The sequence below is a fragment of the Thalassospira tepidiphila MCCC 1A03514 genome, assembly GCF_001662875.1.
Classification (GTDB): Bacteria; Pseudomonadota; Alphaproteobacteria; order Rhodospirillales; family Thalassospiraceae; genus Thalassospira; species Thalassospira tepidiphila.
In genome coordinates this window covers 229,369-287,039 of the sequence record NZ_JPVZ01000002.1, presented here as the reverse complement: position 1 = coordinate 287,039, position 57,671 = coordinate 229,369, and the positions used below count along the sequence as shown (strand labels likewise).

Annotated in this window: 52 protein-coding genes and 1 tRNA gene (2 of these 53 only partly in view); 25 read left to right on the top strand and 28 right to left on the bottom strand. The window is 55.6% G+C overall.

Features of this window, described 5'->3' with window-relative positions; genetic code table 11:
- Nucleotides 1-1,254, bottom strand: the 5' portion of a protein-coding gene (locus tag TH4_RS05300; RefSeq protein WP_064780468.1) for a thioredoxin domain-containing protein. 786 nt of this gene lie to the left of the window's left edge; the window shows 1,254 of its 2,040 coding nt (coding positions 1-1,254); it begins with the start codon at nt 1,252-1,254; its stop codon lies off the left edge, out of view.
- Between the two features lie 351 nt (nt 1,255-1,605).
- Here TH4_RS05300 and TH4_RS05290 point away from each other — a divergent pair, with 351 nt between their 5' ends.
- The 7 genes from TH4_RS05290 to TH4_RS05260 all read left to right on the top strand — a co-directional run bounded on the left by TH4_RS05290 (nt 1,606) and on the right by TH4_RS05260 (nt 9,123).
- Nucleotides 1,606-1,866: a DUF6489 family protein gene (locus TH4_RS05290; protein ID WP_008888754.1), complete on the top strand. Its 261-nt coding sequence runs from the start codon at nt 1,606-1,608 to the stop codon at nt 1,864-1,866.
- Nucleotides 1,867-1,880: 14 nt separating this feature from the next.
- A complete protein-coding gene (locus TH4_RS05285) occupies nt 1,881-2,204 on the top strand; it encodes a (2Fe-2S) ferredoxin domain-containing protein (protein ID WP_064780218.1) in 324 nt (107 codons plus the stop codon).
- A gap of 385 nt (nt 2,205-2,589) precedes the next feature.
- On the top strand, nt 2,590-3,963 hold the full coding sequence (mnmE, locus tag TH4_RS05280) for a tRNA uridine-5-carboxymethylaminomethyl(34) synthesis GTPase MnmE (RefSeq protein ID WP_064780217.1): 1,374 nt from the start codon (nt 2,590-2,592) through the stop codon (nt 3,961-3,963).
- Nucleotides 3,964-4,107: 144 nt separating this feature from the next.
- A complete protein-coding gene (mnmG, locus tag TH4_RS05275) occupies nt 4,108-6,009 on the top strand; it encodes a tRNA uridine-5-carboxymethylaminomethyl(34) synthesis enzyme MnmG (protein ID WP_064780216.1) in 1,902 nt (633 codons plus the stop codon).
- A gap of 470 nt (nt 6,010-6,479) precedes the next feature.
- Nucleotides 6,480-7,070, top strand: a complete 591-nt coding sequence (rsmG, locus tag TH4_RS05270) for a 16S rRNA (guanine(527)-N(7))-methyltransferase RsmG (protein WP_245227746.1) — start codon at nt 6,480-6,482, stop codon at nt 7,068-7,070.
- The gene (locus TH4_RS05265) at nt 7,067-7,894 is read left to right on the top strand and encodes a ParA family protein (protein WP_008888748.1); all 828 of its coding nucleotides are present in this window, start codon (nt 7,067-7,069) and stop codon (nt 7,892-7,894) included. Before rsmG ends, TH4_RS05265 begins: the two co-directional genes overlap by 4 nt.
- Nucleotides 7,891-9,123: a ParB/RepB/Spo0J family partition protein gene (locus TH4_RS05260; RefSeq protein ID WP_064780215.1), complete on the top strand. Its 1,233-nt coding sequence runs from the start codon at nt 7,891-7,893 to the stop codon at nt 9,121-9,123. The genes TH4_RS05265 and TH4_RS05260 overlap by 4 nt, the downstream gene beginning before the upstream one ends.
- A 264-nt stretch (nt 9,124-9,387) precedes the next feature.
- Here the strand turns inward: TH4_RS05260 and holA are convergent, their stop codons facing one another.
- From holA to TH4_RS05240, 4 genes are read right to left on the bottom strand one after another with little or no spacing between them, the layout of a single operon-like run.
- A complete protein-coding gene (gene holA / locus TH4_RS05255) occupies nt 9,388-10,419 on the bottom strand; it encodes a DNA polymerase III subunit delta (protein WP_064780214.1) in 1,032 nt (343 codons plus the stop codon).
- A gap of 60 nt (nt 10,420-10,479) precedes the next feature.
- Nucleotides 10,480-10,986, bottom strand: coding sequence for an LPS assembly lipoprotein LptE (locus tag TH4_RS05250; RefSeq protein WP_064780213.1), 507 nt, complete (start codon nt 10,984-10,986; stop codon nt 10,480-10,482).
- Complete coding sequence (locus TH4_RS05245; RefSeq protein WP_064780212.1) at nt 10,983-11,645, bottom strand: hypothetical protein; 663 nt, start codon at nt 11,643-11,645, stop codon at nt 10,983-10,985. Before TH4_RS05245 ends, TH4_RS05250 begins: the two co-directional genes overlap by 4 nt.
- 5 nt (nt 11,646-11,650) lie before the next feature.
- Entirely contained in the window at nt 11,651-12,373 is a 723-nt protein-coding gene (locus tag TH4_RS05240; protein ID WP_425337454.1) for a DUF3576 domain-containing protein, read from the bottom strand.
- A gap of 77 nt (nt 12,374-12,450) precedes the next feature.
- Between TH4_RS05240 and TH4_RS05235 the strand changes: the two genes are divergently transcribed.
- On the top strand, nt 12,451-13,521 hold the full coding sequence (locus TH4_RS05235) for a porin (RefSeq protein WP_064780211.1): 1,071 nt from the start codon (nt 12,451-12,453) through the stop codon (nt 13,519-13,521).
- Between the two features lie 537 nt (nt 13,522-14,058).
- Nucleotides 14,059-15,099 (top strand): porin, encoded by a 1,041-nt coding sequence (locus TH4_RS05230; RefSeq protein WP_064780465.1) that lies wholly within the window; start codon nt 14,059-14,061, stop codon nt 15,097-15,099.
- A gap of 112 nt (nt 15,100-15,211) precedes the next feature.
- Here the strand turns inward: TH4_RS05230 and TH4_RS05225 are convergent, their stop codons facing one another.
- The gene (locus tag TH4_RS05225) at nt 15,212-16,441 is read right to left on the bottom strand and encodes a glycosyltransferase family 9 protein (RefSeq protein WP_064780210.1); all 1,230 of its coding nucleotides are present in this window, start codon (nt 16,439-16,441) and stop codon (nt 15,212-15,214) included.
- A gap of 18 nt (nt 16,442-16,459) precedes the next feature.
- Complete coding sequence (locus tag TH4_RS05220) at nt 16,460-17,110, bottom strand: thiamine phosphate synthase (RefSeq protein ID WP_064780209.1); 651 nt, start codon at nt 17,108-17,110, stop codon at nt 16,460-16,462.
- Between the two features lie 69 nt (nt 17,111-17,179).
- On the opposite strand from TH4_RS05220, the gene TH4_RS05215 reads away from it, so the two are divergent.
- Nucleotides 17,180-17,875, top strand: a complete 696-nt coding sequence (locus TH4_RS05215) for a YggS family pyridoxal phosphate-dependent enzyme (RefSeq protein WP_064780208.1) — start codon at nt 17,180-17,182, stop codon at nt 17,873-17,875.
- A gap of 229 nt (nt 17,876-18,104) precedes the next feature.
- On the opposite strand, the gene TH4_RS05210 is transcribed toward TH4_RS05215, so the two are convergent.
- Complete coding sequence (locus tag TH4_RS05210; RefSeq protein WP_008888737.1) at nt 18,105-18,794, bottom strand: response regulator transcription factor; 690 nt, start codon at nt 18,792-18,794, stop codon at nt 18,105-18,107.
- Between the two features lie 670 nt (nt 18,795-19,464).
- Here TH4_RS05210 and ribA point away from each other — a divergent pair.
- Together ribA and TH4_RS05200 are read left to right on the top strand one after the other, a co-directional pair.
- On the top strand, nt 19,465-20,622 hold the full coding sequence (gene ribA / locus TH4_RS05205) for a GTP cyclohydrolase II (protein WP_064780464.1): 1,158 nt from the start codon (nt 19,465-19,467) through the stop codon (nt 20,620-20,622).
- A 170-nt stretch (nt 20,623-20,792) separates the two neighbouring features.
- The gene (locus tag TH4_RS05200) at nt 20,793-22,286 is read left to right on the top strand and encodes a hypothetical protein (protein ID WP_064780207.1); all 1,494 of its coding nucleotides are present in this window, start codon (nt 20,793-20,795) and stop codon (nt 22,284-22,286) included.
- An 83-nt stretch (nt 22,287-22,369) separates the two neighbouring features.
- On the opposite strand, the gene trpS is transcribed toward TH4_RS05200, so the two are convergent.
- The 4 genes from trpS to mutS form a co-directional block, all read right to left on the bottom strand.
- On the bottom strand, nt 22,370-23,371 hold the full coding sequence (gene trpS / locus TH4_RS05195; RefSeq protein ID WP_008888734.1) for a tryptophan--tRNA ligase: 1,002 nt from the start codon (nt 23,369-23,371) through the stop codon (nt 22,370-22,372).
- A gap of 162 nt (nt 23,372-23,533) precedes the next feature.
- A complete protein-coding gene (gene murJ / locus TH4_RS05190; RefSeq protein ID WP_064780206.1) occupies nt 23,534-25,084 on the bottom strand; it encodes a murein biosynthesis integral membrane protein MurJ in 1,551 nt (516 codons plus the stop codon).
- A gap of 542 nt (nt 25,085-25,626) precedes the next feature.
- Entirely contained in the window at nt 25,627-28,368 is a 2,742-nt protein-coding gene (locus TH4_RS05185) for a [protein-PII] uridylyltransferase (protein WP_008888732.1), read from the bottom strand.
- 178 nt (nt 28,369-28,546) lie between these two features.
- Nucleotides 28,547-31,270, bottom strand: coding sequence for a DNA mismatch repair protein MutS (mutS, locus tag TH4_RS05180; RefSeq protein WP_064780205.1), 2,724 nt, complete (start codon nt 31,268-31,270; stop codon nt 28,547-28,549).
- A gap of 173 nt (nt 31,271-31,443) precedes the next feature.
- On the opposite strand from mutS, the gene TH4_RS05175 reads away from it, so the two are divergent.
- Complete coding sequence (locus tag TH4_RS05175) at nt 31,444-31,944, top strand: hypothetical protein (protein ID WP_064780204.1); 501 nt, start codon at nt 31,444-31,446, stop codon at nt 31,942-31,944.
- Between the two features lie 523 nt (nt 31,945-32,467).
- Entirely contained in the window at nt 32,468-34,735 is a 2,268-nt protein-coding gene (locus TH4_RS05165; protein ID WP_008888727.1) for an NADP-dependent malic enzyme, read from the top strand.
- 96 nt (nt 34,736-34,831) lie between these two features.
- On the opposite strand, the gene TH4_RS05160 is transcribed toward TH4_RS05165, so the two are convergent.
- Complete coding sequence (locus TH4_RS05160) at nt 34,832-36,034, bottom strand: APC family permease (protein WP_209437387.1); 1,203 nt, start codon at nt 36,032-36,034, stop codon at nt 34,832-34,834.
- Nucleotides 36,035-36,317: 283 nt separating this feature from the next.
- Here TH4_RS05160 and TH4_RS05155 point away from each other — a divergent pair, with 283 nt between their 5' ends.
- The gene (locus tag TH4_RS05155; RefSeq protein WP_008888725.1) at nt 36,318-36,776 is read left to right on the top strand and encodes a hypothetical protein; all 459 of its coding nucleotides are present in this window, start codon (nt 36,318-36,320) and stop codon (nt 36,774-36,776) included.
- A gap of 82 nt (nt 36,777-36,858) precedes the next feature.
- On the opposite strand, the gene TH4_RS05150 is transcribed toward TH4_RS05155, so the two are convergent.
- From TH4_RS05150 to TH4_RS05110, 9 genes are all read right to left on the bottom strand, one after another.
- On the bottom strand, nt 36,859-37,779 hold the full coding sequence (locus TH4_RS05150) for a glucosaminidase domain-containing protein (protein WP_245227743.1): 921 nt from the start codon (nt 37,777-37,779) through the stop codon (nt 36,859-36,861).
- Nucleotides 37,780-38,117: 338 nt separating this feature from the next.
- A complete protein-coding gene (locus TH4_RS05145; protein ID WP_008888723.1) occupies nt 38,118-38,687 on the bottom strand; it encodes a NifU family protein in 570 nt (189 codons plus the stop codon).
- 427 nt (nt 38,688-39,114) lie between these two features.
- Nucleotides 39,115-40,089, bottom strand: coding sequence for a DUF2333 family protein (locus tag TH4_RS05140; RefSeq protein ID WP_008888722.1), 975 nt, complete (start codon nt 40,087-40,089; stop codon nt 39,115-39,117).
- 69 nt (nt 40,090-40,158) lie between these two features.
- Nucleotides 40,159-40,701 carry a L,D-transpeptidase family protein gene (locus tag TH4_RS05135; RefSeq protein ID WP_008888721.1) on the bottom strand — a complete coding sequence of 181 codons (543 nt, stop codon included), beginning with the start codon at nt 40,699-40,701 and terminating at the stop codon, nt 40,159-40,161.
- A gap of 27 nt (nt 40,702-40,728) precedes the next feature.
- Nucleotides 40,729-41,274 carry an O-acetyl-ADP-ribose deacetylase gene (locus tag TH4_RS05130; protein WP_064780201.1) on the bottom strand — a complete coding sequence of 182 codons (546 nt, stop codon included), beginning with the start codon at nt 41,272-41,274 and terminating at the stop codon, nt 40,729-40,731.
- A gap of 172 nt (nt 41,275-41,446) precedes the next feature.
- A complete protein-coding gene (gene ppa, locus TH4_RS05125) occupies nt 41,447-41,971 on the bottom strand; it encodes an inorganic diphosphatase (RefSeq protein WP_008888719.1) in 525 nt (174 codons plus the stop codon).
- A gap of 157 nt (nt 41,972-42,128) precedes the next feature.
- Nucleotides 42,129-42,977, bottom strand: a complete 849-nt coding sequence (locus TH4_RS05120; RefSeq protein WP_064780200.1) for a glycosyltransferase family 2 protein — start codon at nt 42,975-42,977, stop codon at nt 42,129-42,131.
- 141 nt (nt 42,978-43,118) lie between these two features.
- Complete coding sequence (gene galE / locus TH4_RS05115; RefSeq protein ID WP_064780199.1) at nt 43,119-44,114, bottom strand: UDP-glucose 4-epimerase GalE; 996 nt, start codon at nt 44,112-44,114, stop codon at nt 43,119-43,121.
- A 61-nt stretch (nt 44,115-44,175) separates the two neighbouring features.
- On the bottom strand, nt 44,176-45,114 hold the full coding sequence (locus TH4_RS05110) for a LysR family transcriptional regulator (RefSeq protein WP_008888717.1): 939 nt from the start codon (nt 45,112-45,114) through the stop codon (nt 44,176-44,178).
- Between the two features lie 246 nt (nt 45,115-45,360).
- Here TH4_RS05110 and TH4_RS05105 point away from each other — a divergent pair, with 246 nt between their 5' ends.
- Nucleotides 45,361-46,323: a DMT family transporter gene (locus TH4_RS05105; RefSeq protein ID WP_064780198.1), complete on the top strand. Its 963-nt coding sequence runs from the start codon at nt 45,361-45,363 to the stop codon at nt 46,321-46,323.
- Between the two features lie 23 nt (nt 46,324-46,346).
- Here TH4_RS05105 and TH4_RS05100 read toward each other — a convergent pair whose 3' ends face one another.
- Nucleotides 46,347-46,694, bottom strand: coding sequence for an antibiotic biosynthesis monooxygenase family protein (locus TH4_RS05100; RefSeq protein WP_064780197.1), 348 nt, complete (start codon nt 46,692-46,694; stop codon nt 46,347-46,349).
- Between the two features lie 265 nt (nt 46,695-46,959).
- Nucleotides 46,960-47,286: an NIPSNAP family protein gene (locus TH4_RS05095; RefSeq protein ID WP_064780196.1), complete on the bottom strand. Its 327-nt coding sequence runs from the start codon at nt 47,284-47,286 to the stop codon at nt 46,960-46,962.
- A gap of 90 nt (nt 47,287-47,376) precedes the next feature.
- Between TH4_RS05095 and TH4_RS05090 the strand changes: the two genes are divergently transcribed.
- Nucleotides 47,377-48,057, top strand: coding sequence for an ArsR/SmtB family transcription factor (locus TH4_RS05090; RefSeq protein WP_064780195.1), 681 nt, complete (start codon nt 47,377-47,379; stop codon nt 48,055-48,057).
- An 8-nt stretch (nt 48,058-48,065) separates the two neighbouring features.
- Here TH4_RS05090 and cobB read toward each other — a convergent pair whose 3' ends face one another.
- The 3 genes from cobB to hrcA form a co-directional block, all read right to left on the bottom strand.
- Complete coding sequence (gene cobB, locus TH4_RS05085; protein WP_064780194.1) at nt 48,066-48,812, bottom strand: Sir2 family NAD+-dependent deacetylase; 747 nt, start codon at nt 48,810-48,812, stop codon at nt 48,066-48,068.
- 128 nt (nt 48,813-48,940) lie between these two features.
- On the bottom strand, nt 48,941-49,582 hold the full coding sequence (gene grpE, locus TH4_RS05080) for a nucleotide exchange factor GrpE (RefSeq protein ID WP_008888711.1): 642 nt from the start codon (nt 49,580-49,582) through the stop codon (nt 48,941-48,943).
- Between the two features lie 51 nt (nt 49,583-49,633).
- On the bottom strand, nt 49,634-50,692 hold the full coding sequence (gene hrcA / locus TH4_RS05075; protein ID WP_008888710.1) for a heat-inducible transcriptional repressor HrcA: 1,059 nt from the start codon (nt 50,690-50,692) through the stop codon (nt 49,634-49,636).
- Nucleotides 50,693-50,997: 305 nt separating this feature from the next.
- On the opposite strand from hrcA, the gene rph reads away from it, so the two are divergent.
- From rph to TH4_RS05055, 4 genes are all read left to right on the top strand, one after another.
- A complete protein-coding gene (gene rph / locus TH4_RS05070; RefSeq protein WP_064780193.1) occupies nt 50,998-51,714 on the top strand; it encodes a ribonuclease PH in 717 nt (238 codons plus the stop codon).
- 78 nt (nt 51,715-51,792) lie between these two features.
- Nucleotides 51,793-52,392 carry an RdgB/HAM1 family non-canonical purine NTP pyrophosphatase gene (rdgB, locus tag TH4_RS05065; RefSeq protein WP_063086365.1) on the top strand — a complete coding sequence of 200 codons (600 nt, stop codon included), beginning with the start codon at nt 51,793-51,795 and terminating at the stop codon, nt 52,390-52,392.
- A gap of 108 nt (nt 52,393-52,500) precedes the next feature.
- The gene (hemW, locus tag TH4_RS05060) at nt 52,501-53,694 is read left to right on the top strand and encodes a radical SAM family heme chaperone HemW (protein WP_064780192.1); all 1,194 of its coding nucleotides are present in this window, start codon (nt 52,501-52,503) and stop codon (nt 53,692-53,694) included.
- A gap of 170 nt (nt 53,695-53,864) precedes the next feature.
- A tRNA-Leu gene (locus TH4_RS05055) sits at nt 53,865-53,951 on the top strand.
- A gap of 55 nt (nt 53,952-54,006) precedes the next feature.
- Here TH4_RS05055 and TH4_RS05050 read toward each other — a convergent pair.
- Nucleotides 54,007-54,780, bottom strand: a complete 774-nt coding sequence (locus TH4_RS05050) for a class I SAM-dependent methyltransferase (protein WP_083996980.1) — start codon at nt 54,778-54,780, stop codon at nt 54,007-54,009.
- Between the two features lie 239 nt (nt 54,781-55,019).
- Here TH4_RS05050 and TH4_RS05045 point away from each other — a divergent pair, with 239 nt between their 5' ends.
- From TH4_RS05045 to TH4_RS05030, 4 genes are all read left to right on the top strand, one after another.
- Nucleotides 55,020-55,634: a ribonuclease D gene (locus tag TH4_RS05045; protein WP_008888701.1), complete on the top strand. Its 615-nt coding sequence runs from the start codon at nt 55,020-55,022 to the stop codon at nt 55,632-55,634.
- A gap of 161 nt (nt 55,635-55,795) precedes the next feature.
- The gene (locus TH4_RS05040; RefSeq protein ID WP_209272095.1) at nt 55,796-56,815 is read left to right on the top strand and encodes a KpsF/GutQ family sugar-phosphate isomerase; all 1,020 of its coding nucleotides are present in this window, start codon (nt 55,796-55,798) and stop codon (nt 56,813-56,815) included.
- 3 nt (nt 56,816-56,818) lie between these two features.
- On the top strand, nt 56,819-57,574 hold the full coding sequence (gene lptC / locus TH4_RS05035) for an LPS export ABC transporter periplasmic protein LptC (RefSeq protein ID WP_064780189.1): 756 nt from the start codon (nt 56,819-56,821) through the stop codon (nt 57,572-57,574).
- Between the two features lie 10 nt (nt 57,575-57,584).
- Nucleotides 57,585-57,671: the start of an LptA/OstA family protein gene (locus tag TH4_RS05030; protein WP_064780188.1), read on the top strand. Its footprint extends 807 nt past the window's final position; the window shows 87 of its 894 coding nt (coding positions 1-87); its start codon is at nt 57,585-57,587; the stop codon falls past the right edge of the window.

The window sequence follows — 57,671 nt, the reverse complement described above, 5'->3', positions numbered from 1 at the left end:
GGCGGCAATTGTCATGGCGTTCCAGTCGGTCAGCGCCTTGTCATCCCAGCCCGGGCGAATGCGTTTTGCCCGTTCGGTCAGAAGCTTGGCGCGAAGCTCGGCCAGCTTTTCCTCGGTCGCGTCATCGGCAAGCTCGAGCCCCGAGGCGGTGCGATTAAGGATATTATGGCCTTCCCAGTTGCCGTCTTTGGAAACGTCATAGAATTTCTTGAACAGCTCGGCATCCGTGCCAAGGATCGCGTCAATTTCGTCCTCGGACCAGACATAGAACTTGCCTTCAACCCCTTCGCTGTCGGCATCAAGGCTTGCGGTAAAGGCACCCCCGGGAATGCGCATTTCTCGCAGGATCCAGCCAATGGTTTCCTCAACCCGCTTGGCATAAAGCGGATTGGGATCGACCCGCCAGACATCACACAAAAGATCAATCAGCTGGGCATTGTCATACAGCATCTTTTCGAAATGCGGCACCAGCCACTGGTCATCGACGGCATAGCGGGCAAATCCGCCGCCAAGATGATCATAAATGCCGCCCTGGCACATGCGATCCAGGCTGTGTTTGACGATGCGTTTCAGCCCGTCATCATCGGTGCGTACACCGGTGCGCCAGATATAGGATAAAAGGCTGGGCTGCGGGAATTTCGGCGCGCCGGATGTACCGCCATTTTCCCCGTCCATGATCTGCAAGCAGCCATGACCGCAGCGATCAATCATCTCAAGGCTGGGAATCGCGCCAACTGCCGCACTGTTCATCTTGATCAGCGCATTGGAAATCTGGCTGACATTGTGGCGGACATCATCGGGTTTCTCAGTGTAAATCTTGGCAACGGTCTTAAGCACATCACCAAATCCCGGCCGGCCATAGCGGGCCTCCTTGGGGAAATAGGTCCCGCCCCAGAACGGCTCGCCATCCGGGGTCAAAAACATCGTCAATGGCCAGCCGCCCTGTTGGCCCAGAAGGGCCAGCGCGTTCTGATAAAGCGCATCAAGGTCGGGGCGTTCTTCGCGGTCGAGCTTGATATTGATGAACAGATCGTTCATCAGGGCCGCAATACCCTCATCCTCAAAGCTTTCATGGGCCATGACATGGCACCAATGGCACGCCGCATACCCGACCGACAGCAGGATCGGCTTGTTCAATTCCTTGGCTTTGGCGAGAATTTCGGTACTCCAGGGCTGCCAATGCACCGGATTGTCGCGATGCTGAACAAGATAGGGGCTGGTTTCCGAACCAAGATTATTGCGTGCGAGTTCCATTTTGTGTCCTGTGCCATCCATTAAGCCGATGGCTTTATCGTTTGCGGTAGCGCGATCTGAAATCACGCGCCAGTCATCAGTGCTGGCAATGCTTTATGAGGCTATTTGGGTGATTCTAAGGGTTATGGCCTCATTCATAAAGGCAAATGGCCGAAATCTTTTATCGCAATATTGTGAAAGTTGCGGTCGCCGCATGCTCTTGCTTCCCATATGGTGGGGGCAGGTTGGCGTTATTGTGATTGCGAAGGCGGTTCTGGTGGGGATAATGGGCCAGCCATGCAAACAGCCAGTCACGCAAATCACGTAAAGTGACAGAGACCAAAAAACAAAACAGATCAGGAGACCAGGGCGATGAAAGTAACTGTGAACATTGATTGCACGCCGGAAGAGGCACGGACCTTCTTTGGTCTTCCTGATGTTCAGCCGATGCAAAAGGCGATGATGCAAGATATCGAAGACCGCATGAAAGCCAATCTGGCGGCGATGGATCCGGAAACCATGCTCAATACCTGGCTGCCACAGGGTATTCAGAACTGGGAACAGCTTCAGAAAGCCTTCTGGGGGCAGTTCAATGCGGGTACCGGCGGTACCGGTGACAAGGACAAAGGCTAGGCAGACCCGATATCATGCGTGAACACTACTATCAGGCACATGTCTTCGTGTGCCAGAACGAACGCCCGGCCGGCCATGAACGCGGTTGTTGCAATTCCAAGGGCGCGACCAGACTTCGCAATTACATGAAGGTGCGCGCCAAGGAACTTGGCCTGCCACAGACCCGGATCAATACCGCGGGATGCCTCGATCGCTGCGAACTGGGCCCGGTGATGGTGGTCTATCCCGAAGGCACCTGGTATCGCTATGAGACGATGGAAGACATCGAGGCGATCTTGAATGATCATCTGATCGGCGGGCAGGTGGTTGAACGGTTGCGGCTGACGCCTGATCAATAAACAACAGATTTCAAACAAACCGGCCCGTGACATGCGCGTGGCCGGTTTTTTTGTGCCTTGCTGCAAGAGATGCCCGCCTGCGCGGGAATGACAGGTCTTTTGGGGATTGTCGCTCTCTCCAAGTCTGATTGCGTCCAGGTGCCTCCATCGAGGTGACAGGACAAGGGAACACCCCCTGGCAGCCCAAACTGTCACCCCCGCGCAGGCGGGGGTCCATGACGGGGCAAGGGCGGCTGCCAAAGTGCACTCGATGATCCGATCAACCAACACAAAGCTCATTAAACCCCTGTTGGTTATTTTCTGCCATATGTTGACCTTTGGGGCTGTCTGGACGATATCCTCCTCTGCCACGCAACAGCATACATTCAGAACTGACGGATCCGCCATGATTGCCAGCCGAGAAACCATTTTTGCCCTGTCCTCCGGCGCGGGGCGTGCCGGTGTTGCCGTGATCCGATTATCCGGGCCACGTTCGGGGGCTGTGCTGTGTGCGTTATTGGGCCGCGATACCATGCCCAAACCGCGCCATGCGATCTATGCTCCGATCCGCGATCCCAAGTCGCACGAACGGCTTGACGATGCGGTGGCGATCTATTTCCAAGGCCCGGCAAGCTTTACCGGCGAAGACGTGGTCGAGCTGCATGTCCATGGCGGGCGCGCCGTGATCGAAGGGGTGCTCGATTGCCTGTCGCGTCAGGATGGTCTGCGGGTGGCGGATCCCGGCGAATACACAAGACGCGCGTTTGAAAACGGCAAGATGGACCTGACCTCGGCCGAGGGCATCGCCGATCTGATTGACGCCGAAACCGCCGCCCAGCGCCGTCAGGCGGTGCGCCAGATGGCAGGCGAGCTGGGGACGCTTTATGAAGGCTGGCGCGCGCGTTTGATGAAGGCGTTGGCCCATATCGAGGCCGATATTGATTTTCCAGACGAAGATTTGCCCGATGGCATCGTGCCGGTGGTGCATGGCGATTTGCGTGCGGTGAATGACGAGGTCAAACGCCATCTGACCGATAACCGCCGGGGTGAGCGCCTGCGTGAAGGCTTTCAGATTGTCATTCTGGGTGCACCCAATGCCGGCAAATCCAGCCTGCTCAACCGTCTGGCCCAGCGTGACGCCGCCATCGTGTCCGAGATCGCCGGGACCACGCGCGACATGATCGAGGTTCATCTCGATCTGGGCGGCTTCCCGGTGACCATGGTCGATACGGCGGGTCTGCGCGAAAGCGGGGATGTGATTGAATCCGAAGGCGTGCGCCGGGCGACGGAGCGGGCCGAAAATGCCGATTTGCGCCTGGTGGTGATTGATCGCAGCGACTGGCCGAACATTGATCCGGAGGCTGCGCGTCTGATCGACGACAAGACGCTTATTCTGATCAACAAGGTCGATGCGACCGATAGCAGCGCCATTCCGGCAAGCTGGCAGGGAACGTCGGTCGATGGTCGGGTGCTGGAGCTTCCCGTTTTACCCATATCGGCCATGACCGGGCAGGGGATGGAAAGCCTCTTGCAACTGCTGGAGACTCGCGTAAAAGAGGGGCTCGATTTCGCCGGGCCCGTGCCGCTGACACGGCTGCGCCATCGGCGGGCACTTGAAAGTGCCAGCGATCATCTGGATCGCGGATTGCAGACCGATATCGCAGAACTGGCGGCCGAGGATGTACGCCTTGCTGTCCGCGAAATCGGCAAGATTACCGGACGTGTCGATGTGGAAGATTTGCTCGATATTATCTTCGGGGATTTCTGTATCGGCAAATAGAGTTAGGGAAGAGTCGTTAGACTTGTCTCCCGAGAATGTTTCACGTGAAACATTCGTCACAAGGTTGACCATATACACCTATTCGAACCAAACAAGGTTCACACCCGCCGCGTGATAAGCAGCGGGGATTGAGTGAGGAAGTCGATGTCACAGAACGTGCCAAATAACCGCTTTGACGTCATCGTGGTCGGTGGCGGCCATGCCGGATGCGAAGCCGCCGCTGCCGCTGCGCGTATGGGTGCATCCACGGCACTGGTCACGCACCGTGCGGATCGCATCGGGGAAATGTCGTGCAACCCGGCCATCGGTGGTCTGGGCAAGGGGCATATGGTGCGCGAAGTTGATGCGCTTGACGGCGTGATGGGCCGCGCGATTGACCGCGCGGGTATCCAGTTCCGTATGCTCAATCGTTCCAAGGGCCCAGCTGTGCGCGGCCCGCGTGCGCAGGCCGACCGCAAGCTGTATCGCCAGGCCGTGCAGGATATCCTCGCCGAACAGGAAAACCTCACCATTCTTGAAGGCGGTGTCGAGGACCTGATCATTGATGACAATAATCGTGTTAAGGGCGTCGTCACTGGCGATGGCACCGAATACCTTGCCGGTGCGGTGGTGCTGACCACTGGCACGTTCCTTAATGGTCTGATCCATATTGGTGAGAAATCCGAACCCGCCGGTCGCATGGGCGATGCCCCGGCAACCGGTCTGTCTGACACGCTGGCAAAATATGATTTCCGATTAGGCCGTTTGAAAACCGGCACACCGGCCCGTCTTGATGGCCGCACGATTGATTGGGCGAGCCTTCAGGAACAGCCGGGCGACACTCCGCCAGAGCCGTTTTCGTTCCTGACCCGCGAAATTACCGTGCCGCAGATCCCGTGTCATATGACCTGGACGACCGAGGCGACCCACGAAATCATTCGTGCCAACCTCGACCGTGCGCCGATGTATAGCGGAAAAATCAAAAGCAGCGGTCCGCGCTATTGCCCGTCCATCGAAGACAAGGTTGTTCGCTTCGCCGAGAAAAATCAGCATCAGATTTTCCTCGAACCCGAAGGGCTCGACGATCCGACAATCTATCCGAACGGCATTTCGACCTCGCTGCCAGAGGACGTCCAGCTTGCCATGCTGGCGACCATTCCGGGTCTGGAAAAGGTCGAGATCTTCCGTCCCGGCTATGCAGTGGAATATGATTTCGTCGATCCGCGTGAATTGCGTCATACGCTGGAAACCAAAAAGGTCGCGGCCCTGTTCTTTGCCGGTCAGATCAATGGCACCACCGGCTACGAAGAAGCCGCCGGGCAGGGGCTTATTGCCGGTGTGAATGCGGCCCTGATTGCCGGGGGTGCTGAGCGCGAATTCGTTCTCGATCGGGCTGATGCCTATATCGGTGTGATGATCGATGATCTGGTGACCCTTGGCACGCGCGAGCCGTATCGCATGTTTACCTCGCGCGCCGAATATCGCCTGATGCTCCGCGCCGATAACGCTGATCAGCGTCTGACCGATCGCGGTCTTGATATCGGCTGCATTGCATCGACCCGCGCGCAGGCTTGGGATGCCAAGAAATCAGCATTGAACGCCGCCAAGACCGAAGTATCCGAGCTGACCGAAACCCCGAATGGTTTGGCCAAGTTTGATATCAAGATCAATCAGGATGGTGTGCGCCGCTCGGCCTATGACCTGCTGGCCTATCCCGATATTGATTTCGATACCCTGACCAGGGTCTGGCCGCAGCTGGGTGAACTTGATCCGGCGATCAAGGAACAGGTTTCGATTGATGCCCAGTATAAAGGCTATCTCGACCGTCAGGCAGCCGACATCGCGGCCTTCCGCCGGGATGAGGAATTGCGTCTGCCACGTGGGCTTGATTTTGATAAGGTCGGCGGGCTGTCGGCGGAGATTCGGTTGAAGCTGAAAGAAATCCAGCCGGAAACCATCGGTGCCGCATCGCGCATCCCCGGCGTTACCCCGGCGGCGGTCACCGCATTGCTGGGCCATATCAAAAGTCACAAGCATCAGACGGCCGCCGTCAGCAAGACCGCCTGATCGGTTTTCGCCCACACAGACCATATATAAAGTGTCCGAACGGGATGCTTCTGATCCACATTACAACGCCCGGCCAAATTCACTGGCCGGGCGTTTTGTTTTGGCCGGGGCGTCGGGTAAGGGCAGGCGGATGAGACGGCCGGGACATATGGAAGTGTGGCTGGTCATCACCGGCTTCTACCGAGTCGCAGCGCATTTTGGTTGGGTAGGGCGGCGGAGTCGCCTCCGCGGAGTCGGCGGCCCGTCAAACTTCATCGAATGTGCGGTGTTTTGGGTCTGGAATGATGCGTTTTGGGCATGGGAATGTTTCACGTGAAACATTCGACGCTGTTTTGCGGTGTTTTATCGCATCCGACGCGGCCAAAAACGTAAAAGGACGAAAATCAAGACTGGTGTGTTTTTTGGGCTCGGCCTATAACTCAAATATGCAGACAATTTCCACACCCGTAAAAACATGGTTTGAGCAGGATTTGAATGTTTCACGTGAAACATTGGATCGCCTCAGCCAGTATGCAGACCTTGTCGTGAAGTGGCAGCCACGGATTAATATCGTTGGCGCCAGCACGGCCGAAGACGTTTGGGGACGTCATTTACAGGATTCTGCGCAGCTTTGGCCCTATGTTCAGGACATCGCCACAACCGGCAAAATCGTTGATTTTGGATCTGGTGCAGGGTTCCCGGGCATCGTTCTGGCGATCCTTGGCGCCAATAACGTCACCCTGATGGAATCCAACACCAAAAAGACGGTCTTCCTGATGGAAGCCGCCCGGGTTTGCGGTGTGCTGGATAAAACCGAGATTGCCCGCGAACGGATCGAGGCTGCGGCGCCACGGCAGGCCGATGTGATTACGGCGCGCGCCTTTGCCCCCTTGCCTAAGCTGTTGGAGTTGGGGCAGCGCCATTTGAAAGACGGTGGCCATTATGTGCTGCTGAAGGGACGTGCCTTTGAGGATGAGCTGGCGGACGCACGTGACGCCGGTTGGACATTTGATGTAACCACGCATGCCAGCCTGGTCGATCCGGACGGTGTCGTGATGATCTTAAAAGGAGTGGGCCGGTGACGGATGTTATTGATTTGCCGCTTTCGACGAAATCTGATGGTGCCGCGCATCGTCCGCGCATCATCGCCGTGGCCAACCAGAAAGGCGGTGTGGGCAAGACCACCACGACGATCAATCTGGCAACCGCACTGGCCGCGGTAAACCAGCGGGTTCTGATTGTCGATCTTGATCCGCAGGGCAACGCCAGTACCGGCTTGGGCCTGCGTCCGTCCGACCGCGAAATCAGTTCCTATGACGTGCTGATCAACGGCAATACCTTGGAAGAGGCGCGCAAGGAAACCTCGATCCCGCGGCTGAGCATTGTGCCGTCGGGCATGGATCTTTCGGGGGCGGAGATCGAGCTGGTCGATTTCGACCGTCGCGAGATGCAGCTTAAGGAATCGCTTGGCAAATTGCCGCACGATGTTGATTACGTCCTGATCGATTGCCCGCCGTCGCTGGGTCTTTTGACCCTGAATGCGCTGGTGGCATCCGACGCGGTTCTGGTGCCTTTGCAATGCGAATTCTTTGCCCTTGAAGGGGTCAGCCATCTGGTGCGGACCATCAAACGGGTCAAGAAGGCGTTCAATCCGAACCTTGAAATTCAGGGCATCGTGCTCACCATGTATGACAAGCGCAACAACCTGTCGGCACAAGTGGCCAACGACGTGCGCGATTATTTCGGGGATGTGGTGTATCGCACGGTGATTCCGCGCAATGTCCGCGTTTCCGAAGCCCCCAGCCACGGAACACCGGTGCTGGTCTATGATATGAAGTGCCCGGGTTCACGGGCCTATCTGAATCTTGCGAGCGAAGTCCTGAAACGCGAAGGGGTGAAAGCATGAGCGAAACAAAAAAACGCGGGTTGGGCAGGGGACTGTCTGCACTTCTGGGCGAAGAGGACGAAGAAGTTGCTGTTGCCGCCAGTGGCGATAGCGCCGAGGCGGTCCATCCGGGACCGGGCGGGACGACGCAACATATTGCGATCACCGATCTGAAACCGTCACCGTTTCAGCCGCGCAGCAATTTTGATGATGACGCGATTGATGATCTGGCGGCCTCGATCCGCCAAAAGGGCATCATTCAGCCGATTCTGGTGCGCGCATCTTCGACGGGCGAAACCAAATATGAAATCATCGCCGGTGAGCGTCGCTGGCGTGCGGCGCAGCGGGCACAGCTTCATGAAGTGCCGGTTCTGGTGCGCGAGTTTGATGATCGCGAAACCGCCGAGATTGCCCTGATTGAAAACCTGCAGCGTCAGGATCTGTCGCCGCTTGAAGAGGCGGAGGGCTATAACCGCCTGATGAGCGAGTTCTCCCACACGCAGGAAGCCCTTGGTCAGGCACTGGGTAAAAGCCGCAGCCACATTGCCAACAGCCTGCGTTTGCTGGGCCTGCCGGCCCCGATCAAACAGATGCTCTCAGACAAGGTTCTAAGCTCCGGCCATGCCCGTGCATTGCTGGGTGCGGACAATGCTGTCGAGCTTGCGGCCCAGATCGTCAAGAAGGGCCTGAATGTCCGTCAGGCGGAGAAACTGGTCAAGACCGACGGCGGCAAGTCTGCGCGTCCGAAGAAATCATCGGGCCGGTCTTCGATCGAGAAAGACCCAGATACGGTGTCTCTGGAGCGTGACCTTAGCAACATGTTGGGGTTGGCGGTCAATATCGACTTCGACGGATCGGCGGGTAAAATCTCGATCCGCTATGAAACGCTTGAGCAGCTTGATGACATCCTGCAGCGCCTGACGCATGGCAAGGCCGCCGACATTTCTGATGATGCCGATGCTGATGCTGCGCCCGGCCCGGATGAAAACGAGTTCGATTCGATGTTTATCGAAGATGACGAGTTTGAAGCCGAATCGGTCGATGACGCGGAAAACGAAGACGAGGATGCGCTGACCAGCGAGCTCGAATCGATTGCCGATGCGGTTGACGGCGGCCGTGATCTTGACGGGATCGATGACGACAGCCTGATGATCGACGATGAGCCCGAGGGCGATATGCCAATCGCGCAGGAAGAAGTCGACGAGGATGTGCTGGAGGAGGTTGCAGATGGCACGGGAAAAAAGCCGTAACCAAAACCAGCATGAAGGATCTTAATCGCGACAAGATCGATCAGCTTAAGAAGCTTAAAGAAGAAGAAGCAAAATCCCGCCGGGGAACGGTTGAGGTGAAGCGGATCCTTTAGATATTTAACGCGGTGCGGGTCTTATATCCCGGACCGCGTTTTTGCGTTTTGGTGCGTTTTGGACGCATTCCAGTCGGGTACGCCAATACGGCATTGGCCTTAATTACCAATTACCTTGATGGCGCTGAAGACTGGCGAATCGGGTTGGCGGTTAGCGTCTGACCTGTTTCTGGCGGGCAACCGCGACCTTGATCATGGCGCGGTGCGCAATGGTTTCGGGGATGGCCAGGCCGCTTTTGCAGTCCTTTTCGGCTTCCAGCAGGATTTGCAACGCACGCTGCAGGTTATTGACCGCCCAGTAATTCAGATTGGCGCGAAACTGATCGGCGGCCTTGAAAAACAGCGGCGGGCGGAGCGACTTCATCGCCTGATCGGCGCTGGCACCCTGGGACACCTGTCCCTTGACCAGATGAAGCTTCTGAAAATAGCTGATCATCATGCGCAATGCGCCGACCGGGTTGAGGCCTTCTTCGACCAGGCGGGTCAGGGCGGCATCAAGATTGACGACATTGCCCTGTGAGACGGCCTGAATGACATCGTCATAGTGGCGGGCGGAACTGTCGCCGACGCAGGCCATGGCGTCCGCCAGTGTGACCTGGCCGTCCTTCAGCGCATAGAGGGCGAGTTTTTCAAGCTCGCTTCGTGAAATCATGCGGTCAGACCCGAGATTGGCGACCAGATAGCTTGTCGCGTCGCGGTCAATGCGCAGTTTGTGTTCTTCCATGATCGACTGGATCAGGCTTTCGATGTCGCGCGCGCCATCGGCATAGCAGGGCAGGGCCATGCCATTGCCGGCCTTTTCGACTGCCTGACGCAGTTTGGAGCGAGTCGGAAGGCTTCCGGCCTCAATGACAATCAGGGCATCGCCGGCCGGATCACCCAGGAAATCTGCGATCACAGGCGCCTGTGCATCACCGATATCGCGGAGCCGGATCACACGGCGCCCGCCGCCAAAGCTCATGGCAGCAGCCTCGTCGCGCAGGCGGCTGGGATCTTCCTTGAGTTGGGCGGCGCCAAGCTCGATAACGCGGAAGGGATCCTTGAGATCCTCGACCACGGTTTTGGCCAGTTTGGTCGCACGTTCACGCACAAGGCCTTCGTCCTCGCCATAGATCAGGACCAGCTGCGCCTTCGCATCCGGGGCGCGCAAGAAGTTTTCAACCTGTGCTGCCTTGAGCTTCATGATGCGCCTTGTGGTTCGTTGGGGAGTGGGCGTGACGTGTAAAGGGTTCGGAGAAAGGCGTTATTGTGACCGCAGGCCAATCGCGACTTGGTTGGCCAGCTGCTGGGCGAGGTTGCGTGCGGCATCTCTGCGCGCGGCATTTTTGGCCTCGATGCTGGCAAAATCCGAATCGACGATGTTGTAGCTGGTGCGGGCGCGAACCGATCCTTTGCGGAGGACCTTGGTATCGGTTCGGCGGACCAGTTCGTATTGTGCGTTAATCAGGAAATCGGCAATCGTTGCCTCGTTTTCCTTGGTAAAGCCTTGCTCGCTTGTCGATTCGCTCAGGGTCAACTGTAGGTCATAGAGCGGGTTGGCACTTTGCCCGCGCGGGGTCAGCGTCTCTAGCAGGGCATTGCGGGTCAGTTGACCGACGCGGTCGTTGATCAGCGCGACTTTCACCTGGGCCATATTGGCTGCGGTGTTGTAGTCATCACCCGCTGTGGCATAGAGCGGGCGAAATCCGCAGGCGCTGAGCGTTGTCACGGCCAAGAGTGCGAGAATCGGAAAAACCGCGCGCAATGTCATTCAACTATACCTTCTTTATCATTGGTCCGGGACCGGCTGACTGGATCCTGTTCAATCCGGCCCTGGCGCCACAATAGTTCGGTTGCGATGAAAGGGCAAAACAGAGATAGGCTGTTCAGAAAAGAAATGTACAGCTTGGAATTGTCGGGCTCCTGCTGCACCTTTTTGAACAGATTACGCAGCTCGGCGATGGCAAGATTGTTTTTGCCGTTTCGTAATACCTCTGTCACCGCGTTCCGAGTATCCATGGTAGCCGTAAACTGTGGGCGCGAGTATCCCACACGCCAGACGTCACGTAACCAACGCCAATGACCAATCAGGCTGTTTTGTGTCAGGTGTAAGGGTCGGTGGGCTGGCACATCGGCTAGCAAAGCGAGTGACATGATATCGAACCCGACTTCATGATAGAGCTGTGCGCCATTGCCCACTGTTTCGTCGGTTGTTACCTTGGCAGGATGATCGCGCTGAGACGGGGGCGGCGAAAAATCCGGTGGTGATGCCTTAAGAACTGAGAAATAGAGTGCAGTGCGAATCGTCGCAAGACTGTCTGGTATCACCTCAAAAACATCACGTCGTTCTGCCGATACAACAAACCCCCAGTCGCATTGCAGCGAATGGGGGTTGTATTCAGACGATATGTAAAGTGTGTCTTGCGACATCAGCCTTATTGAGAATTCGCACTGTCAATGCGCAGTTGACGGGCGCGGGTCAGGATAGCGTCTTCCATCGAGGTGACAGTTCCCGGTTCAACAACCGCATCCTGCCACTGGTTAGGCCCGACATTGACCTGGCGGAAGACGGAAACCTTAATGGCATCCGAGCGCAGGGCTGTGCCAAGGATGTAGGCTGTCAGTTTGAAGCGTTCATCTGAAGATTCCGGCGGCGTGTACCAGTCGGTAATAATTACACCACCAAACGGATCAGCAGAATTCAAGGGCATGAAGGAGAGGGTATCAAGTGTCGCACGCCACAGGAAACTGTTCACACCGATGCCGGAACCGGAGCCTTCTTGCTTCTCTTCACCGCCGAAAATATTCAGTCCGTCCGATCCGAACAGTGAGCCTTGTTCCCTAATATCGTTGACTGTAGCACTTCTGCCATTGACACGTTGATCACCTGGTGCGGAACCGGGCATGTTTGCGTGGTCCGATTTACCCGCACAGCCGGACACGACGGCTAAAATAGATAAAATGCCCAGTGATTTCGCGAGATAAGTGTGCACGTTGCGAACCTTATTCAAGAGTGCCTTTCTAATACGTGACCGCACTATAAGGCGGTTGGGCCAAACGGCAAATAAAAACATGTGTGGTTTTTGTGCAACATTTTTAAACAAATGTCGCATTTTGATCACACTATGATTGACGGGGCAGCCAAATGCTGGCTCCATAGCGTCGAACCGGGCGGCAAAAGCTGTCCAAAATATTTGTATTGCGTAAAACGCATTCAAAGACGTTGAGGGAAAAGATGAAAAAGATTCTGGTAGCTTCCAGCGCACTTGTCGCTGTTGGTTTCGCAGGCGCAGCTCAGGCTTCTGAGCCGATCAGCCTGTCCGTAGGTGGTTACATGGAGCAGTGGGTAGGCGCTGCATCTGAAGAAAACCGCTTCGAAGCCAAAAACAAAATTCAGTCTGACACCGAAATCCACTTCTCGGGTTCGACCACCCTTGATAACGGTATTGAAGTTGGTGCTTCCATCGAACTCGAAGGCAACAACAGCAACGTTCGTAATTCGGCTGACGATGGTTCGTCTGGCGCAACCAACATTGACGAATCGTGGATGTATGTCAGCGGCGGCTTCGGTGAAGTTCGTCTCGGCGCGGAAGACGGCGCAGCAGCTGACATGGGCATCACCGCTCCGTCCGTTGGTCCGGTTGGCGCGAACGACGGCGACCTTGGCAACTGGGTAACCACCAACGCAATTCCGGACACCGTTCCGGCTGGTGGTGACTCCAAACGCGTTACCTACTACACCCCGACCCTTGGTGGCTTCAAAGCTGGTATCTCCTACGCAGACGACGACTCCTCCGAAAACAGCAACACCGTTGCAACCGGCGATAGCCGCGTTTCTGGTGGTCTTGAGTATCGTGGCGACTTCGACGGTGTTTCCGTTGGCGTTTCCCTCGTTGGTGAGAGCTTCCAGGAAGGCGAATGGTACGGCGTAGGCGCAACCGTTGGTTTCGGCAACTTCACCGTTGGTGCTTCTGTATCTGAAACCGATGGCGAATTCGGCGCTGGCGAGCCGGCTGCAGGTGCTAACAAGCTGGAAGATACCACCGATTTCGATATCGGCGTATCTTATGCGATGGACGCAGCTACCGTTTCCCTTACCTATGCATATGGTGAGAACGATGGTTCCGCGACCGTTTCGGGTGTTGACGAAATCAACACTGTTCATGCAGGTCTCGACTACACCCTCGGTGCAGGCGTTAGCTGGCGTTCGTCGATCTTCTGGTTCGACGATCAGGGCGAAAACCCGGGTGCTGCAGACGACAACGAAGGTTACGGTGTTGTTACCGGCTTCCGTCTTGGCTTCTAATCTTTCCTAAGATTAGACGACAGATTGAAGGGGGTGGATTTTCCACCCCCTTCTTTTTTTTGTTTTCTCGCCTGCCAATTCAGAGACGAACGCGTGTCTCCATCGAGCACAGTTGGGACGCTACGTAACAGCGTTAAAAACTCGGTCGTGATCAAAAACGCGGGGTGATGTCAAAGACGTCGTTCGTCTTGTCTCCGTCCAAGGTTCACCTTATCAATCGATATCAAGACTCAGATTTGTGAGAGAATCGAAACGTTATCATTAAATGACCATAAGTTAATTATGCGTGATTACAGAGAGTAATGTCGAGCGACGTACTAGGTAACTGACTGATATATACCCAACGAGTTACGGATTTCCCAACAGAAACGGCACACAAAAGTTGCAAAAATACAACACACCGTCGTTTAACTGACCACAATCCATTTATTATAATTGACCCTTATTCATTTCAATGGCCATATCACTCTCGACAGAACGAAGGGCCGTCCGGTTCACACCCCTTCGTCCCAAAACGTCATTCTATTGAGGGTTATGATGAAAAAGATTCTTTTTGCTTCCAGCGCACTCGTCGCTGTCGCAGCCGCAGGTACCGCGCAGGCTTCCGAGCCGATCAAGCTTTCGGTTGGTGGTTACATGGAACAGTGGGCTGGTGTAGCTGACCAGGATGTTGGCGAATCCAAGAACGCCTTCCAGTCCGACACCGAAGTTCACTTCTCGGGCAAAACCACGCTTGATAACGGCATCGAAGTTGGTGCGAAAATCGAACTCGAAGGCGAAACCTCGTCTGACCAGATTGATGAACAGTACCTGTACATCAATGGTGGCTTCGGTGAAGTACGCCTCGGCAAAGACGACAGCGCTGCTGACTCGATGGGCTTCACTGCACCGTCCGTTGGTCCGGTAGGCGTCAACGATGGCGACCTGACCAACTGGGTTGATGCATACCTGATCGATACCGTTCCGTCGAGCGGCGACCAGAAACGCTTCACCTACTACAGCCCGAACATCAGCGGCTTCCAGCTTGGTTTCTCTTATGCTGATGATAGCGGTTCGAACAACAACGACACCGCAACCGATGGCGATAACATCCTCTCGGCTGGCATCAACTACCAGGGCGAATTCGATGGTATCGCGCTCGGGTTCTCTGCAACTGGTGAAAACCAGGGCGAAGGCAATTGGTATGGCCTTGGTGCGACCGTTGGTTTCGGCAACTTCGTAGTCGGTACCTCCTGGGGTCACATCGAAGACGATTATGCACAGGGTGAAAACTCCCGCACCGGTGACGACACCGACGCATTTGACGTTGGCGTCTCCTATGCGATGGATGCAGCAACCGTCTCTTTGACCTATGGTTATGCGGAATACGGCAACCGCGACATCGACAGCTCCTCTGATGGCGTTGATCTGTCCGGTACCGGTGAAGTCAGCACGGTTGACCTCGGGATGTCCTATGCGCTTGGCGCAGGCGTTGCCTGGAAATCGTCAATCTTCTGGTTCGATGACGAATCCGATAACGCAGCGATCGCCGACAACGACGGTTACGGTGCGGTTACCGGTATCGCGCTTACCTTCTAATTCTTCGGAATTATGCAGGGCTTTGAAAGGGTGGCTTCGGCCGCCCTTTCTTTTTGTTTGTTTGGATCTTTGTCGATGTGATTAGCGCGAACGGATTACGCTTTTGGAGGGTTCAAGCTTTGGCGAGGTCTTGGGATATCAAGTCGCTGATTGCTGGAATGTCCGTTTCCAAACGGGCAACGCAGGGCACCGGTTTGTTTGTGACCAATGCCCGGGCCAATTCGGGATCACTTTTTTCGGGTGTGTCTGGCAGTGCCGTGATGGGGAGACCAAGACTTCCCATACAGCCAATTTTACCATCAGGTGTTGCGCGCAGTTTTGCCAGCCCGCAGGGGGCGCTGCAATGTGGTCCCGTGAAATCACTTTGCCACGCGCGTAAATTCGTATGTCGGCCCTGGAGCGTTTTGGCGTCTGCGGAACTGTAAAGGCCAATTCCCGGGGTCTGGAACAGCTTGGAAATGTGTGCGGGGCCGCTGTCGGCAACGACGAGGTAATCCTGCTGCCCGACAAATTTGACCAGATCGCCGATCGTCTTGAAGCCATCAATAACCCGAATGTTGCGACCTGTCCGGATCCCAAGATCACTCAACGCAGCCTTATAGTCCTTCATCACGCCTTGATAGGCATTCAGCACGATGGTGATGTCGCAATCTCGGTTGGTCAGCATCTTTGTGACTTCGCTGACCAGTTTGGGGGGCAGGGTGCGGAGCGGTGACGATGCCATGGGCACAATCCCGATTTTAAGCCGTGCTCCTGTTGGTAATTGCCGCTTTTCAAGCGGAATGGGGGAAATGCCAAAGGCCTCGCAGAGCGCCTCTTCCGGATTGACCGGCATGGTGGCGATATCACGCCAACCTTCCATTTCACTGAGATCAATGACGTGATCGAAACGTTTGAGCTGTGCGCTCGAGATAAACAGCTGAAAAATCTCGATTCCCTGCACCAGCACAAAGATGTCTGATGCGCTGCCAGCATTAAGGACGCCAATCCGGATATCGCCAAACCGTTTTTTGAGCGCCCGGAGAAACAGTGCCATGCCGACACAGTCGCCCAGCGCATCATCGGGGATCAGAAACAGCACTGATTTTCCGGAAAAATCCCGTTCGCCCCAGCCATCCCGTGGCAAAACCTGAAACCGATAATTGTCAGACTTGATCTTGACCCCGTCGGCCTTCGCCAGAACTTGCCGTCGCAGCAGCGATGTTGCCCGAGTGAAATAGATCGGGCTGTTGTCTGATGTCTGGGTAAGTCCGGAACTGACATTGGGCAGACCAAACTGAAACGGCTGTTTGGATGCAAAACGGGTGAATGTCTTGCGCGATGGGTGCGGGGCCCGGGGCATTTTGCGGGAGAACTCCGGTCAACGGGTGGACGGGGTGTTGGCACCAGAAAACCCGATCCCGGCGATGGAGGCAAGTGCGGACATCCGCAGTTTTTCGATTGTTTGCGCGGTGATCCCACCCAACCCAATCGGCGTGATGCCGAGCATGTGGCACATCCTTGATATTTGCCGGATATCAGTGCGTGACATCGGATTTGCGCCCGGATGACTTTGGGTAGGGAAAATCGGGGAAATCAGCACTCCATCGGGACGCGTTGCTTCAGGAATAAGATCAAGGCGTCGGATCGTTGTCAGCGCGTGGCAGGCAGATGTGCGCATAAAGTGTTCCGGAATTCGCTGATAAATACCGGGATCGGTCAGGGCGCGGTATTCCGGGAAATGCATGCCGTCGGCATCGAGCTTGAGCGCCAACGCGACATCGTTTGCCACCAGAAAGGGAATGCCCTTTGCGCGGCAGAGTGTGCGGAGTTTTGCACCGATCTTTGCACGCATCGGATGATCGTAATGGCGAAAAATGACCATGCTGTCGCGGGGGAGGGCGCGGATGGCGGGTTCCGGATCGGGTAATCTTTGATCATCGGTCATCAGAACAATTGGTGGAATCGGGCAATTCGGGCCGCCATTGCGCAGATTGAGCCTGCGTGCCTGCTTTAACAGGGCCTTATCCATTGATACACTCCCGACTTGGCAGCTATACCTGCCGTTCCTGAATGCGTTACCGATGAAGGACCACCCTCCATGAGCCATCATGATCAGTCATCTGGCAAAACCGATGTCGCCGACAACCTTGCCGAAATCCAGAGCAATATCAATGCGGCATGTGAAGCCGCCGATCGTGATCCGGGTGATGTGACGCTGGTTTGTGTCAGCAAGAACCATGATGCCGATCATGTGCGCAAGGCGCTTGTGGATGGTCGGCGTGTGTTTGGTGAAAACCGTGTGCAGGAAGCTGCCGGGAAATGGCCGGGATTGCGCGCCGAGTTTCCCGATATCGAGCTGCATCTGATCGGGCCGCTTCAGACCAACAAGGTCAAGGACGCGGTGGCCCTGTTTGACGTGATCGAGACGGTGGATCGCCCGAAACTGGCCAATGCATTGGCCAAACACCGCGATAAAACCGGTGCCTGCCCGGATCTGTTCATTCAGATCAATACTGGCGAGGAAGAACAAAAGGCCGGCATCGCGCCAAAGGATGCCGATGACTTCATCAAGATGTGCCGGGAAGAGCTTAAACTACCGATCATCGGCCTGATGTGCATTCCCCCGGTGGACGAAGAACCCGCACCGCATTTCACCCTGCTTGGCAAGATTGCTGATCGCCATGGTCTTAAAATCAAAAGCATGGGCATGAGTGGCGATTACGAGGCTGCAATCCGGTTTGGCGCCACCCATGTGCGGGTTGGGACGGCTATTTTTGGTTCCCGGGGCTATTGATTGGCCTTAAAAGGCCTAAATTTCGGTATCTCAATCGATATTCGGGGCAAAACCTGTAAAAAAGGCCGCGTTTTAGGTCGATTTTGTGTATTTAACGCCCGATTGCATGACTTGGGCTGCTCTGTGGATAATCAGGGCGATAACATAGACGCCGTAACCCGACATCTGTGACAAAAAAATCCCGCATCAGCGGGATTTTCTTTTTGTAGGCGATAAAATCAGTGTCTGATCAGGGGATGAGCTTGTAACCGCCCGGTTCGGTAATCAGGATCGCCGCGTTTGACGGGTCCTTTTCGATTTTCTGGCGCAGGCGATAAACGTGGGTTTCAAGCGTATGGGTGGTCACCCCGGCGTTATAGCCCCAGACTTCATCCAGCAGCGTTTCGCGGCTGACCGGTTTGTCGCCCGCCCGGAAGAGGAATTTCAGGATCGAGGTTTCCTTTTCCGTCAGGCGGACTTTTTTCTCGGTCGCGGTTTCAATCAGGATCTTGGCACTGGGCTGGAAGCTGTAGGGGCCGATGACAAAGACGGCATCTTCGCTTTGTTCATGCTGGCGGATATGGGCGCGAATGCGGGCCAAAAGCACATTGAGGCGAAACGGCTTGGTGACATAGTCATTGGCGCCCGATTCCAGACCCAGAATGGTGTCAGAGTCACTATTGGCGCCGGTGAGCATGATGATTGGCGATTTGACATTGGCGCGACGCATCAGTTTGCAGACATCGCGGCCATCCATATCGGGCAGGCCAACATCAAGCAGGATCACATCAAAATAGGAATCCTTGGCAAGATCGAGCGCTTCCTTGCCGCTGTTGGCAACCACGCATTCGAAATCTTCATGAAGTCTGAGCTGTTCCGTCAAAGACTGGCTGAGCGCTGCATCGTCCTCAACCACCAGAACCTGTTTACCTGTCGACATTCACCATCCCTTGCTGCTTGTCAGATCCGCCATCATATCCGGGGTCTGCGCCTGATGTTGATTTTACCGGCTTGTTTTTGTGGCGCTTTCGGGTCCGGCCCGCCATATATGCATTACGTATTCCGCGCTGAACCATAGGATCAGCATCTTAGGGTCAGGACCTGTTAATTTGGTTCGAATGGTCGCTCAGCTTTGTGCGGATACGCGGAGCAAAACCGCAGGAAGATATTTATCTTTCAAGGTTTTGCGACAAAGTAGGCCGTGCAAAGCTGAGCGATCCATAGGACAGAGTTTATATTTGCGAACTCCCGTGTCAAACCCCTTGCGCGGGATGCCGACCCGCCCTGCGGGATTTTCCTAGGATTTCACAAATATAAACTCTGCCATTCAAATCAAATTAACAGGTCCTGACCCTAAGTTGTATTTTCAAGAACAAACTGTTTTCTGTTTGGTCCTTTAACTCCCGGCCCAACCGGATTAGGTAGTAGGGGCGATTTGTCTGCTAAGTCGTGTCGTAAAATCTTGAAAGATGCGCGTCTTCCTGCGATTTTGCGCATCACCGACCAAGCAGGTTCGCATCGCCTGATGCGCTTATATGAATTAAACCGGGTCTTTATCCAGCCCCATAGCCACCGGATCGCGATGTTGTGATCACAAAGACAAGATGCCGATGACCCAAAGCTCCGCCGTGACGGCCCAAAATGACAGCAATCTGATCCCGGCAACCGATCTGGTAACGGTTTCCCGCGCCGTGGCAGATTTGCGCCGTGGCGAGATCGTCCTGGTTCAGGGGCATGACAATGGCGAAGCCCACAGCGTTGCGGTGATTGCCGCCGAGCCGCTTTCCCAGCATGGTCTGCAACGTCTTTGTGACATCGCCGGCAGTGACACCGCACCGGCAATCGTCCTGCCGCGTGTGCGGGCCAAATCGCTTGGTCAGACGGCCAAGGATGATCCGTTTGTCGCCTTTGTTTCTGCCGACCAATCGGCTGTTGATGCCAATCGTCTGGGTGAGATTGCCAATCCGTTGCTTGATCTTGATCAGCTTCCCAAGGGGGATTGGCGACCGGTCAGCATGGCGGAAAATGCGGCCATCCGGTTGGCAAAGCTTGCGCGGTTATTGCCCGCGGTTGTGACGGTGCCGGTCAGTGCCGATCAGCTCGAAACCCTTGCCCACGCGCAGAATTTGCTGGTGTTGCAGTCTGAAAGCATCAATGGCTATGAAAATGCCTCGGCAGCATCCTTGCGCCAGGTCAGCGAAGCGCGTGTACCCCTTGAAGATGCCGAAAACGTGACTGTGATTGCGTTTCGCCCGGAAGATGGCGGGCAGGAACATCTGGCCATCGTCATTGATGAACCGGTCAGGGACAAACCGGTGCTTATTCGCCTGCATTCGGAATGCTTTACCGGTGATCTGATCGGGTCGCTGCGCTGTGATTGCGGACCGCAGCTGCGCGGGGCCATTTCGGAAATTGCCAAAAGCGGGCAGGGCGGCATTGTGCTTTATCTGCGTCAGGAAGGGCGTGGCATCGGGCTTGTGAACAAGCTGCGCGCCTATGCCCTGCAGGATCGCGGGTTTGACACCCTTGATGCCAATGAGGAGCTTGGCTTTGACGCAGATGAACGCGTTTATCGCCCGGCGGCCGAAATGCTGCGTCAGATGGGCTTTGAAAGTGTGCGTTTGCTGACCAATAACCCCGAGAAGCTGACCGGCCTTGAAAGCTGGGGTGTCACGGTTTCCGAGCGTGTCCCGCATAAATTCCCGTCCAATGGTCATAACGAGTTTTATCTGCAGACCAAAAAGGACCGGGCAGGCCATTTATTCTAAGCCGCTTTGATAAGCTGCGGGCCTTAAAGATGCCGATGCTACCCGGCAGAAGATTCCGACAGGCAAGTCCGGCGAAATTCTTTCCCAAGAAAATCACGATAATTCAAAGCGTTAGAATACGCTAAAACTGGCACTCCTTTTGCAAAACAGTTGGCAAGAGGAGGACAGACATGTCGATTGGTGAAAATTGGCGGCAAATTTCGCCCGGTAGCCTATCCGGTAGCGCGGGCGGTGCAGGTGGCACAAATGGTGCGGCAAACGGCAAGTTTGCCCAGTCCAATGCTGCCGACCAGCTTTCTGGTACGTCCGAAGGCCGCACATTCTCGCAATATATGTTTGGCGAGGATGGCTTTGAATTCACCGATTTCCTCGATGTGATCAATCCCTTGCAACATATTCCCGGTGTCGGGATGATTTATCGCTCGCTCACCGGCGATGAGATCGGCAATGGCGCGCGCGTTGCGGGCGGTGGCCTGTTTGGCGGGGTGTTTGGCCTTGCCGGGGCGGCGATTGATGCCGTGGTCGATGCGGTCACAGGCGACGATACCGGCACCCACTTCATGGCGATGGTCGAAGACGGGTTTGGTGGCAGCGGCATTGATGATGGCACGGCGGTGGCCGATGCAGGCAATGCGAACGCGACCACCAAACAGGCAACCACGGTCGCGCAAAATGGCGCCTATCAGGGCGACCTGGTTCTGCCGTGGATGGCTGGCGCGCAATCACAATCTGTTAGCCCGGCCGAACAGGCCACCATTGTCCAGTCTGCGCCAACGGCCCCGGTTGATCAGGCCATGCTGGCATCAAATACCGCAACTGGCAGCACGGGCGTTCAGGCCTCTGATTTGAATGTGCCGTGGGCACAAGGTGCGCAAGGTGCACAAGGCGCGCAAGTTGCGCAGAACACACAGAATGCCTCGCCAGTTGCACAAGCTGCGCAAAGTGCAGCATCAAAACAGCCTGAGGCAGAACTTGCTTCGGCATCCGCCACACCCTCAACCGATCCAGCACAACTGACCGTTGCCATGGCATCGGCAGGAACGGCGAACCCGGTATCTGCCTTCAACCGGACTGTCGCATCCAATTCGACGGCAACCGAAACCGCGCGTCGCCCGGTCGCCAGCACCGGTGATGCCAATACCGTCTGGGCGCGTGCCGCCAGCAGCGGCCGGGTCAGCCGCCAGACCAACGGCATGGCCATTTCCGCTGAAATGGCCGCCCATGAAGCCAAATACGCCAAACTGAATGCCGTGAAGGCCGAGACCGCAGAACGCAAGGCCAGCGACATACAGACGACGTCGCCAGATGGCACGCCGTTGTCGGCAGCCGAAATGGCCGCACGCTTTAACGCTGCCCTTGGCCGTGACAAGGCACAAACCATGGCGGCAGATGCCGTTGCCAGCAACAACGCGGTGGCTGATGACCGCCCGGCAAATGCCTATGACGGATACGATGTCGCCAATGCAGATCGGGGTGGATCGGCCCATCTTGCCAGTGCACCGGCTGCTGACGCGCCTGCTGATCATCCGCTGTTGCAGCAGGCATCTGAAAACCTGAATGGCGATGCGCCAGTTGGGGCATGGTTCAGCCAGACGATGATGGATGGTCTGAAGAAATATCAGGCCATGCAACAGAAGCCTTCCCCGTCCGGGAATGCGATCTGATAAGGTACGTTTCGAAATCAAAACAAAAAAGCCCACCTGGTTTAAACCGGCGGGCTTTTTGATGTTCAGATGCTCTGACGTGATCAGCTGTTCAGGAAACCGACGATTTCCTTGACCTCTTTGAGGATCGGCTGGGCGATGGCGTTGGCACGCTCGGCACCCTTGGCCAGCACAGAGTCGATATAGGCCGGATCGGCTTTGAGGCGCGCCATTTCCTCGGTGATCGGTGCCAGATTTTCGACAACCACGTCGGTAAGTGCCTGTTTGAAGCCAGAGAACTGGGTGCCGCCATGTTCTGCCAGAACCGCATCGACCGTGCTGTCGGTCAGCGCGGCATAGATGGTGATCAGGTTCTTGGCTTCCGGGCGGCCTTCAAGACCGGCGACCTCGGAGGGTAGCGGTTCCGGATCGGTTTTTGCCTTGCGGATTTTTTTGGCGAGCGTCTCGGCATCGTCTGTCATGTTGATGCGCGACATATCGGACGCATCGGACTTTGACATCTTTTTCGAACCGTCACGCAACGACATCACACGCGTTGCCGGACCCAGAATCAGCGGTTCGGGCTGCGGGAAGAAGCCTTCGACCTCGTAATCGGTGTTGAACTTCAACGCGATATCGCGTGCCAGTTCAAGATGCTGTTTCTGGTCTTCGCCGACCGGTACATGGGTCGCCTTATAGGCCAGAATGTCAGCCGCCATCAGGCTTGGATAAGCGTAAAGGCCGAGAGACGCGTTTTCACGATGCTTGCCCGCCTTTTCCTTGAACTGGGTCATGCGGTTCATCCAGCCGATGCGCGCGACACAGTTAAAGATCCAGGCCAGTTCGGCATGGGCGGAAACCTGACTTTGGTTAAACAGCACCTGATTTTCCGGATCAATGCCCGAAGCAATCATGCTGGCAGCCAGTTCGCGAATGTTGGAACGCAGTTCCTTGGGGTCTTGCCAGACCGTGATGGCATGCATATCGACCACGCAGAAGATGCATTCATATTTCTTCTGCAGTTCGACCCAGTTGCGGATCGCGCCAAGATAGTTGCCAAGGTGAAGGTTACCGGTGGGCTGAGCGCCCGAAAACACACGTTCCATAACGTCGTCGTCCATTTCAATTTATGTTTAACAGGGCCTGCATACTCCGCCAGGTTTTGGACACCCGCCGGCGGACGAGCATGCAAGCAAACAGCGCGCGAGTTTAGGGTCTGGCCCGATTTGGTCAAGCTGCTTGTCTGGAAACGTGTCGATTAATTGCGATCAGGCGGGTTTTCCGCGTTTGAGCGTCGCTTTCAGCTCGGAAAAGCTGGTCGCACCAAGCAGTTGGGCCGCAATCGCATAGACGGCCATGCCACCGGTCACAATCACCGCCATGGTGATGATCCGCGTGATCGAAAGCGCATCATTTTCCCAGAAGGCATCAATCGCAAACCAGAGTGCCGATCCCATCAGTGCGGATGCGACAAGAATGCGCGGGATGCGCCGGGCAAGGCGGGCATCAAAGGTCAGGTCGCCCCGCCGATGCAAAATAAAACCAAGCGAGGTTGCATTGACCCAGACCGAGACCGACGTTGCCGCCGCAATGCCAAGATGCCCGAACCATGGCATCAGCACCACGATCAGGATGATGTTCAGCACCATGCAGGAAATGCCAATGCGGATCGGTGTTTTGGTGTCTTCGCGCGCAAAGAAACCGGGTGCGAGAACCTTGACCAGAACCGAGGCGGGCAGGCCAAAGGCAAACACGGTCAATGCCATGCCGGTCATTAGCGTTTCTTCCGCGCCAAATGCCCCGCGTTCAAACAGAACATTGATTACCGGCAGGCCCATGACACCAAGGGCGATAGCAGCCGGAAGGGTGAGCAAAAGCGCGATTTCAATGCCGCGATTCTGGCTATACATCGCGGTTTTGGCATCATCACCCTGCAATTGGCGCGACAATGTCGGCAAAAGGGCGGTGCCAATCGCAATGCCAATCACACCCAGCGGCAATTGTTGCACGCGATCGGCATAATACAGCCAGGAAACCGCGCCATCAGAGACGAGGGAAGCCAGCATGGTGTCGATCAGAAGATTGATCTGATAGACGCCGGCGCCAATCATGCCGGGGATCATGCGTTTGCCCAAAAGCTTGATGCGGTCATCAACACGCGGCATCTGCCATTTGATGGCAAAGCCGACCCGCTTACACGCAATCACCAGCATCAGGAACTGTGCCACACCGGCAATCGCCACCCCCCACGCCAGGGCATGGGCCGGGGTTTCGGTCACCGGTGCCAAGCCGAGCAAGGCCGCAATCAGGCAAATATTGAGAATGATCGGGGCGGCGGCGGCGGCGGCATAGCGATGAAGCGTATTCATCACACCCGACATCAGGGCGACGGCGGATATGAAGGCAAGATAGGGAAACGTGATGCGCGACAGTTCGACGGCAAGTTCGAACTTTTCGGGATTTTCGGCAAAACCCGGCGCAAACACATACATCGCCCAGGGCATCAGAATTTCAATGACCGCCACCAGAAAACCGGTGATCAGGATCAGCATCGACATCGCACGCGCAGCAAATTCGCGGGCCGCGTCCATACCGCGCTTTTCGATGTCACCTGCCAGAAGCGGGATGAAGGCCGCGGAAAACGCGCCTTCACCAAACAGGCGACGAAACAGGTTGGGAAACTTGAACGCCACAAAGAACGCATCGGCCATGCCGCCCGCACCGAGCATCCCGGCAATCAGAATATCGCGGCAAAATCCCAGAAGGCGGGATAACAGCGTAAAGCCACTCACCGTGGCGATAGAGCGGACAAGCGACATTCGAGAGCGTTCCGTATTTAAGCGTCACCAAAGGGCGCGATTCTGCCGGTGATGACGTGCGATTGCGGTATTTTCACGTTTGATGCACAGGAATCTGACAGTCGAAGGTGAAAATAGTCGTAATTTTTGGGGCCTAAAACCGCGGCGTATATCGCATTTTTGTGAAAGTGATTGAATTAGGTGATTTTTTTTGGGGTCCCTGTGACAGCCGTCACAGAAAAACAGTTGCAACACCCGCATATTCACATTCGCTGAGGGTTCGTTGGGACGCGAGCCTCATATTGGACGGGCGGGGAAATACGGTATCCACCTCAACCTGCTGCACTCCGAGGATTTCGACACCGTGAATAACAGGTCACGCTGTCGGGTTTGGTTTTACCCTTCCTCGTCCGTCACAATTTCCAAAGAAATATAATTCGAGCAGTTTACTGGCCCTATCGGCTGGTACATCCGGATCTGATCCATACCGTGGCGTTGCCTAGGGTAGCGCATGGGTATTGGATCGATCCGGTTTGTTTGTTTGGCAGCGATTGTGAAACGCGCTAGTCGTTGCGAATCGCCTGCGTCAGGGTTTCCTTGACCTGGACAAACTTGGTGCGGCTGTCGATCTTGAGCCCGAACACATCCTTGACATAAAAGACGTCAACCGCGCGTTCGCCAAAGGTGGAAATGCGTGCAGAGGCAATCTGCATCGAAAGATCACGGAGCGCACGCGTGATGTCATAAAGCAGGCCCAGCCGGTCACGGGCGGTGATTTCAATCACCGTGTGGGTGCGGCTGGCCTTGTTGTCGATAATGACATTCGGTTCAACCTTGAACACCGCGGTGCGGTGCTTGTTGTCCTTGGTCTGGCGGCGTTCGATTTCCTGACTGGGGCGAATCTGCCCGGAAATGACCTTTTCCAGCGTGTCGCGCAGGCGATCAAGTTTGGTGGAGTCGTTAAACGCCTCGCCATTGGTGTCCTGCACGAAAAAGGTATCAAGTGCCATGCCATCGGCAAGGGTCAGGATCTTTGCATCAACCACGTTGGCCCCACACAGCGCCATTGCGCCTGCAATCTGGGAAAATAGGCCGGGATGGTCGGTGGTGTGGACGGTGATTTCGGTGGCATCAATTTCGGTATCGATGCGGACATCCACCGTGATCTCGGCCCCGGAATTTCGGGCGTCCCGGGTCAGATGGGCGTGATGGACGTGGATGTCGGTATCAAAACTCAGCCAATAGGACGGATAGCCGCGTTCGATAAAGTCCTCGATATCCTGTTCCGGCCAGTCTTTCAGCGCGTCACGCAGCGCGTTTTGCGCATTTTCGACACGCGAATCGCGGCTATCGGCATTAAGACCGCCTGACAGCATATCATCGGTGGCATAGTAAAGTTCACGCAGCAGGGTGGCCTTCCAGCCGTTCCAGACATTGGGACCCACCGCGCGGATATCAGCCACCGTCAGGCAAAGCAACAGGCGCAGGCGTTCCTGCGATTGCACCAGATCGGCAAAGGCGCGAATGGTGCTGGGGTCATTGAGATCGCGTTTGAACGCGGTCAGGCTCATCCACAGATGCGCCTTAACCAGCCAGGCGACCGCCTCGGTATCGGCGGGAGACAGACCCAGCCGCGGGCAGAGCTTTTCGGCGACTTCGGCCCCGAGCTCGGAATGATCGCCGCCACGGCCCTTGGCAATGTCATGGAGCAATACCGCGACATACAGCACACGGCGCGAAATCACCTGACCCATGATGCGGGTCGCAACCGGGGCGTCTTCGGCAAGTTCGCCGGACTCGATCTGATTAAGCACGCCAATTGCCCTGATGGTATGCTCGTCCACGGTGTAGGTGTGGTACATGTCGTACTGCATCTGGGCAACGACACGGCCGAAATCGGGGATGAAGCGCCCCAGTACACCGGCTTCGTTCATCTTGCGGAGCGTCACATCCGGGCTGTCACGCTGGGTAAGGATTTCAAGGAAAACCTCGTTGGCGTCGGGATCGTTTTGCAGCTTGTGATCAACGTATTTCAGGCTTTGCGTGATCCAGCGCAGGGTTTCGGGATGAATGCCGACGCGGTTTTGGTGGGCAACCAGAAACAGGCGCAAAATCTTGATCGGGTCGTTCTTGAAGACATCAAGGCTTTCGACCGTCAGGCGTTCGTTGCGCAGCTCAAACCCGTCGATTTCCTTGGTGCCAAACAGCTTGCCCGGAAAACGGATTAGCGGGCGGCGCTGATGGCTTTCTTCAAGGGCAGCACAGAAGATGCGGGTCAGGTTCCCGACATGCTTCACCATCAGATAATAGTGCTTCATGAAGCGTTCGACGCCTGATGCCCCGGCATGATCGGTATAGCCAAGCCGTTCGGCGATATCGCGCTGCATATCGAACGTCAGGCGATCTTCTTCGCGATCAGACAGATAATGCAACCAGCAACGCACCGCCCACAGGAAGTTTTGCGCCTTCAAGAAGCCGCGTGCTTCCTTGCGCGTCAGGACCTTGAGATCGACCAGCTCCATCGGGGAATTGACGCGATAAAGGTATTTGCCGATCCAGAACAGGGTATGGAGATCGCGAAGCCCGCCCTTGCCATCCTTGACGTTGGGTTCGACCACATAGCGTGAATCGCCCATGCGGGTGTGGCGTTCGTCGCGTTCGCCAAGCTTCTTTTCGATGAACTCGATGCCGCTGCCCTTGACCAGCTCTTCCATGAAGCGGGTGCGAAACAGTTTATAGGTTTCCTCATCACCCCAGACAAAGCGGCTTTCAAGCAGGTTGGTGCGAATGGTGATGTCCTGTTTGCCCATGCGCAGGCAATCATCGACGGATCGCGTCGCATGACCGACCTTAAGCCCCAGATCCCAAAGCATATAAAGAATGAATTCAACGACCTGTTCGCCATGTGCGGTCTGTTTGTAGGGAAACAGAAACAGGATATCGACATCGGAATGCGGTGCCATGTCACCGCGGCCATAGCCGCCGACGGCGACGACTGACATGCGTTGTTCATTGGTCGGATTGTGCAGCGGATAGACGAACGTGGTGGCAAAATCATGGATCAGGCGGACGATCTGATCCATCAGGAAACTGTTGGAAAAGACGGTGTCCTGCCCGGAATTGCTTTCTTCAAAGCGTGCGCGGATAACAGATCGGCCGGCCTCAAGTACTGATTTCAGCTTGTTGAGAACGGCGGTGCGCTGTTTGAAGCTTTTGAGTGCCGGATCGTTGGCGATGGCCTCAAGCTCGGCAAAGACCTTTTTGCGGTCGATGATTTCGCGCTGCTTCTTGATCTTGTAGGTCACGTTGGTCGGTTTCCTCGGCCCTGGCGTGCGGTCTGTCGGCGACAGGGTTTATATATCAATTTTCTTAACAGTTGCCGCACCATAGCGCCAATTTCATCTATCCGCATCAAATGCGTGCGCAAGTCCGATCGGCAGACACGCACCTGATATGGGGATAGGCCGCCTGTTTTGCAGGTGATCAGCCCTTCAGCGACTGAAGACGATACAGCGCATCAAGGGCTTCGCGCGGGGTCATGTTGTCGGGATCAAGATCGGCAACCGCATCAAGCAGCGCCTTTTGCGCATCCGAAAGGGCCGGGGCGCTTGTGCGTTCCTCCTTGGCGGCCTGTTCGATGGCAACCGCAAACAGCGGCAGGTCATCGGCAAGCTTGGAAACAGCACCACCCTGTTCGCCCTTTTCAAGCGTCTTGAGAACCTGTTCGGCGCGCTTGATTACGGGCTTTGGCAGACCCGCCAGCTGGGCGACATGGATGCCATAAGATCGATCCGCACTTCCTGCACCGACTTCATGCAGGAAGACGACCTCGCCCTGCCATTCCTTGATCAGCATGGTGTGGCACGACAGGTGTTTGAGCTTGGCCGCCAACGCCGTCAGTTCGTGATAGTGGGTGGCGAAAAGACCACGGCACTGATTGATTTCATGAAGGTTTTCAACCACGGCCCAGGCAATCGACAGGCCATCAAAGGTCGCCGTGCCACGGCCGATTTCATCCAAAATCACCAGCGAACGGTCAGTTGCCTGATTAAGGATCGATGCGGTTTCAACCATTTCGACCATGAAGGTCGATCGGCCGCGCGCCAGATCATCGGCCGCACCGACACGTGAAAACAGCCGGTCAATCACCCCGATATGGGCCTTGGCCGCCGGAACGAACGCCCCGATCTGGGCGAGTACCGCAATCAATGCATTCTGGCGCAGGAAGGTCGATTTACCGGCCATGTTCGGACCGGTGATCAGCCACAGGCTTTGTTCATCTTCAAGGCGGCAATCATTGGCAACAAACGGCGCGTCGCCATTTTCACGCAAGGCGGCCTCGACCACCGGATGGCGGCCAGCGGTAATGTCAAAGGCAAGGCTGTTATCGATGTTCGGGCGAATGCAACCCTGATCGCGGGCCAGTTCGGCCAAAGCAGCCGATACATCAAGGCCGGCCAGCGCACTTGCGCATTTGGCGATGTCATCGGCCTTGGCCAGAACGGCGGCCACCAGTTCGTCAAACAGTTCAAGTTCAAGCGCAAGCGCCTGATCACCGGCCTTGGAGACCTTGCTTTCAAGTTCGGACAGCTCGACGGTGGTAAAGCGCACCGCATTGGCCATGGTTTGGCGATGGATAAACTCATCCATCTCCATCATCTTGTCGGCGGTCTTGGCCGATACTTCGATGAAATAGCCAAGTACGTTGTTGTGCTTGACCTTAAGGTTGGAAATGCCGGTTTGCTCGGTATAGCGGGCCTGCAGATTGGCGATCAGCTTTTTGCTTTCACTTGAAAGCATGCGGAGCTCATCAAGCGGCGGGTGATAGCCGCCAGCAATGAAGCCACCATCGCGTGCCAGAAGCGGCAGGCTTTCGGCGATTGCCCGGCGCAACAGATCAATCAGATCGCCGTGATGGCCCATCATGGTCAAATGATCAGAAAGGGCTTCGGGCTGGGCAGTCAGGCCGTCATTGCCACCATCGGGTTTATTCAGAAGATTGCCAATCGCAAAGGCGCAGGACAGCCCATCACGCATCGCCGCCAGATCACGCGGGCCACCGCGCCCGACCGACAGGCGCGAAAGCGCGCGTTCAATATCCGGGCATTCGCCAAGGGCAGCGCGCAGATCTGATCGCAACCCATCGCGATCATGGAAATATTCCACCAGATCAAGGCGCTTGTTGACTTCATCGGCATTGGTCAGCGGGGCGGACAGGCGCGCCGCCAACAAACGTGCGCCGGCACCGGTGCGGGTGCGGTCAATGACGGATAGCAACGATCCCTTGCGCTCGCCCGACTGGGTCTGGATCAGTTCAAGGGATCGACGGGTGGCGGCATCGATTTCCATCGCCGCCCCCTCTGCCACGCGGGTTGGCGGGGCGAGGCGGGGCATCTGGCCCTTTTGGGTCAGTTCGACATAGTCAATCAGCGCACCAGCAGCAGAAAGCTCGGCGATCTCAAAACCGCCAAAGGCATCAAGGGCCTCGACCTCATAAAGCTTTTTAAGCCTAAGCTGGGCATTTTCAGCATCAAAGCGTGCGGTCGGCTGCGGGGTGATGATGTTTTTATATTCGGCATAGATGTCGAACACTTCCGCGCGGTTCAGCATCTTTTCCGAAAACAGGATTTCACCCGGATCAAGCCGGGCAAGGGCGGCACCAAGACCGGCCATCTCGCAAGGCTGCACAAAGAAATCACCGGTCGACATATCAAGCCAGGCCAGTCCGATCTTGCCGCGGACTTCGGAAACGGCGGCCAGATAATTGTGGCGCCGCGCATCGAGCAGGCTGTCTTCGGTAAGGGTGCCCGGCGTGATCAGGCGGACAACACCGCGTTTGACCACGGACTTGGCGCCGCGTTTTTTGGCCTCTGCCGGGTCTTCCATCTGTTCACAGACGGCCACCCGGAAGCCCTTGCGGATCAGACGTTGCAGATAGGTTTCGTGACTATGGACGGGAACACCGGCCATGGGAATTTCGTTACCTTGATGCTTGCCGCGTTTTGTCAGGGCAATATCAAGGGCTTCGGCGGCTTTGACCGCATCGTCAAAGAACAGCTCGTAGAAATCGCCCATCCGATAAAACAGCAGGCAGTCCTGATACTGTTCCTTGATTTCAAGGAACTGCATCATCATTGGCGTCGCGCCGTCTCTGGAAAAAGAAGGTGCGGTCGGTGTGGTATCGGATTTATCGGCGATCTGGTTCATGATGACTTGATAGCAAACCCTGAAGGCAAAGACGAGAGCAGGAAACTGGCGGGGTGATAAAACTTGATCTATGCCATTGCAACGCCTGAATTTCTGCGAATATATAAAGATCGTGACCAACAACCAACTGTCGTTTTCCGCGACAGAATAACAGTGAGCAAGGAGCGTACAAAATGGCAGAAGAACAGACCATCCCGCAGGCCCCGGAACTGGTCGGACTGTTTGATACCAAGGACGGTTTCGATGCGGCTCTGCGTGCGCTCCGCGATGCCGGGTTTGAACGCACCGATCTGTCGGTTTTAAGCTCCCACGAATCCATTGATGTGGCTGGCAAGGATGGTCGGTCCTGGTCCGATGTGCTGACCGCACTGGTGGGTGAAACCAAATATGAAGTGCCGCTGGTGGCGTCCGGTGCGATTGCATTGTTTGGGGGCGCTGCGACAGCCGCCGCCGCCATTGCGGTCGGGGCCGGTGTTGGCGCGGTCGCACTTCGTGAATTTATCGAAGAAGTGACCTCCACCCCGCATACCGAGGATTTCGCCCGTGCGGTCGATGCCGGATCGGTCATTCTGTGGGTGCGGATCGACCCGGACCACGAAGGTGCCGAGGCCAAGGCACGTGCCATCCTTGAACAGAATGATGCCACCAACATTCACCTGCATTCACCCAAATAACCAACGCGTTTTGGCGTGGCGGGCAACTGCATGACAGAGTCCGCCGAAAACGATTGAATTTGCCGGTAAGGCAACAGGAACACGGGGGCATTGGCCCCCGTTTTTCGTATCGTGGAAAGTTCATATTTGTGCCAATCGGCGGGTCGGTTTGCGCGGCGCAATAAAAACGGCAATCCCAAGGGGCATTTGTGCACGCGTGATTACGTGCCTGAAAAACCAACACTTACTGACGGTCACGGCGACTGGGTCGTTGGGGTGGGTGTGTCTGCCATTGCGTTTGCGCATGTGAAACGGGCAGGGTCAGAGGCCAATGTTGCACCGCAACACACGGAAAACGCTACGTAATTTTGCGGTTGCCGTTAACGTCGCCTTTGACCCGGGGCGCGAAGCCTGATTTATTGGGCGGTCCGACAAGACGGTCCCACGCCGCAAACTTGTCGATCAGGAAAATCAGAACTTAAGAACAAAACAGACCGTACAGGTTGCTTTCCATCTCACCACGCAAGCGTCAGTGAAAAACACAATGTCAGATACAGAAATCAAGGTTCGTGACCGTGAAGCGCTGCTGTTTCATTCCAGCGGCCGCCCCGGCAAAATCGAAATCACCGCATCCAAACCGCTGACCACTCAGCGCGACCTCTCGCTCGCCTATTCGCCGGGTGTTGCGGTGCCTTGTCTTGAAATCGCTAAGAACCCGGCGACTGCCTATGATTACACCTCCAAGGGCAACATCGTTGCGGTCATTTCCAACGGCACTGCCGTGCTTGGCCTTGGCAACCTTGGTGCGCTGGCCTCCAAGCCGGTGATGGAAGGCAAGGCGGTTCTGTTCAAACGCTTTGCCGATGTGGATGGCTTTGACCTTGAAGTGTCGACCGAGGATGTTGACGAGTTCGTCAATTGCGTACGCTTCCTGGGCGCATCGTTTGGTGGGATCAACCTTGAAGACATCAAGGCACCGGAATGCTTCATCATCGAACAGCGCCTGCGCGAAGTTATGGACATTCCGGTGTTCCATGATGACCAGCATGGCACGGCGATCATTGCGGCATCGGGGCTGATCAATGCCTGTGACCTGACGGGTCGTAAACTTGAAGACATCAAGCTTGTCATCAACGGTGCCGGTGCGGCCGCGATTGCCTGTTGCGAGCTGGTCAAAAGCATGGGTGTTGCCCATGACAACGTGATCATGTGTGACTCGCGCGGGGTGATCTACAAGGGCCGTGAAGATGGCATGAACCAGTGGAAATCGGCCCATGCGGCTGATACCGATGCCCGGTCGCTTGACGATGCGATGAAGGGCGCTGATGCGTTCTTTGGCCTGTCGGTCAAGGGGGCGGTGACGTCCGCCATGGTCAAAAGCATGGCCAAACAGCCGATCATCTTTGCCATGGCCAACCCGGATCCGGAAATTTCCCCGGAAGAAGTTGCTGCTATTCGTGATGATGCGATTTGCGCCACCGGGCGTTCGGACTATCCGAACCAGATCAACAACGTTCTGGGCTTCCCGTATATCTTCCGCGGCGCGCTTGATGTTCAGGCCTCCACGATCAACGAAGATATGAAGATTGCTGCAGCCCACGCGGTGGCATCGCTTGCGCGTGAAGACGTGCCCGATGAAGTGGCGGCGGCCTATTCCGGTCGTCGTTTGCAATATGGTCCGGAATACATCATCCCGGCCCCGTTTGACCCGCGCCTGATTACCGCCGTGCCCAAGGCGGTTGCCCAGGCCGCGATGGATAGCGGTGTGGCGCGTCGTCCGATCATTGATATGGAAGAATATGAAAATCAGCTGCGCGGACGTCTTGATCCGACGGCAGCCCATTTGCAGCTGATTTCCGATTACGTCCGTGCGCACCCGAAACGCATCGCCTTTGCCGAGGGCGAGGAAGAAACCGTGATCCGCGCAGCGGTGGCGTATCGCAATTCGGGCTACGGCACGCCGATCCTGATCGGGCGCGAAGACCGCATCCATGAAAGTGCCAAGAAGCTTGGTATTGAAAGCCTTGATGGTGTTGAAATCAGCAACGCGGCCCTGTCCAAGCATAATGCGGAATATGCCGAGTTCCTCTATCAGCGCCTGCAGCGCAAGGGCTTCCTGTGGCGTGATTGCCAGCGCATGGTCAACCAAAAGCGTAACGTCTTTGCCTCTGTCATGGTGGCACAGGGTCATGCCGATGGTTTGATCACCGGTCTTACCCGGAACTTCAATCGCAGCTTCGCCGATGTTGCCGGTGTGATCGATGCCAAGCCGGGCGAAATCCCGATGGGGCTCTCAATCGCGATTGCCAAGGGCCGGACGGTGTTTATCGCCGATACCCGTGTGCACAACCTGCCCAATGCCGAGGAACTGGCCGAGATCGCCATCCAGGCGGCCGCCAAGGCCCGTCAGATGGGGCATGAGCCGCGTGTGGCGATGGTTTCGCACTCGACCTTCGGCAACCCGTATAGCGAGGATACCGACCGTATCCGCGAAGCCGTGGGTATCCTTGAAAGCAGCAATGTCGATTTCGAGTTCGATGGCGACATGGCAGTTGATGTTGCACTCGATACCGAGCTTCTGAAGCTTTATCCGTTCTGCCGTCTGTCGGGTCCGGCCAACGTTCTGGTGATGCCGGCGCTGCATGCTGCGACCACGGCATCCAAACTGCTTGATAAGCTGGGCGGTGGCACGGTGGTTGGTCCGGTGATGATCGGTCTGGAAAAACCGGCCCAGATCGCCCAGATGGGGGCAACCGTGAACGATCTGGTGAACCTTGCCGCCCTTGCCGCCCACGAGGCAGAGCACGGCTAAGCCGTTCTGAAATCAAAGATCAAAAAGGCGGAGCTGCTAAGTCAGTCTCCGCCTTTTTCTGTTCGGGGCTGGGCGAACCTTAAAGGGGCAGGGGGCTTATTCGACCGGCTGTCCCAGAATGGCGATAGCAGCCCCCAAGGCGGCCAGCACGGCAAAGAACGTGGCCTTGCCCGGATTGCCACGACGGATGGCAATGATGGCCGCCAAGGCCGCTTGAAGGCCGTAATAGATGGCAAAGGCGCGCGATGCGTAACTGACAATCGCAAAGATGTCTGCTGACCAGGTCAGGGCGATACCGATAATCCCGAGCGCCAGATAGGCCTGGGGTTCGGTAATGCGGTTTCGCGACAGTTGGGCAAACAGTCCGCCCGATCCGCTGGTATCGGCAATTGCGGCACTGAATTGCGATGCCATGGCAGCTGCCACCAGCATGAAGGGCAGGATCGGGGCGACGATCCCCATCATGTCGATAATGCCCGTTTCCGAGGACGACATCTGATCAGGGGCAAAAACGTAGGAAATCAGAAGGATGTAAATCAGATAGATCAGGGTCGAAAGCCATTGGGCAAGGCGCATGGATCGAACACGGGTTTTGGCATCATAGCTTGATCCCAGATAGCGCGATGTTTCGAACCCCTGAACTGTGATCAAAAGACCAAAGGCCATGGTAATGGCCGGCCATCCGGTGACGTTCTGGGGATTGAAAATCAGTTTCTCGTCAATGGCCTGCTTGCCGAAATGGGCCATCAGCCCGACCAGAAGCCCGGTAATGATTGCCAGTTTCAAACCGACCGAGACATATTCAAGCCGCTCAAGGCTTTTGAATCCGCGTGACCAGCCAACCATGACAATGATGCCAAAGACGCCACTGGTCATCAGTTTGGCATCAAGGGTGGAATCAAATGGCGTCAGGCTCAGCGAAAAGGCGCCGAGCAGATTGAGGTAATAGGTCACCGAAATGATGTAGGCGAAGGCAAGCGCCCAAGAAGAAAGAGTTTCAACACGCTTTGCGAGTTTGCCATAGGTGCCGTCAATGATGGCTTCTTCGCCGGCTTGGATGTTGTTTCGGATCACCGCGCCGTACAGATAAGCCACACCACAAAGTGCCAGCATCACAAGCGGCGCATAGCCGCCATATCCCAGATTAAGCACCGGGCCGAGCAGCAGGAAACCACTGCCGATGATCGAGGCCAGCGGCGTCACCACAGCGCGCCAGGTGGTGGAACGCGAAACGCGGGGCATGGACAGCACAATCGCAATGCCGACAGTTGCGATGGCAATGATCAAATCGAATATCACGTTTCTTGCTCGGACTTTCGGGTGGTGGTGTCCTGATTTTCAAGGACTGTAAGCTGGTTGGTGTCGATTAGCATATCAGATGATGTCTGTATCGTTGCCATCAGGGATCGCACGAATAAAATCAGCCTGCAGTCTTCGCCGGGATGAATGGTAACCTGTTTGGCATAGATATCCCGTTGTCGACGTTATTGTTGGCAGGATGTGACAGATGACCTGATTTTTGCCACATCATGGCGGCAGAAGTCAGGCAAATCGCAAAACGACCAGAAAACAGGAATCGCTTATGGGCCAGTTGACCCGGTTTTTCGCCGTTATCATGTTTTTGCCGCTGCTTGCCGCCTGCGAAGATGAACAGGTCAGCGGACCGACAGCCGATGAAATCACCACGGCGGTGATCGAACGGTTTCGCGATGATCCCTATGCCAAGGTCGGGCATGTTGAAAACGTGACCAAAACCAACAGCATTTCCGAAGACGATGACGAAGTGCTTGTCATGGTGCGCTATGAGCTGGTGTTTGATCGCACGGTTGCCGACTTTGCCGATGACGTGACCGAAAAGGGCAAGGCGGCCGGGACGATGGACGATGTCGGCAGCACGGTGCGCGATGCGCTTGATCTGGTGAAAACCAAGATGCTGACGCTCAAGGAAGGCGAATACAAGGTGGGCGACCGTCGGGTGGTCGAGGATGAAATCCGGTTGCTGAAATCGGAAAAGGGCTGGATTTATCGCGGACGGCCATAACCGGGGCTTCTGATATCCGAACCAAAAAAAGGGACCCGTTCGGGTCCCTTTTTATTTGGTTTTCTGGCTTTGTCCCTTGGGATTATTCCTCAAGGGCGGCGAGCACCTTTGGCGGCGGCGGGACGTCGCCTGCCGCAAAATCAAGACCATCAAGCTCGTTCAGCCCGTTCACACTCATGATCGCATGCAGGCTGTCGACATATTCCTCGCCGCGCTCGGAATATTTGGTCAGGGTCTCGGCCAGTTCCCAGCCACTGATAAACTTGCCGTCCGCGCGAAGGGTTGCGCGACGTTCGCGCAATTCCTGATAGGCCGGGTGCGAGTTGATGTTGCGTGCATAGGCCCGCACACTGTCCATCAGGCTGCCAAAAGCCTTGATGACGTGGGTTTTGCCATCTTCGCGATCCTTCGGCACGATGCCTTCGTCATCGCCCCAGGCCCATTGACCAAACAGGGCGTTGCCTTTGCGCACAAAGCGTGACGTGCCCCAACCACTTTCCTCTGCCGACTGGGCAAGGATCAGGGAGGTCGGGATAACGTCAATGCGTTCAAGCAGGGCGTTGATGCCGCCATCGGTCACGCGATAGCGCTTCATCAGCTGATTGACCCATTGCTGATCGGCCTGGCTGACCGGGGTGCCGGAAATGCCCTTGGCCTGAATGGCCATCAGACGTTCACGGCGCGCGGTGATTTCTTCGTTCACGCGCATGGCCAGCGGCAACATGATTTTCAGGAAAAGCTGTTTGCGCTCTTCAACCGATGCCAGTTCGCCAAGGCCTTCGGGTACGCGCTTGATATAGACGCGCGGAACTTCGCCCACCTCATTGAGGTGATAGCCAATGCTTTTGAAATACTGGCTGAGTGCGATGACTTCAGGACCGCGGCGATAAACCGTTTTCTTCTTTTTTATAACGGCTTCATCTGCCGTGACTTCGACGGTTTCTGTCTCGAAACCTTCCGGAGTTGGAGAAAGATCAATTCCGGCGAAAAGCCCAATATACAAGAAAACAACCGCTCCGAAAACCGAAGCGAGCGCAACATTCCTGTAACTGTTTGTTTTTGCGCTAGTCATTGTTGAATCTCCAGGATCAGTCGAACTGTCCATCCCAAGTGGAGGTTATCTATGCCTGCCGCGCGCGATGATCGCAACGGGCAATATCTCCGAGAGTTGAAAACGCCAAGAAAACCTTTTCGTTCAGCGCATAATTTTTACGCCCGGCGCGGGTTAAAGTTCACGCCGGGCGTCTGAATTTGTTAACGACTCGTAAATCCGTGCGCGGTCAGTTCACCGGATGGTCGGACGCCATCTTGTCGGTGAGGTGTCCGAAAACCGGGTCAGGCTCAGTCAGCCATGACCGGTTCGACGGCCTGAACTTCGGGCACGTAATAACGCAGCATGTTTTCGATGCCCATCTTGAGCGTTGCGGTGCTGCTTGGGCAGCCGGCACATGCGCCGTGCATTTCAAGGAAGACCACGCCATCTTCGAAACGGTGGAAGACGATGTCACCACCATCCTGTGCCACGGCCGGGCGCACACGGGTATCAAGCAGTTCCTTGATCTGGCTGACCAGTTCATCATCGCCTTCGGCAGCAGAGCTGGTACCGGTGGCGGCGTTGGAATCCTGATCGAGAACTGGCTGACCCGACGTGTAATGTTCCATGATCCCGCCAAGAATTTGCGGTTTCAGGGTCTGCCAGTCCTTGGAGTCATCCTTGGTGATGGTGATGAAATCACCGCCGAGGAAAACACCGGCAATGCCATCAATTTCAAACAGCTTGCGTGCAAGCGGCGATTTGATGGCTTCGTCACCCTTGACGAAGTTGGCGGTGCCAAGACGGCCCATGACTTCTTCACCCGGAAGGAATTTGAGTGTCGCCGGATTCGGGGTTGGTTCGGTCTGAATGAACATTTTCGGCTTGTCCTCTCACTCTGATTGTCGGGACTTCAGGATCTGGACCCGCTGATATACATGTAATGGCAGCTACAAGGCTTGCGAAATACAAGGAAAGGCCCGTAGAGCGGGCGGGAAATCCCGGTCAAGGGGTTTGACGCAGAAGTTCGCAAGCCTTGTAGCTGTCCTTCGGATTGATCGGAGTTGCGCGGTCTACTTTGTCGCAAGGCATTGCAAGATGCATATCTTCCTGCTGCCTTGCTTCGCGTATCCACACAACTCTGAGCAACCATTGCATATATATCAGCGGGTCCAGACCCTAGAGCCCACTCAACAATCTCTATTTCATTTGGTTAGGCCCTAAATGGGGCAAAAACCACAAAAGATCAAGTCGCAGCGCGCAACTCAGGTATTCCGGAAGGCGTGTTTCGTGATCACATTGGCGTCAACGTTGCAGAATGCTGCTGATTTCGCGCATCTGGGTACGGGCCCGCAAAAGATAGAAACCAAGTCCCGCCAGATGGTTAGGGAAGACGATGCCATCGGCCGATCCGTTCACAACCACCATCGGGTCAAGTGCGGCGGCCGCCTGCAGGGATCCGATCATTTCTGCCCAGACCGATGCGATCTGGCGTTCATTGATGATCTGTTCGAAGTCGGTGCCAAGATCGCGCAAGATCAGGCTATAGGCATAAAGGCGACCCTTGGTGGCATAGAAAACGTCATCTGCCGTGCGATCAAAGATCGACGGATTTTCCACCTTATCATCAATCAGGGCAGAGGCCGAGCCAAGGTCATTGGCAATGCGGTTCAGTGTTTCCTGAAGGTTGTCGGCACGGCGTTCAAAAACCGCATTCCCGTTGGTCAGACGGGTATTGTAGTTTTGCAGGGACCGGATTGCCTGACGGTATTGTTGTTCGGACGTGACACCGGGCAGCAGCGAAACACTGGGATCAAACACCCATTTGTCGCCACGGAATTTCAAAAGGCCGGCGGCATCGTCCAGATCCGGGTCAACCTGGCTTGACCCACGGGCGCGCCCGATCTGATCGGAAAGCTCGATCGCAAAGCGCGACAGGGCATAGACAATCCCGGTCTGGAAGTTCGGCATGTTATCAAGGGCCGCACTTGGCAGGAAGAACGGGTCGTTCGCGGTCCAGCGGTTCTGGTTGACCTCGCGATCAATCAGGGCTGCGGCGGTGTTGACCGCATGACTGCCGCCTTTGTAATTGCCGATAAAGTCGGGGTTGTCATCGATACGATGCACAATCGCCATGCCCGCCGGATAATAGATCACGGCAATCAGAACGATCACACCAAGGCTGCGCACCCAAAACTTGCCCGAACCGAAAATAGCTTTCAGTCGGGAACCAAATCCTGCAACGCCGCCTTTTTTATAGAGATAATCGTCTTCAATCATGACTTGTCCTGTGAATTGATCCGGCAATTGAACCTAGGCGCTGTGCACCCAAACGGCAAGTCCATGATTTTACGCAGTGATGGTGATGAACGTTTCAAAGGTCGCCAGTCCAAGCAGTGTTTCAAGATCCTTCTCGGCCAAGGCAACACAGCCTTCGGTGCCAGCATAATCGGGTTTGGCGATATGCATGAAGATCGCCGATCCCTTTCCGGGCACGGGCGGGTCATCATTATGGCCCAGAACGACGATGATGTTATAGAGATCATCCTTGCGAAACAGCTTTTCATGGCTGGCATCAAACGGCAGGCGCACCGGGCAGTTATAGTCGGGATGACCCGGATCATCACACCAGCCGTCGGAAAATGAAATGGTGGTGACCGGAAGCTTGGTGCGCGGGCTGGGTCTGCGATCGGCACGATACATCACATAGCGCAGCTGCCAGCGACCGGCCGGCGTTTTGCCATCGCCTTCGGTTTTCTGGTCGGCATCAATCACGCCATTAATCCCAAGCGCACAGCGAAAAGTGTGTTCACCCACGCTCAGCACACCGTCTGGCGAAGCAAACAGTTCAAGCGGTCGGGACGGCGAAGGTGCAGCAGCGTCGCTTTGCATTCTATTGATGGACCTTATCGTATTCGATCATTTGCTGGCATAGTTCTGGCACGCAGCTTCAATATGCTGACGCGCCAAAGGTGAGAAACAACAAAGGTAAATTTGTGGCATTTGCGCCAATTCGCCAGTCAGCTCACAAATGGTTGATACGGCGATTTTGGCCGCCTGGTCTTCCGGATAGCCAAATATCCCGGTGGATATGGCAGGAAACGCCACAGAGGCGAGATTGTTCTCGACCGCCAGCAAGATTGATTGGCGATAACAGCTTGCCAGCAAATCGGCCTCACCCTGTGTGCCGCCATGCCAGACCGGGCCGACGGTGTGGATGACGAATTTGGCCTTCAGGTTAAATCCGGGTGTGATTCGGGCTTCACCCGTCGGGCAGGGGGCAAGCGGCCGGCAGGCGTTTGTCAGTTCAGGACCCGCCGCATGATGGATCGCACCGCAAACGCCACCGCCGGGCAACAGGGCCTCGTTCGCGGCATTGACGATGGCATCGACATCAAGTGTGGTGATGTCACTGAGGGTAATTTTGATGGCATGGGTTTTGTCGGGCGCGTTTTTGTGGGTCACGAATAGTATCCTGAAACGTGAATTCTTCCCTCAATACCAACCTGTAAGGGTGGTGCCCCTGCACCAAAGTAGTGTTGCGCGACCGATAAGTCAAAAAACAACGCTCCGCCAAATCTGACGGAACGTTGCATTTTTAAATCCGGTGCCTGTCCGAAGACTGGTTGAATGCGGCTTATTTGCCGAGGCGGGTCACACCTTCTTCGATCAGTTTGGCAGCTTTTTCAGCGCCTTCCCAACCGGTGACCTTAACCCATTTGCCTTTTTCGAGGTCTTTGTAACGCTCGAAGAAGTGCTGGATCTGATCGCGCAGGATCTGCGGCAGATCTTCGTGGGATTTGATGTCGGTGTAGTACGGGTCGATCTTGTCATGCGGAACGCAGATCAGTTTTTCGTCCTGACCGGCTTCGTCTTCCATGATCAGAACACCGATCGGACGCGCACGGATCACCGAACCGGCTACGACCGGCTCACGGAACATGACCATGGCGTCAACCGGATCACCATCTTCGCCAAGCGTGTTGGGGATGAAGCCATAGTTGACCGGGTAATACATCGAGGTGTGCAGGAAACGGTCCACAAAGACAGCACCGGAGTCTTTGTCTACTTCATACTTGACCGGTCCGCCCTGCGGAATTTCGATGACGACGTTTACGTCCCACGGAACATCCTTGCCAACGGCAATCTTGCTGAGATCCATCTGGGAAAATCCCTTTCGCTTTTTGAACGCATGCCCCGATCACCAGGGCGGCTGATATGAGCTTCTAAGATGCAAAGACGCATCCGAAGGAAAATGATGCCGACCTTTTATCGCGAAACGCCGTCGCTTCCAAGGGGGCAGGAAATGATACTTTTGATCAGAAACTCTGGGCGGTTTCAGCAACCGGCAGCAAAGAGCTTTTCACAGGCGTGAAGCGGTCTGCTTCTGCCTCAAGATTATTGAAATAACCCGGGTTCTTTGATGCGTTTGCATGACGGCTGGGCATCGAACGACCGTGGAAGAGATGCAAGACAGGAGAGGTATATTCAACATTTTTGCGACGGATACCCGCCCGAATCATGCGGAGTACGAAATCTGAATCTTCCAATCCATGTCCTTCGTAGGCTTCGTCAAAACCACCAATCTTTAAGATATCATCCTTGAAGGCCGCAATATTGCACCCCTGTGCTTTCTTCCAGCAATTGGCGTGCTCCCAAAGACTTTTCTGGCTTTGCGGGATCGGAATGAACTGAAATGGGCGATTGCAGTTGCCCGTCAGGCCCAGCATGAAGAGGATCGCACGTGGCCATTTGTGGAACCGTAGACGGTTCTTCATCGCAAGCTTGGTAAAGCGTTCCTTTAGGAAGACACGTTTGCCTGTGACAAAGCAGTTTGCTTCGGCCGCTTTGCGGTGGCTTGAAACAAAGTTCGACATCAGGCAGCAATCACCGTCGGTAAACACAATGATGTCACCCTCGGACATCGCGATGGCGCCGTTGCGCACGCGCGACAGCCGGTATCCCTGATCTTCCTGCCAGAAATGTTTGATCGGCACCGGGGATTTTTTTTGCATCTTGGCAATGGTCTGCGCGGTTTCCGGCCCTGAGCCATCATCAGCAACAATCACCTCGAAGTTATCGTCCTTCTGGTCGATCAGTGATTGCAAAACCATTTCCAGCGCTTCTGGCCAATTATAGGTCGAAACGATGACTGAGACCTTATGCACTAAAATACCCCTAAATGTTGCTTGTGGTGTCCGTTACCGGAAGCACCAAATCAGTGTGAGCAGACAGTATTTCCGACTGCTCTGACGATCAATACAGAATTGATACTTTCACGCGCCTGTAAAGATCACTGAGCGTCTGGTTTACCGGGTTTTCGCCATGTTTTTCTGATGATAGGCCCAGGCATGCGCAATGATCTGGCGTGGCGACGGATAGTCGGCCCACCAACCAAACATGTCTTGCGCCTTGGCTGGGTTTGCAACCAGTTTGGCGGGGTCTCCGGGGCGACGCGCATCTTCTATCACACCGAAATCCTGACCGGTGATCTCTTTGCAAAGTTCGATGATCTCTTTGACCGAACAGCCTTCGCCTGTGCCGATATTGACGGCATCGAAAGCAGCATTCTCGGACGCGATGACATGCGCAAGCGCCTTGACGTGCGCGCTGGCAAGATCATCGACGTGAATATAATCGCGAATGCAGGTCCCGTCGGGCGTGTCATAGTCTGTGCCAAAGATTTTTATGTGATCGCGTTGACCAGAGGCTGTTTGCAAAATCAGCGGGATAAGGTGGGTTTCGGGATCATGCCTTTCGCCCGTGCGGCCTTCCGGGTCGGCGCCCGCAGCATTGAAGTAGCGAAGGGCAATGGCGTGAAAGCCGTATATATCGGCGTAGTCCCTAAGCATGGTTTCGACCATGGCTTTTGAGCGGCCATAGGGGTTTTCCGCGCGGACCTCAAGCGTCTCGGACAGCAGCCCTTCATCCCGATTGCCATAGACAGCTGCCGTTGACGAAAACACAATGTGTTTGCAGCCATTGTGCCGCATCGCTTCGAGCAGGTTCAACGCCCCGGCAGTGTTGACTTCATAAAACCGGGCCGGTTCGACCATTGACGCGCCAGCTTCAATCAGGGCGGCCATGTGAATGACGGCGGCAGGCTTGAAATCATCAAAGGCCTTATTCAAGGCGGCACTGTCGCGAATATCGGCGTGGATAAACGGAACATCTGGGGAAACAGCATCGCGGTGACCGTTTGAAAGGTTATCAAACACAACCGGTCGATAGCCATTTTCCTGAAGCTTGAGGCAAATGTGCGATCCGATATATCCCGCACCGCCTGTTATCAAAATGTTTTGCATGAAATGGAATTTCTACTTTTTTCCTGAGCCGCGGTGAGAGAACGCGAAGCAAAAAATATGCTCACATCACCTTTTTGCGCGCAAGTGATGCGGTTTTCGGGTTGATGAGTTCGCGGATCCAGTTGGCGGCTTCGATTACGATCGGGTCTTTTTCGCGGGCCGGGCGGATCAGCAGGCGATACCACCAGTGCGAAATGAAATCCGGGAAATTAAGTGGCACCAGTTCACCGCGCTCAACGTAATTGCGCGCAACAACATCGGTGCTGGCAACGATGCCCTGACCGGCACGTGCGGCCTCAAGCGCCCAGATATGGTGGCTGAAGGTCCAGCAATCAGCCAGCGAGAAGCTGGCATCCTTGAACCATTGTTCGATCTGGGAGAACTGTTCGCTGTCGCTGTCGATCAACAGGATATCTCGCGGGCCGAGTGTCGCGACGTCAACATTGCTGGCATCATAGCCGCGCTTGGCGAGCCATTCCGGGGCGGCAAAGGCGGTATAGACTTCAGGGGTCAGAAGCTCGGTAATCCAGTCTTCGGGACCGGGCAGGTCCTTTGGCGCGATCTGAAGGGCGAGATCAATTTCAAGCGGATCAAGACCGTCATCAAATTCGATCTTGCGAAATTGTACCGGAATATCGGCGGGCAGCCGGTCGCGCAGGTTATCAAGCTCATACAACAGCACAGTGAGGGCCGGGGTCGCCAGCGCCCCGATGCGGATTGCCTTGCCCTTGTCCGGGCCGACTTCACCAGTGATATCGGCAATGCCATCAAGCGCCTCGGTCAGGCGGGGCAAAAGCAGCTCGGCCGACTTTGTAAGGGTCAATCCACGGCCCTTGCGGGTAAAGAGCACCACGCCAAGGTTTTCTTCAAGCTGGCGGAGCTGATGACTGATCGCACTTTGCGTGACATGCAATTCTTCTGCGGCCCCCTTCACGCTTTGATGGCGTGCAGTGGCTTCAAAGGCGACAAGGGCGCGCAACGGTGGGAGCTTTCTGCGCATCGTGGGTTCCATCCGGAGAGCATTACTGTCTTTTATTCTGTCTATCAGGCCTGATCGAAAAGTGGGCAAAAAAAATCTCAACAATGGCTGAAAAAGCTTCATTCGTATTTTTCCAAACAAGCAGGCAATATCATCGTCATACAGGGTTTCCGGCCGTAATGACTTATGCCTCCTTGCGCCACCACGTAAGCAGCCTCCCCCCGACTGCCGGAAACCCCAACATTTCTTTCGAAACCGGGATTGACCATGACCGCAACGCGACTGAGCGGAAATTTCCGCGGTGTCCTGTGGATGACGGCTGCCATGGCATCAGGCGTTTTTGTCGATGTTTGTGCCAAGCTTGTTTCGCATGATGTGCCGACCTCGCAGATCCTTGCGATGCGTGCCCTGACCACCGTTGCGGTGTTCCTGGTCATCATCATGTTTATCGGCACGCGCCAGATCCGCACGCGCCGCCCTGTTGCGCATATTGCGCGTGGCGTTTTGTGGTACGGGTCGCTGTTCTTTGTGTTCTTTGCGCTGCGCCAGATGAGCATCGCCGAGGTCAATGCCTATCTGTTTATCGAAGCCTTGCTGACCGTGATGTTGGCGGTGGTGATTCTCGGCGAGAAACTGACCCCGCGCAAAATCATCGCAACCCTTCTGGGCCTTGTTGGCGTGTGGGTGATGTGTTTCCCGCGCATGGATGGCTTTGGCGTGCCGCTTGGTGTTGCCGCAGCCCTGATCGGGGCGTTCTGTTTTTCCGCCCAGACTTTGTTTGCCAAGGTGCTGACCCGGACCGAAACCAATTTTTCCATGCTCTTCTGGCCTCAGATCATCGCGGTTGCGATCTGGGTGCCGATTGCGATGATCACCTGGTATCCGGCCTCAATGGCTGATTGGCTTTATGCGTCGGGTGCCGGTTTCTTTGCCATGCTGACCAACTACATGGTGCTACGTGCAGTGCGGGTTGCGGATGCCAGTGTGGTGTCGCCTGCGGCCTATACGGCCCTGCCATTTTCGGTGGCGATGGATTTGATCTTCTTTGACATGCTGCCCGTGCCGGTCATCTTTATCGGTGCCGGCATCGTGGTGCTGGCCGTGATGCTGCTTGATTACAAGGGCGGTGCCAAAGCGGTCGAGGATGCCGTGGAAGAAGAATTTGCCGAATTTGCCGAGAGTAGCGAAATCGGGGATGAAGAAGCATCCCCGAAACCGGCAAAGGCCTGAGCGTCGGCAATCGACATTGCCGATCACTGATCGTGTTGCGCGCGGGAGTCATCCGGGGCCTGATCACGGTCATGAAGGCCGTAATCACGGATCACACCGGCCACCCGCAAACGGTAATCTTCAAAAATCTTGTGCCGTCCCTTGATCTGGGCGGTACGGTGCTCGCCCAGATTGCGCCAGGCGGCAATTGCGTCCTCATCGCGCCAGAAGGACAGCGATAGAACCTTGCCGGGATTGGTCAGGCTTTGAAACCGTTCGATCGAAATAAAGCCATCCATGGTTTCAAGCGCGGGCTTGAGATCACCGGCAATCGCAAGGTAATCGTCATAGCGTCCATCGTGCGGGGTAACCTCGAAAATGACGGCAATCATGGTTTGATCAGCTCCTCAGGGTCAGGACCTATGAATTTGGTTCGAATGGCAGGGTTTATATTTGTGAAATCCAAGAAAAATCCCGCCGGGCGGGTTGGTATCCCGTGCAAGGGATTTGACGCGGGAGTTTGCAAATATAAACCCTGTCCGTCGGATCCCTCAGATATGCACGGACTACTTTGTCGCAAAACCTTGAAAGATGGATATCTTCCTGCGGTTTCGCTTCGCGTATCCGCACAGATCTGAGCGACCATTCTAACTAAATTCATAGGTCCTGACCCTTATGCGGGGTGGAGGCAATTTTCAGAAACTGGCGTTCTTCGCGCAGGATGAATTTCTCTCGCTGGGAAAATTCATAGTTCTCGCGGCCCAAGGGATCATCTTTCAACCGCGCGCGATAGGCTTCATAGGATGCCAGATCGGGCAAATGATAGATACCATAGGCGGTCGAGACTGATCCTTCATGCGGGGCGAAATAGCCGACAAGGTCCGCCCCGCAACGCGGGATGGCCTGCCCCCAGTTCCGCGCATATTCCATGAAGGCGTCTTTTTTGTACGGGTCGATTTCGTAGCGAATGAAGCAGGTAATCATGGCAGCGTCCTTTCAGGAGAAACATCTTGTTGGGTGACGTGACCCATTATCCCGATTGCCGCGCGTTAATGCTTCGATTAGCATCGAACTATGAAAGAAGGACCCGATATTGCCCGCGTGGCCGCATTGCTTGGCGATCCGGCGCGCGCAAATATGCTGACAGCCCTGATGAGTGGTCGGGCATTGACCGCGGCCGAGCTGGCCCAAGAAGCCGGTGTGACACCGCAAACCGCAAGCTCGCATCTGGCAAAGCTTGAAGCCGGTCAGATCGTTGTGCCGCGCAAACAGGGGCGGCATCGTTATTTCACGCTCAGCGGCCCTGATATTGTCGAGGCACTGGAAATCCTGATGGGGATTGCCAATCGGGTCGGGCATAACCGCGTGCGCACCGGGCCCAAGGATCCGGAACTGCGCAAGGCACGGGTTTGTTATGACCATCTGGCCGGGGATATGGGGGTGGCGCTGTTTGACGGCCTTGCCAAACGCAAACTGATTGAAAGCAACATCAATGGTGTTGCCCTGACACCGGCCGGGATCGATTTTGCCAACACGTTTGGCATTGATCTGGATGGCTTGCGGGCCAAGCGCCGACCTCTATGCCGGGAATGCCTTGATTGGAGTGCCCGGCAATCGCATTTGGCCGGATCATTCGGCGCGGCGTTGCTCGACCGGTTCTATGATTTGGGTTGGGCCCGACGGATTCCGGAGTCGCGCGTTGTGCGGTTCAGTGATGCGGGCGAAAAATCATTCCGTGATTTGATCAATCCCTAGGCCAGCTATCAATCACCGAGCAGGGCAGAAACAAAGGTCGGGACCAGTTCGGTGGCGGGACCATAGCGGCTGTGATCAAACAGTGTCGCACCCGAACTGGGTTCGAGATTGAGCTCGACCGTTTCAGCCCCGGCTTCCTCGTGGGCGACCTGCACAAACCCGGCAGCCGGATAGACATTGCCCGATGTCCCGATGGAGATGAAAAGCCCGCAATCGCCAAGGGCAGCATAAATGCGTTCCATCTCAAGGGGCATCTCGCCAAACCACACTACATGCGGGCGCAATCCACCGGGCTTGCCGCAACTTGGGCACGGGGTTTCCTTGGCAAGGTCACCCGGCCAATCGGTCAGCAGATCACAGTGAATGCAGCGGATTTTCAAAAGCTCGCCATGCATGTGGATGAGGTTTTTGGACCCGGCCCGACCATGCAGATCATCAATGTTCTGGGTTACCAGAAGCACATCACCGGGCCATTCGCCCTCTAGCCGTGCCAGAGCCAGATGGGCGGCATTGGGTTGAACATCCGGGTCATGCAAGCCAGCGCGCCTGTCATTATAAAAATGATGCACCAGATCGGGATTACTCACGAAGGCCTCGGGCGTTGCGACCTCGGAAATATCGTATCTCGCCCAGATGCCATCAGGATCGCGAAAGGTATGCAGGCCGCTTTCCTTGGAAATGCCAGCCCCGGTCAGGATGACAATCGGGGCGTTTTCATCGCGCAGGATATCGATCAGGTCGGGGCGAAGCGGCATGGTGTGCGGTCCTGTGCTGGTGATCAGTGCCGGTAGCCTAATGCAAACAAAACACCCCCGCCAAGTCTGTCTGGCAGGGGTGAATGCGAAACCGATCCGCTAAAACCGGTTTATCTTCTTTGATGGCCTCAGGCAGAGGTATCAACGTTGCCGCCCGGGGTGTCGGTCTGGCTTGGTTTTTCACCGCCCGGATTTTTGGTCACACCGACCATGGCGGGGCGCAGCAAACGGCCCTTAAGCACGTAACCGGCCTGCATGACCTGTGCGACATGGCCGTCAGGATATTCCGGATGCGGCAGTTCAAACACGGCCTGATGTTTGTTCGGGTCAAGCTTTTCACCAAGCGGTTCAAGCTTTTCGATGCCGTTCTTTTCAAGCGCCTTTTGCAGGGCCTGTTCGGTCATTTCAACCCCGTCAAACAGGGTTTTCATCGCCGGATCGGCATTGGACGTATCGCCCGCAGCATCAAGCGCGCGGCGCAGGTTGTCGCTGACATCCAAAAGGTCGCGGGCAAATTTGGTAATGGCGTAGTTGCCGGCATCCTCGACGTCTTTTTTGGCGCGGCGGCGGGTGTTTTCCACCTCGGCGGCCTGGCGCAGCAGACGGTCCTTGAGCTCCGCGACTTCGGCTTCAAGTGCGGCGATCGGGTCCTGGGGTGCGGCGTCCTCAACAACTTCCTCGGTCGCCTCTGCTGCGACCTCTTCAGAAGCGGTTTCCTCTGCATTGACGTCCTGCAGATCTTCCGGAGTGTTTTTTGCGGTTTCCGACATGGCTAACCTTGCTACTTTCACGTTATGCGGCCTGACACGCAGCGCCGCGATTTATCCAATCAGTCGACCGACCAGCTTGGCGGTGTAATCGACCAGCGGAATGATCCGGGCATAATTGATCCGGGTCGGTCCGACAACCCCGATTGCACCCACAATGCTGCCTTCAGCATTCTGATAGGGCGAAATCACCATCGAAAGACCCGATCCGCCGAACAGTTTATTCTCCGACCCGATGAAAATCTGAACACCCTGGGCATCCGTCGTCACATCGAGCAATTCAATCATCTGATCGCGGGCTTCAAGCACGTTAAACAGGCGGCGCACGGTCTCAAGCTGTTCAATCGTATCGATATTTTCCAGCAGCTGGGATTGCCCCTTCACAATCAGGGACGATCCCTTGACCCCGCCGGCCCATGTTGCCAGGCCCGCATCAATCAGATTGGCGGAAAGTTCATCAAGCTCCTGCTTGAGACGATCACGCTCCTTTGTCATTAAAAGGCGCGCATCATCAAGCGTCTTTCCAGCCAACCGGGTATTTAGATAGTTTGCCGCTTCTGTCAATGCCGAGGCGGGCAAATCAGGCGGAACATCAAGGATTCGGTTCTCGACACTGCCATTATGGGCCACCAGAACGGCCAGAACCTTGCCCGGTGACAGGGCGACAAATTCGATCTGTTTTAAGCGAATGCCATCGGTCTTGGGTGCGACCACCAGCCCGGCACAGCGCGACAGGCCAGACAACATCGTGGTTGCTTCGCCCAGCATCTGATCGAGTGAATAGCCTGCTTGTTCGCAGTTTTTGGTCAGTTGGTCACGTTCGGCATTCGGAAGGTCACCAACTTCCATCAGGGCATTCACAAACAGGCGCAGGCCCTTTTCACTGGGCAGGCGCCCGGCCGAAATATGCGGCGCGACCAGAAGACCCATTTCTTCAAGATCGGACATGACATTGCGAATGGTCGCCGCCGAAAGGTTTTCCGACATGCGACGCGCAATTGACCGCGATCCGATCGGTTCACCGGTTTCGACATAGGCATCGACAATTTGGCGGAACACTTCACGTGACCGCGCATTCATGTCGCCCAGCAATGTATCGTCAAAATGCGCCATGTGTTGCGTGCCAATTGATCCAGATGGATGAAGCGTAAAACGTGAGGAGAATTTAGTCAGGCAAACGCATTGCGTCAATTGCACGACCTATTGCTAAGCCATGCTTGTAAGTTTGGTCGAAGTTGTTGGTTTAACTGCTTTGCGCCAGGATTGCACCAGAACAGATAAAAACATCCGGGGAAACTGCTGGACGTTTGGTGGGTCACATCTTACTTTGGGCCAAATTTTTCAGGACAGTTTCGCTTCGTGCGCGGACAATCAAATCGCCACGAACGCAAGCCCAGACAACCAAGAGGTTCCTTCTCATGCGCCCTTCCGGCCGTACCCCCGATCAGCTTCGCGATGTAACGATTGAAACCGGCGTTTCCAAATATGCCGAAGGCTCGTGTCTGATCAAATTCGGCGACACGCATGTGATCTGTACCGCCACGGTCGAAGACAAAGTGCCGGGCTGGATGCGCAATTCCGGCAAGGGCTGGATCACCGCCGAATACGGCATGCTGCCGCGCGCAACCGATAGCCGCATGCAGCGCGAAGCCGCGCGCGGTGGTCAGTCTGGCCGTACCCAGGAAATTCAGCGCCTGATCGGTCGTTCGATCCGCGCGGTTGCCGATATGAAGGCTATGGGCGAAATGCAGATGCGCCTTGATTGCGATGTCATTCAGGCCGATGGCGGTACGCGCACCGCATCGATCACCGGTGCCTATGTTGCCGCCCATCTGGCGTTTCAGGGCGTGCGTCGTCTTGGCCTGATCAAGGAAATCCCGCTGACTCAGCCGGTCGCAGCGATTTCATGCGGCATCTATGAAGGTGAAGCGGTGCTTGATCTTGATTATGCCGAAGACAGCAATGCCGGGGCCGATGCCAACTTCGTGCTGGCGGGCAGTGGCGGCATTGTCGAGGTACAGGCAACCGCCGAAGACGTGCCGTTTGATCGTGCATCCTATGATCAGATGTTCGCTTTGGCGGAAAAAGGCTGCAAGGAATTGTTCGCCAAGCAGCGTGAGGCGCTTGGTCTTTAAGGCACCGTAGTATTAACGGCGGGCATCGGGCCTGCCGTTTTTTCGCATCAGTTGGATATCGCAGTTTCAGGCAAGACCATGGCCCGTCGTTTCACGGAAAAAAAACTCGTCATCGCCAGCCACAACAAAGGCAAGATCAAGGAAATCGCCGAACTTCTTGAACCGTTTGGCATCGAGGTCTTCTCGGCCGGTGAGCTTGACCTGCCCGAACCCGAAGAAACCGAAAAAACCTTCATTGGCAATGCGCAGCTGAAATCAACCGCTGCGGCCAATGGCGCCAATCTTCCGGCCCTTGCCGATGACAGCGGTTTGGCGGTTTCTGCCCTTGATGGCGCACCGGGGATTTATTCCGCGCGCTGGGCCGGGCCGGACAAGGATTTCGACATGGCGATGGAAAAGGTCAAGAACGGTATTGGTGATCATCCGGATCGCCGGGCATCGTTCATCTGTGCCCTGTCGCTGGCATGGCCGGACGGGCATGTCGAGAATTTCGAAGGCCGGGTTGAGGGCGAAATCGTCTGGCCCAAACGCGGCCCGCATGGCTTTGGCTATGACCCGATTTTCCAGCCCAAGGGTTACGGGGAAACCTTTGGCGAAATGGACCCGGCGAAAAAGCATGAAATGAGCCACAGGGCCGATGCCTTCCGCCAGTTGGTCAAGGCCTGCTTCGAAGACTGATTTCAGGTTTAACCACCTGCATTGAACTTATGCACGCATCGCGGATGTCATCATCGGCGGTGCGTGTTAGTTTATCGGCCAACATCCCGCGTTTGAAAAGAGTCCCGCGTGTCCGCAGCCTCAAGTGAAACCGTGCCGTTTGGCATTTATATCCACTGGCCGTTCTGTCTGTCGAAATGCCCGTATTGCGATTTCAACAGCCATGTGGCGAACAGTGTTGATCACGCGCGCTGGCGCAAGGCGCTCCGGGCGGAGCTTGCACATGGTGCGGCCCGTCATCCGGGGCGGACAGTGGGATCGGTGTTCTTTGGCGGCGGCACGCCGTCCCTGATGGACCCGGAAACCGCTGGGGCCTTGATCGAGGACATCAAATCTTTCTGGCTGGTGACGGATGATCTTGAAATCACGCTCGAAGCCAATCCGGGCACGGTCGAAATTGACCGTTTTTCGGCCTTTGCAGCCAACGGGATCAACCGGGTTTCGATAGGCATTCAGGCGCTTAATGACCGCGACCTGAAATTCCTTGGTCGCCTGCACAGTGCCGAGGAAGCCATGCGGGCCTTGGAAGTTGCGACATCGGTCTTTGATCGTTTTTCGTTTGATCTGATCTATGCCCGCCCGGAACACGATCCGAAGGCCTGGCGGGCAGAATTGCGCGAGGGGCTTGGCATCGCCAATGGCCATATCTCGCTTTATCAGCTGACCATTGAGCCGGGCACACAGTTCTATACCCTGCATCAGCGCGGCGATCTGGTCGTGCCGGACGAAGACCTTGCGACCGAACTTTACGAGATCACCCAGGAAGAAACCGAGCGGGCCGGCTATCGCTGCTATGAGGTGTCCAACCACGCCAAACCGGGACAGGAAAGCCGCCATAACCTGGTTTACTGGCGCTATGGCGATTATCTGGGTATTGGACCGGGTGCGCATGGCCGTGAAGCAGTGGTCGGTGCCGATGGCAATATCACGCCGATGGCAGTGCGTCGTCACCGTGCGCCTGATATCTGGCTGGACCGGGTGGAAAAGCATGGCCATGGCACACAGGAAGAAACCGCGCTTGAGGCGGATGAACGCCTGCTTGAAATGGTGATGATGGGCCTTCGGCTCAATGAAACCATCCCGGCTGCACGGTTTGAACGGATTATCGGCAAGGGTCCGCGTGATGTTTTGGCGTCGGATCGGCTCGAAACCCTGATCGAGTCCGGTGATCTGATCTGTGATTCTTCGGGGCTGCGTGCCACCGATCAGGGCAGAAACCGTTTGAACGGTGTTCTGGCCTATTTATTCGACCACGCGGTGTAAGGCCGAAACCGGCAAAACGCCAACAAAAACCGGGCGATTGGCGCGTACCCGCAACCGGTTGCAGGAAGTTTCACCAAACCATCAAAAAGTTGGTTGACACTTAAGCCTGACCGCGTATATTCCGCCCCGTTCCGGCGGGCACCGCCCGAACAAATACCGCAAGCCCCTATGCCCAGGTGGCGGAATTGGTAGACGCGCTGGCTTCAGGTGCCAGTGGCCATTAGGCCGTGGAAGTTCGAGTCTTCTCCTGGGCACCATACCCCAGCACATTTCAGATGTGCTGGGGTATTGTCGTTTTGGGCTAAAAAATATTCAGGACTTGATCCCAATGAACGTAACGCGTTGGGACATCGTTTTGCTGGCTTCAAGGCTTGCCGCGATGTTTGGTGCAAGTGAGTCGAACTGTTCAAAAACGAGGTCAAACCCGATTTTGTGAATCAGTTCCAGCAAGTATTCGCGACGTACCCAGAACGATTTGTTGTTTTCCCAAGACGCCCAGCGCAATTGCTCAAGTTGCTCTGCGCTGGTTTGTGGTGAGAACTCACCGTACCAGCGACCCGGCAGGCCCTCGTTCGTGGTGTTTTCGGATAGTGGGAATTCTCGTTTGCCGTCTTCTGCCAGTGAAACATGGGTTTGCAAGATTAGAAGCTTGCGGGTCTGTTTTGCCAGTTTTTCCAGAAATGCTCTTGGTTGGTCGAGGTGATAAAGAAGGCCACAACAAAAGCTGATATCAAACTCACCATACTTTTCGATATTGAGAACCGTATCTTTTGCAAACCGCAAATTGGGAAGATCTGTGTGCTCCCTGACATACTCACAGCATGCAAAGTTTGTTTCACGAACTTCAATGCCGAGGCTATCCATTCCCATGCGGGCAAATTCCGCCGTGTAACCACCTTCAAGACAGCCAAGATCTACGACGCTGACGCCTTTTTTGCTTCCGGGGAAAACAGTATCGATAAGTTTCCCGGTGCTAACGAACCAAGGGAACTGATCGACTGTATTGGACTCGTCCGGTTTTGTTTCCTGTCCGTTATCAAGACGAACATTGTGGGCCGTGAAGACCGGCATTTCCGAAATTGACATCGCGGTACCTTCATTTTTGCGCAGGATTGCAGTCTATTTTTGAGACAATAGATGTTAAAAGTTAAATTAAGTTTTTACCTTGTAGTTGTGAGATCGCGCTTTTAACCGGTGGGCACTCAAAAATGAGTCTGCTGCTTGCGTTTAGGGAAAAATTTGAGAGTAAATCCTTCGACTTTTGCGGTGCGATGCGCGGTTTGCTGTGTTAAGAACAGGCAAATTTTGACATTTGGAGAACCGCGATGACCAATTTCCTCCATCTCGGAGATCTGCCGGGTGACCTTGATCTTGGAAAGGTCGTAGCCATTGACAGTGAGACCATGGGCCTTAACCCGCACCGCGACCGTTTGTGTGTCGTGCAGCTTTCAAGCGGGGATGGCAATGCCCATCTGGTCAAGTTTGATGGGGAAGATTACAGCGCGCCGAACCTGAAAAAGCTTCTGGCTGATCCGTCTGTGTTGAAGTTGTTTCATTTCGGGCGTTTTGACATCGCAGTAATGGACAAATATCTCGGCGTGCGTTGCGCGCCGGTCTATTGCACCAAGATTGCCTCCAAATTGGTGCGCACCTATACCGACCGTCATGGTCTGAAGGATGTGCTGCGCGAGACCGTCGGGGTCGAGATTTCCAAGCAGCAGCAGAGCTCCGACTGGGGTGCGGCTGAGCTTTCCAAGGAACAGATCGATTACGCGGCCTCGGACGTTTTGTATCTGCACAAGGCCAAGGAAGAGCTGGATCGTCGTCTGGCGCGCGAAGGGCGCACCGAGATCGCGCAGGCCTGTTTTGACTTCCTGCCGACCCGAGCGACGCTTGATCTGGCGGGCTGGGAAGAAACCGATATTTTTGCCCATTCATAAGTTCGGCATAGGGTCGGTTAACCATCTGTGAAGATTGGCGGTGTATGGGGGATGCAATAGAATTGACCCCCACGCCAACCGGGTTCATAGTTTTGGCCCAATGATCTTGCAAGATGGGTCAAATAGCCTACCTCCGGGCGGGAAACGCTAACAAGAAACAGATGACAGTGACCCCAGTCTCAAAAGACATCTCAAACGAGTCCCCCAAAGTGCCAGCACCGGCGAGTGACGCCGATCTTGCCATCGCGCGCCGTGTTCTTGATATCGAGGCCAATGCGCTGCGCGAGCTTGCAGACTCGCTTAATGGTGAGTTCTGCAACGTTATCAACCTGATCGAGGGCCTGAAAGGCCGTCTGGTTGTCACCGGCATGGGCAAAAGCGGCCATATTGCCAAGAAAATTGCCGCGACCTTTGCCTCGACCGGTACCCCGTCCTTTTTCGTGCATCCGGCCGAGGCCAGCCACGGTGATCTGGGCATGATTGGCAAGGATGATGCGGTTCTGGCCCTGTCCAATTCGGGCGAAACCCCGGAACTGTCCGATATCATTGCCTTTACCCGGCGCTTTAACGTGCCGTTGATTGGCATGACCCGCAAACCGGAAAGCTCGCTTGCCAAGCAGTCCGATTGCCCGCTGGTCCTGCCGGCAAGCCCGGAAGCCTGCCCGAACAAGCAGGCACCGACGACATCAACCACCGCCATGCTGGCCCTTGCCGATGCGCTGGCGGTGACATTGATGGAGCGGCGCGGCTTTTCATCCGAAGATTTCCGCACGTTCCACCCCGGTGGCAAGCTGGGTCAGCGGTTGCTGCATGTCCATGATGTGATGCACGGGGTTGATACCCTGCCGCTGATTTCGCCCGATGCCCTGATGGCCGAGGCGCTTGTAACCATGACCAGCCATTCGTTTGGTTGTGTCGGTGTGGTTGATGATGCCGGTGTTCTGGCCGGGATCGTGACCGATGGCGACTTGCGTCGTCACATGGCCGATAATCTGGTGGCGATGAAGGTGGGTGATGTCATGACCACTGGGCCGAAAGTGACCAGTGCTGATGCCCTGGCGGTTGAGGCACTAGCCATCATGAATGATCGTTCGATTACATCCCTGTTTGTCTTGGATGACGGTGGTGTGCCGGTGGGCCTTGTTCATATCCATGATCTGTTGCGCGTTGGGGTGGCATAACGCATGAGCATAGAGGGCACGCCACAGTTCGAAGACCGCGAAAAAAGCCAGAAGGCAGCAGCGCATGACGAACGTCAGGCGCGCCAAGAGCGTGGCTTTTCGCGTGATCGCATGCCCTCGGCCCGGCGCAATGTGCGGATCAATCCGTTCCGGCGTGTCATCGTCAATATGCTGAAATTCGTGCTGCCGCTGATCGCAATGACGATCATGGCGCTGGTGGTTTTGTGGCCGCAGATCGAACAGGTTCAGGATAGTGGTTTTCGGCTTGGCTTTTCGACCTCGCCCGAGGATCTGATGGAAAATGTTGCGATGAGCAATCCGCGCTTCTTTGGCGTGGATGGCAATCGCCAGCCCTTCACGGTGACCGCCAGCGAAGCGGTGGAAACTGACGCAACCGAAACACGGCCCGATCATGTCTATCTGTCCGGTCCGCAGGCCGACATCACGCTGAATGACGGATCGTGGATTGCGATGACCGCCAACGAAGGCTTCTATACCGAAACCGACGGGATGCTTGATCTGGTGGGTACGGTCAATATGTACCACGACAACGGTTTTGAAATTCACACCGAGGAAGCTGAAATCGCCATGAATTCCGGCAGTGCCAGCGGTGATGTGCCGGTTGACGGGCAGGGGCCGTTTGGCACCATTGCATCGGATTCCGGGTTTGAGCTTGAAGACAAGGGGGCGGTGATCCGCTTTTTGGGGAAATCCCGGCTGGTGGTTTTCGACAGTGCATTGAATTCGACGGAGCAATGAGAGGGAAGTCATGATTGCGATGCCGCATCTCGCCCGCAAGACTGGAACGCTGCTGACACCCCTTTTGCTGGGGGGCCTTATGCTGGGTGCGGCCGCG

What these genes read in the sequence shown, in the direction of transcription:
- TH4_RS05090 (WP_064780195.1), top strand. Translation starts at nt 47,377, where the DNA reads ATGAAAGAAGGACCCGATATTGCCCGCGTGGCCGCATTGCTTGGCGAT.
- TH4_RS05250 (WP_064780213.1), bottom strand. Translation starts at nt 10,986, where the DNA reads ATGACATTGCGCGCGGTTTTTCCGATTCTCGCACTCTTGGCCGTGACA.
- trpS (WP_008888734.1), bottom strand. Translation starts at nt 23,371, where the DNA reads ATGGAACGTGTGTTTTCGGGCGCTCAGCCCACCGGTAACCTTCACCTT.
- mutS (WP_064780205.1), bottom strand. Translation starts at nt 31,270, where the DNA reads ATGAACCAGATCGCCGATAAATCCGATACCACACCGACCGCACCTTCT.
- cobB (WP_064780194.1), bottom strand. Translation starts at nt 48,812, where the DNA reads ATGCCGCTTCGCCCCGACCTGATCGATATCCTGCGCGATGAAAACGCC.
- TH4_RS05140 (WP_008888722.1), bottom strand. Translation starts at nt 40,089, where the DNA reads ATGATTGAAGACGATTATCTCTATAAAAAAGGCGGCGTTGCAGGATTT.
- TH4_RS05260 (WP_064780215.1), top strand. Translation starts at nt 7,891, where the DNA reads ATGAGCGAAACAAAAAAACGCGGGTTGGGCAGGGGACTGTCTGCACTT.
- TH4_RS05235 (WP_064780211.1), top strand. Translation starts at nt 12,451, where the DNA reads ATGAAAAAGATTCTGGTAGCTTCCAGCGCACTTGTCGCTGTTGGTTTC.
- TH4_RS05240 (WP_425337454.1), bottom strand. Translation starts at nt 12,373, where the DNA reads ATGGAGCCAGCATTTGGCTGCCCCGTCAATCATAGTGTGATCAAAATG.
- lptC (WP_064780189.1), top strand. Translation starts at nt 56,819, where the DNA reads ATGAGCATAGAGGGCACGCCACAGTTCGAAGACCGCGAAAAAAGCCAG.
- ribA (WP_064780464.1), top strand. Translation starts at nt 19,465, where the DNA reads ATGACCCAAAGCTCCGCCGTGACGGCCCAAAATGACAGCAATCTGATC.
- holA (WP_064780214.1), bottom strand. Translation starts at nt 10,419, where the DNA reads ATGAAGCTCAAGGCAGCACAGGTTGAAAACTTCTTGCGCGCCCCGGAT.
- TH4_RS05210 (WP_008888737.1), bottom strand. Translation starts at nt 18,794, where the DNA reads ATGTCGACAGGTAAACAGGTTCTGGTGGTTGAGGACGATGCAGCGCTC.
- rdgB (WP_063086365.1), top strand. Translation starts at nt 51,793, where the DNA reads ATGGCCCGTCGTTTCACGGAAAAAAAACTCGTCATCGCCAGCCACAAC.
- galE (WP_064780199.1), bottom strand. Translation starts at nt 44,114, where the DNA reads ATGCAAAACATTTTGATAACAGGCGGTGCGGGATATATCGGATCGCAC.
- TH4_RS05230 (WP_064780465.1), top strand. Translation starts at nt 14,059, where the DNA reads ATGAAAAAGATTCTTTTTGCTTCCAGCGCACTCGTCGCTGTCGCAGCC.
- TH4_RS05200 (WP_064780207.1), top strand. Translation starts at nt 20,793, where the DNA reads ATGTCGATTGGTGAAAATTGGCGGCAAATTTCGCCCGGTAGCCTATCC.
- TH4_RS05095 (WP_064780196.1), bottom strand. Translation starts at nt 47,286, where the DNA reads ATGATTACCTGCTTCATTCGCTACGAAATCGACCCGTACAAAAAAGAC.
- TH4_RS05050 (WP_083996980.1), bottom strand. Translation starts at nt 54,780, where the DNA reads ATGTCAATTTCGGAAATGCCGGTCTTCACGGCCCACAATGTTCGTCTT.
- rph (WP_064780193.1), top strand. Translation starts at nt 50,998, where the DNA reads ATGCGCCCTTCCGGCCGTACCCCCGATCAGCTTCGCGATGTAACGATT.
- TH4_RS05155 (WP_008888725.1), top strand. Translation starts at nt 36,318, where the DNA reads ATGGGCCAGTTGACCCGGTTTTTCGCCGTTATCATGTTTTTGCCGCTG.
- ppa (WP_008888719.1), bottom strand. Translation starts at nt 41,971, where the DNA reads ATGGATCTCAGCAAGATTGCCGTTGGCAAGGATGTTCCGTGGGACGTA.
- TH4_RS05220 (WP_064780209.1), bottom strand. Translation starts at nt 17,110, where the DNA reads ATGGATAAGGCCCTGTTAAAGCAGGCACGCAGGCTCAATCTGCGCAAT.
- mnmG (WP_064780216.1), top strand. Translation starts at nt 4,108, where the DNA reads ATGTCACAGAACGTGCCAAATAACCGCTTTGACGTCATCGTGGTCGGT.
- TH4_RS05245 (WP_064780212.1), bottom strand. Translation starts at nt 11,645, where the DNA reads ATGTCGCAAGACACACTTTACATATCGTCTGAATACAACCCCCATTCG.
- TH4_RS05045 (WP_008888701.1), top strand. Translation starts at nt 55,020, where the DNA reads ATGACCAATTTCCTCCATCTCGGAGATCTGCCGGGTGACCTTGATCTT.
- TH4_RS05225 (WP_064780210.1), bottom strand. Translation starts at nt 16,441, where the DNA reads ATGCCCCGGGCCCCGCACCCATCGCGCAAGACATTCACCCGTTTTGCA.
- TH4_RS05100 (WP_064780197.1), bottom strand. Translation starts at nt 46,694, where the DNA reads ATGATTGCCGTCATTTTCGAGGTTACCCCGCACGATGGACGCTATGAC.
- TH4_RS05285 (WP_064780218.1), top strand. Translation starts at nt 1,881, where the DNA reads ATGCGTGAACACTACTATCAGGCACATGTCTTCGTGTGCCAGAACGAA.
- mnmE (WP_064780217.1), top strand. Translation starts at nt 2,590, where the DNA reads ATGATTGCCAGCCGAGAAACCATTTTTGCCCTGTCCTCCGGCGCGGGG.
- hrcA (WP_008888710.1), bottom strand. Translation starts at nt 50,692, where the DNA reads ATGGCGCATTTTGACGATACATTGCTGGGCGACATGAATGCGCGGTCA.
- TH4_RS05135 (WP_008888721.1), bottom strand. Translation starts at nt 40,701, where the DNA reads ATGCAAAGCGACGCTGCTGCACCTTCGCCGTCCCGACCGCTTGAACTG.
- TH4_RS05215 (WP_064780208.1), top strand. Translation starts at nt 17,180, where the DNA reads ATGAGCCATCATGATCAGTCATCTGGCAAAACCGATGTCGCCGACAAC.
- TH4_RS05105 (WP_064780198.1), top strand. Translation starts at nt 45,361, where the DNA reads ATGACCGCAACGCGACTGAGCGGAAATTTCCGCGGTGTCCTGTGGATG.
- grpE (WP_008888711.1), bottom strand. Translation starts at nt 49,582, where the DNA reads ATGTCGGAAACCGCAAAAAACACTCCGGAAGATCTGCAGGACGTCAAT.
- TH4_RS05145 (WP_008888723.1), bottom strand. Translation starts at nt 38,687, where the DNA reads ATGTTCATTCAGACCGAACCAACCCCGAATCCGGCGACACTCAAATTC.
- TH4_RS05290 (WP_008888754.1), top strand. Translation starts at nt 1,606, where the DNA reads ATGAAAGTAACTGTGAACATTGATTGCACGCCGGAAGAGGCACGGACC.
- murJ (WP_064780206.1), bottom strand. Translation starts at nt 25,084, where the DNA reads ATGTCGCTTGTCCGCTCTATCGCCACGGTGAGTGGCTTTACGCTGTTA.
- TH4_RS05040 (WP_209272095.1), top strand. Translation starts at nt 55,796, where the DNA reads ATGACAGTGACCCCAGTCTCAAAAGACATCTCAAACGAGTCCCCCAAA.
- TH4_RS05110 (WP_008888717.1), bottom strand. Translation starts at nt 45,114, where the DNA reads ATGCGCAGAAAGCTCCCACCGTTGCGCGCCCTTGTCGCCTTTGAAGCC.
- TH4_RS05165 (WP_008888727.1), top strand. Translation starts at nt 32,468, where the DNA reads ATGTCAGATACAGAAATCAAGGTTCGTGACCGTGAAGCGCTGCTGTTT.
- TH4_RS05175 (WP_064780204.1), top strand. Translation starts at nt 31,444, where the DNA reads ATGGCAGAAGAACAGACCATCCCGCAGGCCCCGGAACTGGTCGGACTG.